The sequence below is a fragment of the Ruegeria sp. BHSA163 genome, from assembly GCF_059613365.1.
Map to the genome: position 1 here is coordinate 55,760 of NZ_JBXWSJ010000005.1, position 55,347 is coordinate 111,106.

Here is a 55,347-nt window from a genome sequence, read left to right on the forward strand (position 1 = left end):
CACCGAAGAAGTTCGGGAAGTAGTATCTGCTTGCCCTTCTGGCGCTTTGGCCTTGGGAGACGATGAAACCCGAGAGCATCTGCATGCCGCCCGTGCCCAGATCGAGGTGCAAAAGGACGGCCCGTATTGGGTTCTCGGGGTCGAGCCGCCTATCGATTTGCAGGCGAAAGGGGCGTGTCAAAGCAAATATGTTCTGTGCCGTTGTGGCAAATCGGGCAACAAACCTTTCTGTGATGGAACGCATCGTGACATAGGGTGGTCGGACACTGATTAGATGGCAGTTGAACAATATCTGACATTCGCCTTGCAGACTCGGATTATCCTGCGTATATGCAAGTTCAACAGCGGCGTGTCGGGCTAAGGTCCGGGGCTCCACCGGAAAAGATCGACGGGCCGCGCGCCCGTTTTTTTGTGCCCGACCGAAGGGTAAAGACCGAATGACTAACGACTTGATAGCCAAAGCTGCCATTGATAGGCGACTGGCCGAGATCATCACACCGGTGATCGAGGATCTGGGGTATGAGCTGGTCCGCATTCGCCTGATGAGCGGCAAGCAGACCACTTTGCAGATCATGGCCGATAAGCCTGAAGGCGGCATAGAAGTGGACGATTGCGCCGAGATTTCGAACGCTGTCAGCGCGACTTTGGATGTCGAGGACCCGATACTTGACGCTTATACACTGGAAGTATCCAGCCCCGGCATTGACCGCCCTCTGACCCGTCTCAAGGATTTTGAGACGTTCGAAGGTTATGAGGCCAAGATTGAGACCTCAGAGCTGATCGACGGCCGCCGCCGCTTTAAGGGCGAACTTGCCGGGATCGAAGGGGAAGAGGTCTTGATCAACATCCCGGAAGGGTCTGAGGTGATCACTATTGGGCTGAATTTCGATTGGCTCAGCGATGCTAAATTGGTTCTGACCGATGACCTGATCAAAGAAATGCTGCGCCAGCGCAAGGACGCCGGCGCCTTGAACGAAAATGCCTTCGACGAGATTGAGACCGAAGGGTCCGAAGAGGAGACGAACTGATGGCAATTACGTCAGCCAACCAGCTGGAGCTGTTGCAGACCGCCGAGGCCGTGGCACGCGAAAAGATGATCGACCCCGGTTTGGTCGTCGAAGCGATGGAGGAATCGCTCGCTCGTGCAGCCAAGAGCCGCTACGGCGCCGAGATGGACATTCGTGTATCGATTGACCGCAAAACCGGTAAAGCAACCTTTACTCGGGTCCGGACTGTTGTTGAGGACGACGAGCTTGAAAATTATCAGGCCGAGTTTACTGTAGAGCAGGCCAAACAATATATGGAAAGCCCTGAAGTTGGCGATGTGTTTATCGAGGAAGTTCCACCGGTAGAAATGGGGCGGATCGCAGCGCAGTCTGCCAAACAGGTCATTCTGCAGAAAGTTCGCGAAGCAGAGCGGGATCGCCAATACGAAGAATTCAAAGATCGTGCTGGCACAATTATCAATGGTGCTGTTAAACGCGAAGAATTCGGTAATGTCATTATTGACCTTGGTGGAGCCGAGGCGGTTCTGCGGCGCAATGACAAGATCGGCCGCGAAAGCTATCGCCCCAATGATCGTGTACGTGCCTATATAAAAGAAGTGCGTCGCGAAGTCCGAGGGCACCAGATTTTCCTGTCGCGTACAGCGCCAGAGTTTATGGCCGAGCTTTTCAAAATGGAAGTTCCGGAAATCTATGATGGCATTATCGAAGTCAAAGCGGTGGCACGGGATCCCGGATCGCGCGCCAAGATCGCTGTTATTTCGTACGACGGTTCCATTGATCCCGTCGGTGCCTGCGTTGGTATGCGCGGGAGCCGTGTTCAGGCGGTCGTGAATGAACTTCAGGGCGAAAAGATCGATATCATCCCTTGGAATGAAGATCAGCCAACCTTCTTGGTGAACGCTCTGCAACCGGCCGAAGTGTCCAAAGTGGTTCTGGACGAGGAAGCGGGCAAGATCGAGGTTGTGGTCCCCGAGGAACAGTTGAGCCTTGCCATAGGGCGCCGAGGTCAAAACGTACGTCTGGCCAGCCAGCTAACAGGCCTGGACATCGACATAATGACCGAAGCCGAAGAATCGGCGCGTCGCCAGAAGGAATTCGAAGCCCGTACCCAATTGTTTATGGACAGCCTGGATTTGGATGAATTCTTTGCCCAACTGTTGGTTTCCGAAGGCTTCACTAATCTTGAAGAAGTTGCATATGTGGAAATCGAAGAGCTGTTGGTTATCGACGGTGTAGATGAAGGAACCGCGCAGGAACTGCAGACCCGAGCGCGTGAATTCCTTGAGGCTCAGGCCAAAGCGGCTTTGGATGCTGCTCGAGCTTTGGGTGCCGAGGATAGCCTTATTGAATTCGAAGGGCTGACACCCCAGATGGTAGAAGCGCTGGCCAAGGACGATGTGAAGAATTTGGAAGACTTCGCAACGTGCGCGGATTGGGAATTGGCAGGCGGTTGGACAACTGTCGATGGAGAGCGCATCAAGGATGACGGTGTCTTGGAACCTTTTGGCGTTACGCTGGAAGAGGCTCAGGATTTGGTGATGACTGCGCGGATCATGTTGGGTTGGGTTGATCCAGCCGAGTTGGAGCAGGTCGCGGAAGAAGGCGAAGCAGTCGAAGAGGAGGCAGAGGCCTGATTTCAGGCCTCGGATGGTGCGAATGGGTCGCGGCGGCGTCCATAAAGATCGGTCTGACGGACCCGAGCGCAAGTGCATTGCGACTGGCGAAGTACAGCCAAAATATGGGTTGATCCGATTTGTGACGGGACCGGATGGTCAGGTTTATCCGGATGTCGCGTCCAAGCTGCCGGGACGTGGTGTCTACGTAGCCGCTGACCGGGTCGCCTTGGACAAGGCTGTGGGCAAAAAGTTGTTTGCCCGAGGTTTTAAGGCGCAGGTTGGCATACCGAACGACCTAACGGCCGAAGTGGAACGTCAAGTGTTGCGCCGGGTTATTGAATTGCTGAGCCTCGCCCGAAAGTCTGGCGATGCGGTCGCAGGATACGAAAAGGTCAAGACCTGGCTGGACAGGGAAGAAGCTCAGGTGCTGATTCAGGCTGCCGATGGATCGGGGCGCGGAAAGTCAAAATTAAGCACTCCGCACTTTGGAAATTACATCGGCTGGTTGACTGCGGACGAGTTAGGGCAGGCATTTGGGCGCCAAACTGTGATTCATGCGGCGCTCGCCTCTGGCGGACTCGCCAAACGTGTTGTAGAGGAAGCGCAGCGCTTGCGCGGTTTGCGCGAAAAGGATGACGGCGGCAGCGGCCGCTCGGAAGGGTAAGAAGCTTTATGAGCGATAATGACGGCAAAAAGACATTGGGTCTGCGTGGCGGGGCACGTCCCGGAAATGTGAAACAAAGTTTCAGCCATGGACGGACCAAGAATGTCGTGGTGGAAACCAAGCGCAAACGCGTCGTGGTTCCCAAGCCGGGCGCGACCAAGCCCGGTGCTGGCGCCGCACCTTCGGGTGACCCATCGCGTCGACCTGCGGGAATTTCCGATGCGGAAATGGCACGCCGCATGAAGGCGCTGCAAGCGGCCAAAGCAAGAGAGGCTGAAGAGGTCGCCGCACGTGAGGCCGAGGAAAAAGCGCGCGAGGAAGAACGTGCCCGCCGTCGCGCCGAACAAGAGGCCAAGGAACGCGAACAGCGTGAAGCTGAAGAGCGCGCTCGGGCAAAGGCCGAAGAGGAAGAGCGTAGCCGAAAAGAGGCCGAGGAAGCAGCTAAGCTTGCTGCTGCAGCTCCGCCGCCAGAAGAGCCTAAGGCGGCCAGGGCGCCATCGAGCAAACCGGCACCGGCTTCGGCGTCGCGCAAGCAAGATCGCGAACGAGAGCAGCGCGGGTCACGTAAAGGCCGAGAGGACAACCGCCGCTCGGGTAAGCTGACACTGGGACAGGCGACCAGCGGCGAAGGCAGTCGCCAACGTTCCATGGCATCAATGAAGCGAAAGCAGGAGCGCGCTCGTCAAAAAGCTATGGGCGGTACGGTCGAGCGGGAAAAGGTAATCCGTGATGTTCAGCTGCCTGAGGCGATCATGGTTTCCGAGTTGGCCAACCGGATGGCTGAACGAGTCGCCGATGTGGTTAAGTCGTTGATGCAGATGGGTATGATGGTGACGCAGAACCAAACCATCGATGCAGACACTGCGGAACTGATCATCGAAGAGTTTGGTCACAAGGTCACCCGCGTCTCTGATTCGGACGTCGAAGACGTCATTAAGGAAGTTGAAGACGCAGATAAGGATCTCAAACCGCGTCCGCCTGTGATTACGATCATGGGTCACGTTGACCATGGTAAGACCTCGCTGCTGGACGCCATCCGCGACGCCCGGGTTGTGGCTGGTGAAGCTGGTGGTATCACGCAGCATATCGGTGCCTATCAGGTAAAAACTGATGATGGTGTCACACTGACATTCCTTGACACGCCGGGCCACGCGGCATTTACGTCGATGCGCTCGCGCGGGGCTCAGGTGACGGATATCGTCGTTTTGGTTGTTGCTGCTGATGACGCGGTGATGCCGCAGACCATCGAGGCGATCAATCATGCCAAAGCGGCTGGTGTCCCGATGATTGTTGCGATCAACAAGATCGACAAGCCCGAGGCGAACCCGGACAAGGTGCGAACGGACCTGTTGCAACACGAGGTCATCGTCGAAAAGATGTCGGGTGAGGTTCAGGACGTTGAAGTTTCAGCGATTACGGGCCAAGGCCTCGATGAACTGCTGGAAGCTATTGCACTGCAGGCCGAGATTCTGGAACTCAAAGCCAATCCAGATCGGGCAGCGCAAGGCGCCGTGATCGAGGCGCAACTGGACGTGGGTCGTGGCCCCGTAGCTACCGTTCTGGTTCAGAATGGTACACTGCGTCAGGGCGATATCTTTGTTGTTGGCGAGCAGTACGGTAAGGTCCGCGCTTTGATCAACGATAAGGGAGAGCGCGTCAAAGAGGCAGGGCCTTCTGTCCCGGTTGAAGTTTTGGGTCTCAACGGCACCCCTGAAGCGGGTGATGTTCTGAATGTGACTGAAACCGAAGCGCAGGCACGCGAAATCGCAGCCTATCGTGAGCAGGCCGCAAAAGACAAGCGAGCTGCCGCCGGTGCCGCGACCACCCTTGAACAACTGATGCAGAAAGCCAAAGAAGACGAAAACGTCACCGAATTGCCCATTCTGATGAAAGCTGACGTTCAAGGTTCTGCCGAAGCCATTGTTCAGGCAATGGAGAAAATCGGTAACGAAGAAGTGCGTGTACGAGTCCTGCATTCTGGTGTCGGTGCTATCACCGAGACGGATGTTGGACTTGCCGAAGCTTCAGGTGCACCAATCTTTGGTTTTAACGTCCGTGCCAATGCTTCTGCGCGAAATACCGCGAACCAAAAAGGTGTGGAAATCCGTTACTACTCGGTGATTTATGATCTAGTGGACGATGTTAAAGCCGCTGCATCAGGTCTGCTAAGCGCAGAGATTCGTGAGAAATTCATCGGTTACGCCGAGATCAAAGAGGTCTTCAAGGTTACTGGTGTCGGCAAGGTCGCGGGCTGTTTGGTTACAGAAGGTGTGGCACGCCGGTCGGCAGGTGTACGCCTACTGCGCGACAATGTGGTAATCCACGAGGGCACGCTCAAGACGCTGAAGCGTTTCAAGGACGAAGTGGCGGAAGTTCAATCCGGTCAGGAATGCGGTATGGCATTCGAAAACTATGACGATATCCGAGCTGGTGACGTCATCGAGATTTTCGAACGCGAAGAAGTAACTCGCACGCTTGACTAAGCGAGCGACGCGATGAGAGTTCGAAGCAGCGGTCCTTAGGGCCGCTGTTTTTTTCGGTAAAGTGGCTAATCGGTCCTATGAGACAGAAAACTGTACGAAGGTAGAACGATGTCGAAATGATTTTTTCCTTGCTGCAGATCAAAGCTAACGGCATGGCCGGCCTTGCGTAAAAGCTCGGCGTAGTCGCGGCTTTGTCGAATGAATTCAGATGTGTCGCGCTCGGCAACTGTTACCCGGTATCGTGGACCCGGTAGAGGCAGGTTCAGGCAGGGCGATAGGTCGTGCACCTCGGTCTTGCTCAATTGAAGGGGGTCGTTAACTGGCGTAAGGCTGATTGGTTCCAGATCGTAAATACCACTGATCAGTATTACATTTCGCACGCGTAAACCTGCCTGAGCTAATTCGTTCGAAGACGTTGCCATGACCATAGAAACGAGATGCGCACCGGCGCTATGGCCGGACAGGGTAACATTAGCCGGATCAAAACCCAAAGATTTGCTTTGCGAAGCAAGCCAAAGCAGAGCATCCCGGCATTCCGTGACCATCTGACCCATGCGTGCAAACGGCGCCAGTGTATAGTTCAGCGCTGCAAAAGCCTGACCGTTTTCATGCAGCGCTGGGGCCATCATTGCCGATTCACGCTGGCTGAGGGCTTGCCAGTAGCCCCCGTGTATGAAGACATGCAACGGTGCATCCTCGACCGCCGAAGGAAAAAAATCGAGCACTTGCTCGGCTTTTTCACCGTAGGCGAGGTTTTCCTGAACGGACAAATTCACCCGTGCCTGAGCACTAAGCGCAGCGAAACTTGTGATATAGGGCGTCAGATCGCCTCCTATCATCGAACTCGGTGCGTATTCCCGGTCCAGTTCTGCTTTAGAAAACCCTCGATATAGCATTTTGGGTGTGCCCCCCAATCTAAGACTCCATTGCACACACGTTAAAGACATTAGAAAAGCACAACTCAAGGACCGTGGGTAAAAAAGCGAAATACTATTGAGAGAATTCGCATTCCACATCTGATCAACCAGATTAGAGAAGCCGAATAGTTTTTGGCTTTTTAAAGACTTGTCTCAAACGTTCTCTGCTTAGATGTCGGAATTCAAATTTCGGCTTGTCTAAGGTTACGTATCAAGTCCAGTCTAGAACAACCTTTCCGGATTGCCCGGACTTCATTGCTTCAAATCCTTTAGCGAAATCGTCTACGGCAAATCGGTGGGTTATTACGCGGGACACGTCCAACCCATTCTGAAGCATGGCAATCATTTTGTACCAGGTCTCGAACATTTCCCGCCCGTAAACTCCTTTGATAGTGATTGCCTTGAAAACGATACGTGACCAATCCACCGGAGATTTGCCCGGCGGAATACCCAGCAACGCGATTTTGCCGCCCATCACCATCGCCTCGACCATCTGATCCAATGCTGCCTGTGAGCCTGACATTTCCAAGCCAACATCGAAACCTTGGGTCATGCCAAGTTCCGCAATTACATCTTGAAGGTCTTCTTGGCTAACATTCACCGCGCGTAAGTTCGGTACAACATAGTTAGCAAGCTTTAGGCGGTCTGGATTAATGTCAGTTATCACCACATGACGCGCGCCTGCATGTCGGGCGACGGCAGCAGCCATTATACCGATTGGACCTGCGCCGGTAATCAGAACATCTTCACCCAACAAATCGAAGCTCAGGGCAGTGTGTACAGCGTTTCCAAGCGGGTCTAGAATGGCCCCGATATCATCAGAAATATCATCAGGCAGAGGAACGACGTTAAACGCGGGCAACTTGAGATATTCGGCGAAAGCCCCCTGTTCATTCACGCCGATCCCGCGCGTGCCAGGGTCCAGGTGAAATTTACCTGCGCGACTTTGTCTGCTGTCGGTGCCAATTAAGTGCCCTTCACCTGAACAGCGTTGACCAATTTCCAACCCGGTTACATTGCGCCCAATTTCTACGATCTCACCAGCGAATTCATGGCCAGTGATCATTGGTATCGGTACAGTGTGCTCTGCCCATTCATCCCAATTCCAGATGTGGATATCGGTCCCGCAAATCCCAGTTTTGTTGACGCGGATCAGCACTTCGTCTGGTCCGATCTCGGGGACCGGAGCCTGCACCATCCACAAACCTTCTGCTGGTAGAGACTTTTCCAAAGCCTTCATCGTGTTTGCGTGCATCAGATTATCCCCAGCTCTTTGCCGACCTTACCAAAAGCCCGTAACGCCCGGTCCAGTTCGTCCCTTGTGAGTGCCGCGTTCATCTGTGTTCTTATCCGCGCCTGCCCTCGTGGAACGACAGGAAAGAAAAATCCTGAGACATATACGCCTTCATCAAAAAGTCGCGACGCCATCTCTTGGGCGAGGTTGGCTTCGCCCAACATTACTGGAATGATCGGATGTTCGCCCGGCAAAAGGTCAAAACCCAATTTTTCCAACCCGGCGCGCCAATATTTGGCGTTTCCAAACAATTGGGAACGCAGGAATTCGCCCTCTTGAACCAGGCGGATAGCCTCAAGCCCAGCGGCGACGATGGATGGCGGCAGCGAGTTGGAAAACAAATAGGGCCGCGCCCGCTGCCGCAGCAGGTCGATGACTGGCTGCGGCCCGGCGATATAACCGCCGATCGCTCCTCCTAGTGCCTTGCCCAAAGTTCCTGTGAGTATATCCACTTCAATGCCAAAGTGATCCGGAGTACCCGCTCCGTTTGGACCCATAAAACCCGTTGCATGGCAGTCATCAACCATGACGATAGCATTGTACTTGTCTGCCAGTTCTCGGATTTTGGGTAGGTTCGCCAGGTATCCGTCCATCGAGAATACACCATCGGTGGCGATCATTATGTGCCGCGCGCCATCTTCCCGTGCTTGTTTCAGCCACGCCTCAAGATCGTTCATATCGTTGTTCAGATACCGATACCGCTTGGCCTTGCACAACCGAATTCCGTCGATGATCGACGCGTGGTTCAAACTGTCTGATATGATGGCATCTTCGGGGCCTAATAAAGGTTCAAATAGCCCGCCATTAGCGTCAAAGCAGGCTGCGAAAAGGATCGAGTCGTCCTTATTCAGGAAACTTGCCAGCTTCTGCTCCAACTCACGGTGGATATCCTGCGTACCGCATATAAACCGGACTGAGGCCATGCCGAACCCTTTGGGGCCCATTGCATTCGTGGCTGCATCGATCAACGCGGGATGATCAGCAAGACCCAGATAGTTGTTGGCGCACAAATTGATAACTTGCTTACCACCCACAGTGATTTCGCCGCCCTGTGGCGAGGTGATCATTCGTTCGCGTTTGTACAATCCTTCAGCTTGGATTTGCGCGAGTGTGTCCGTGATGTGGGACAGGAATGCATCTGCCATGGCGATCTCCTTTTACTGAGTCGTGTTTCTAACATAGCGGAGAAAATTCCCAAATAGGAGAAATGCGAAATTACGGAAAATAATCCGTAAAGACGGAAATTGGTCGGCATCAGGCGTTTTTGACGATCAGAAAAACTCTGGCTGGGCCACCCGCAGAAGAAATCGAGTGGGAAACATCAGCAGCGTAACGGGCCGTATCACCCTGGTGCAGCACCATCTTGGCAGCACCAGAATTTACGTGCACGGAACCTTCCAAAACTGTCAGCTGTTCTTGTGCGCCACGTGTGTGCGGCTGACTATTCAAAGCTCCGTTATCGTCGAACTGGATGTCATAGACCTCATGGCCCCCAGCTTCCTCGGGCGGCGATAATATGCGGATGCAGCAGTTCTGCCCCATATTATCAATACTGGGCACTTCGGACTTTCTGAGAACCTCGATTTGATCGGTGGCCTTGGCGTCATCTAATAGCCCGGCGAAATCGACTTGTAATGCACGTGTCAAATTCCAAAGCGTAGAAATCGTAGGGCTGCTCTCACCGCGTTCGATCTGGCTGACCATGGAACGGGATACACCGCTGAGGTTAGCAACCGCTTCCAGAGACAGGCCTTTGGCTCGGCGCGCTTCTTTCAGGCGTGCCGGGAGGCGCGTCAGGATATCGTCAGAGTTATCCGTCATGACGGAATTTGATGGGCGCTGTCGGTGCAAATGTCAATTCCACCTGTGACGGCACGTCTCAGAGGACATGCCCACGAACAGAGTGCATACTGTACCCAATTTCAGGAGGAGCGATCCATGACCGATATCGTAATTTTGGACGGTGCCCGTACGGCAATCGGAACTTTCGGCGGAGCGTTGGCTTCGACTGCGCCAATCGACTTGGCGACTGTTGCAACAGAAGCAGCGATGGAGCGGTCTGGGGTGGAAGGCGGTCAGATTGGGCACGTCGTCTTTGGTCACGTGATCAATACTGAGCCGCGTGACATGTACCTGTCCCGCGTCGCGGCAATTCAGGCAGGAATACCGAATGGAACTCCTGCTATGAATGTTAACCGTCTTTGCGGTTCCGGCGCGCAGGCGATCGTATCGGCTGTTCAGTCCTTAACAATGGGTGATGCCGAGTTCGCAGTTGCTGGTGGGGCCGAGAGTATGTCGCGCAGCCCATATATCGTACCGCAGGCGCGTTGGGGTGCAAAAATGGGCGATGTCACCTCATTGGATATGATGCTGGGAGCGCTGAACTGTCCGTTTGGGACAGGACATATGGGTGTGACAGCCGAGAATGTCGCTGACGAGCACCAGATCAGCCGAGAGCAAATGGATGAATTTGCTTTGACCAGCCAGACTCGCGCTGCCGCTGCAATCGAGGCCGGTAACTTTGACAGTCAAATTGCTCCAGTACAGGTCAAGGTAAAACGAGAAATGGTGGAATTCAAAGTTGATGAACACCCAAAAGCGACGACGACCGAGGCATTGGCAGGGTTGCGCCCTGTCTTTAAGAAAGACGGTCGAGTGACGGCAGGCAATGCATCCGGGATCAATGATGGTGCTGCTGCCATTGTCTTGGCGACTGCTGTTGCGGCGGAGAAAGCCGGGTTGAAACCCAAGGCACGCGTGCTGGGTTACGCCCATGCCGGTGTAAGACCCGAAGTTATGGGAATCGGCCCGGTTCCCGCAGTTCAGAACCTGCTTAAGAAAACGGGTTTGGTCATCGAGGATTTCGACGTAATCGAAAGCAATGAGGCATTTGCGGCTCAGGCCTTGGCCGTCAACCAGGAGCTGGGTTTGGACGCTGGTAAGGTAAACCCAAATGGAGGCGCAATTGCATTGGGTCACCCAGTGGGGGCGACCGGAGCAATCATCACATTGAAAGCACTGTATGAGCTTGAGCGTACAGGTGGTTCCAAAGGATTGATCACAATGTGTATAGGTGGCGGTCAGGGTATCGCGATCGCCATTGAGAGACTATGATCTCTTCAGCTTCAAACGTAGCAGCCATTTGATCTTTAACTGATCGCGTTAAGTACCAGCACAAGCGTTGCGCCTGCGATAGCGCCGATCAATGCAGGAACCCATGCAATCAACAATTGCGATCGCTGCGGTTCATCCTTTTGTGTCTGCGCGATAAGGGCGTTTTCCACCAATGCAGGCAAGCGAGGACCGAACCGGGCCAGAACCATTGCTGTTTTGCCCAGATCGCGAATTGCAGCGCGAGGGCCAATAGATTGCTTGATATAATCTTCGACGACCGGGCGAGCGACTTCCCAAATGTTCATATGTGGGTCGAGCGAACGCGCTACGCCTTCTACGACGACCATGGTACGCTGTAACAGTATTAATTCCGTCCGTGTTTCCATACCAAAGCGTTCCGTCACTTCGAACAGGTAATTCAGGAGACGCCCCATGGAGATATGAGATGCGTCCATACCGAAGATCGGTTCGCCCACCGCGCGCAGGGCGCGGGCAAATTCGTCTACATCCTGATTGGCCGGCACATAGCCTGCTTCGAAATGTACTTCAGCTACACGCTTATAGTCTCGCCGGATGAACCCAAAGAGTATTTCCGCGTAAACCCGACGGGTATATTCGTCGATGTGACCCATGATTCCAAAGTCGTAGGCGATGATGTCGCCGTTGGCAGCGACTTTTAAATTGCCCTGATGCATGTCGGCATGAAAATACCCATCGCGCAGAGCGTGCAACAGGAACAGGCGCAAAACGCGTTCAGCCAAATCTCGGCGGTCATGACCCGCTGCGTCCAATGCGCCGTTTTCGCCCAAAGCGATACCGTCTGCCCAACTGAGTGTCATCACACGGCGCGCGGATAGGGACCAGACAACTGGAGGGAGCCAAAATCCGGAGTCGTTTTTGGTATTGGCCGCATATTCAGAAGCGGCCGAGCTTTCCAGCCTAAGATCCAGTTCGCCACGAACCACTCCATCAAAATGTTCGATCACCTCCATAGGACGCAAGCGGCGTGCCCCTGGGGCAAAAAGCTGCACAATGCGCGCGGCGAAATAGAATGCATCCACATCCTTGCGAAAAGCCCGCTCGATGCCTGGACGTAGAACCTTGACGGCTACGTCTTCGCCGGTGGCCACCAGCTTGGCTTTGTGAACCTGAGCAATAGAGGCCGCAGCGATTGGTTCGCTGAACTCACTAAAAATCTCGGCAATGGGTTGGCCAAGTTCTTTTTCAACTTCGGCCATCGCTTCGGCTTGTGAAAATGGGGGGAGTTTGTCCTGAAGGACGCGTAATTGTTCAGCCAGTTCGTTGCCGACAACGTCTGGCCGCGTGGACAATACTTGCCCGAATTTGATATAAGCCGGACCCAACGCGGTTAACGCACGGGTTGCGGGCGGCATATCCGGATCGCCCTTGTATCCCAGCCATTGAAATGGTTTTCCAAGGGTGTGAGCAATAAACCGAACGGCTCTCGGAGCCTCGAATGCGTCCAACACAACGTTCATCGCGCCTGTACGCTCCAGAGTGGCGCCTGTCCGGATCAGGCGGATTATGTTGTGGGGTCCACGCATACGTCAGATTTTCCATCCTGAATGCAGCGCAGCGATGCCCAGGCTAAGGTTACGGTATTTTGCGTTTTCAAATCCGGCGGCTCGGACCATTTCCAAAAACGTCTCTTGATCCGGGAAATTTCGGATCGATTCCACTAGATACTGATAGCTGTCGTAATCATTGGCGATCAGTTTGCCCATGCGTGGAATGACATTGAAACTGTAGAGGTCATAGAGTTTCTGAAGCCCGTCGTTCGGCAATTGGCTGAATTCCAGCACCATAAGTCGACCACCGGGTTTCAAAACTCGGAATGCTTCGTTCAGCGCGTCTTGCGGACGGGTCACGTTTCGGATGCCGAAGGAAATCGTGTAGACATCAAACGAGTTGTCTTCGAATGGCAGTGCCATCGCATCACCAACCACCCAACTTAGGCTGTCAGCCATCTGATCGGCTTCGGCTCGTTGGCGACCCTCGATCAGCATCGGTTCGGTGAGGTCAAGAACGGTGGCGTGGCCGTGGCCTGCGCGTTTCAGGAACCTGAACGAAATATCTCCGGTGCCTCCGGCAACGTCCAATAGGTGTTGGCCGGGACGCGGCGCAAGCCAGTCCATCATAGCGTCTTTCCACACGCGATGGATACCCATGGACATGACGTCGTTCATTACATCGTATTTTGACGCCACAGAGTTGAATACGCCCTGAACACGACCGGACTTTTCAGCCTCGCGGACGGTCTCGAACCCGAAATGAGTGGTCTTGTCGCTGTTGTCGGACATTAGCCTTGCCGTTTTTCGAATTTCGTTTCTGTTATAGGGCACTGGAACCTGGGCACAATGCGGCCCTTTGGAATAGGAGCCGTGTAATGCCGGAATTGCCCGAGGTCGAGACTGTAAGACGCGGCCTGACTCTAGCCATGGAAGGTGTGGTCATCCAAAGGGCAGAGGTGAATCGCCCTGATCTGCGCTGGCCTTTTCCCGATCGTATGGCCGATCGGCTGGCTGGGCAGCGAATAGATAGCTTGCGACGGAGGTCGAAATACATTCTTGGCGATCTCAGCAGCGGCGAAACACTTCTGATCCATCTGGGTATGTCGGGACGGATGACCGTGTCTGGCGATCCCCTGGGCCATTTCGTGCATGAGCATCCAATGCCCGAAAAGCACGACCATGTCGTCTTTCATATGGCAAACGGAGCTCGTGTCACATTCAATGACCCGCGCCGGTTTGGAGCAATGGACCTCTTTCCCACGGCGACAGCTGAAGAGCACAAACTTTTGTCGGTTCTTGGGCCCGAGCCGTTGGGCAACGATTTCCACGAACAACACCTCATAGATGCTTTCAAAGATAAAAACTCTCCGGTTAAATCCGCGCTACTGGATCAGGGAATCGTTGCCGGATTGGGGAATATCTACGTTTGTGAGGCTCTTTATCGCTCAGGAGTGTCGCCACGTCGCAAAGCTGGCCAGATTTCTGCGTCTCGTGTCGCGGCGTTGGTTCCGGTTATTCGCCAAGTGCTGCAAGAGGCAATTGACGCGGGTGGTTCATCGTTGCGTGATTTCCGCCAAGCTAATGGAGAGCTTGGATATTTCCAGCACAGCTTTGACGTTTACGGAAGGGAAGGAGAGCTGTGCCGGACGGCAGGATGTGGGTCAATAATCAAGAGAATCATCCAGTCTGGTCGCTCGTCCTTTTACTGTGCAAAATGTCAAAGATGACTTGATCCGGCGAATTCGCGTGGTAAGGAATCGTATTTGAACGGAACAACCGGAAGCTTACACCTCATGGCTTTTGAGACGATCATCGTCGAAATCGAAGACCACGTCGCCCTTATCAAACTCAACCGACCAGATGCGTTGAATGCGCTTAACACCCAGTTGTTGGATGAATTGTGTACTGCGTTGGAAGAGGCGGACAGCAACGACAAAGTGCGCTGTATCGTTATTACAGGATCGGACAAAGCATTTGCCGCCGGCGCTGACATCAAAGAGATGTCGGACATGAGCTACGTTGATGTGTTCAACGTGAACCTGTTTGCCGATGCCAATGATCGGGTGACCGCCATCCGCAAACCGATCATCGCCGCGGTGGCCGGCTATGCGTTGGGCGGAGGATGCGAATTGGCTATGCTGTGCGACTTTATCATTGCGGCGGACACGGCCAAGTTCGGACAGCCTGAGATCAACCTTGGAGTTATCGCCGGTTTGGGAGGAACCCAGCGGCTGACTCGGTTTGTTGGCAAGTCCAAGGCTATGGACATGAATCTGACGGGTCGATTCATGGATGCCGAAGAAGCTGAGCGCGCAGGACTTGTCAGCCGCGTTGTACCCGCCAAAAAGCTGATCGAAGAGGCGACTGGCGCGGCCCAAAAGATCGCGGAAAAATCCCAACTGACAGCGATCGCCGCTAAGGAAGCGGTTAATCGAAGCTACGAATTGCCGCTGAGCGAAGGGATGCTGTTCGAACGAAGGGTTTTCCATTCTATGTTTGCGACTGAAGATCAAAAGGAAGGCATGGCTGCGTTTTTGGAAAAACGTACAGCTCAGTTCCGCGACAAATAATCCGGCAGGGCGAACAATGCCTCTCGCGGTTCCCGCATACAAAACATCATCGGCCTTAATGTAAGAATCGGCTTGGCAAACCCCGAAAAGTCAGCTAGTGACCGCCGCTATACATGCGCGTGCGGCCCGCTCTGGCCCGACTCACACTCGTGATCGATGACCTGGTACGGACATTCCGTGGCGCGCAAAACAGAATAAACGTACCGATAAAAGGTCAAAGACACATGGCAAATTCGCCCCAGGCAAAGAAGCGTGCTCGTCAGAACGAGAAGCGTTTTGCAATCAACAAAGCTCGTCGTTCGCGCATTCGCACTTATTTGCGTAAAGTAGAAGAAGCAATCGCATCCGGTGATAAGGACGCAGCAACCGCCGCTCTGCGTGCGGCCCAGCCAGAGCTGATGCGCGGAGTAACCAAGGGTGTTTTCCATAAAAATACCGCATCACGTAAAATGTCGCGCCTGTCGGCGCGTGTGAAAGCGTTGGGCTAACCCAACGGGATTGAACCCAACTCAGGTCAATAAGGCTGATCTAATTTTAAGGGCGTCGCGGGTAGCGGCGTCCTTTTTTACTGTTGCCGGAATACCGCGCCTTCCAGAAGCCAAGAGATTCTTTCTGCCTCAGACCCGAGTCAATATCGAAGTTTCATTGCCGGGACCCATGACCTCTTGCTACCACTGATTCAGCGATTCACTCGCTTGGGGGGACAGGCTGTTTCTAAAATCGATCTGACGGGCATCAGGGCGGTTTCAGGGACGAATGTTCGAAAATCGGCTATTGCCGGACGGACGATCTGCTGCGGATCTCGGAATTCCGACGATTCTAGGCCCTGTCGAAAAATTGGATTGTGGTGCGCAGCCTGGCTTCCAGGCCGGCCCGTTGTTGGGTTGGACAGGTTTTGATTGCGCTGATGATCCGAGCTCTGCCCGTCAAACCGGTCCGGTTTGGCGAATGGTACCCTTGTGCAGGAAACCGGGAAACCGGAGCGTATTAATAAGGCCGACAGGCCAATAAAGAATGGGATGCGTGAGGCGACGTATGACACAAGAGAAATGGGGGCAACTGCGCAGCAAGTTGCTCAAGGCCGTCGGTCGAAACAACTTTACCACCTGGATTGAACCGCTGGAGTTCCAAGAGTTACAGGATGGCGTGGCCATTTTTTCCGTTCCGACCAACTTTATGGGCAACTATGTAAGTCAGAACTTTGCTGATCTGATTCTTTACGAACTAAACACGTCTGGAGAGTCCGTACAGCGGCTGGCGTTCCAGACGGCCGCAAATTCTTCGGTTCGCCCTGTTCAGATTGCTGAGACGAAGCCGACAGTCACGACTACGGCAGCGGTTTCTGCGCCCGAAACGGCACCAAATGTATTAGAGGCTTTGCAGGCAGCTCCTTTGGATGCGCGTTTTACCTTTGACAGTTTTGTGGTTGGCAAACCAAACGAACTGGCTCATGCAGCCGCTCGTCGTGTGTCCGAAGGCGGACCGGTCACTTTCAACCCTTTGGTACTTTATGGTGGAGTTGGCCTTGGTAAAACACACTTGATGCACGCCATAGCTTGGGAGCTGAAAACCCGGCGCCCGGAACTGAACGTGCTTTACTTGTCGGCTGAGCAGTTCATGTACAGGTTTGTTCAGGCTTTGCGGGAACGACGGATGATGGATTTCAAACATCTGTTCCGTTCCGTCGACGTTTTGATGGTTGACGACGTGCAATTTATTGCGGGAAAAGATTCAACCCAAGAGGAATTTTTTCATACATTCAATGCGCTGGTTGACCAGAACAAGCAAATTATTATCTCAGCTGACCGAGCGCCGGGCGAGATCAAAGATCTTGAAGAGCGCGTGAAATCACGCTTGCAGTGCGGATTGGTGGTCGATCTGCATCCGACCGATTACGAATTGCGGCTTGGCATACTGCAGAACAAAGTACAGCAGTACAGCAGTACATATTCCGACTTGACCATAGCCGATGGCGTTCTTGAGTTTCTTGCCCATCGAATCTCAACCAATGTCCGCGTTCTCGAAGGTGCGTTAACCCGCCTGTTCGCATTCGCCTCGTTGGTGGGACGTGAGATCGACATGGAATTGACGCAAGACTGTCTGGCCGATGTGCTGCGCGCGTCCGAGCGCAAGATCACGGTCGAGGAAATTCAGCGCAAGGTGTCAGAGTACTACAACATCCGTATGTCCGACATCATCGGTCCCAAGCGTCTGCGATCCTACGCACGTCCGCGCCAAGTCGCCATGTATTTGTGTAAGCAACTGACCAGTCGCTCTTTACCCGAAATAGGTCGACGGTTTGGCGGGCGTGACCACACCACAGTCATGCATGGTGTAAAACGTATCGAAGAGTTGAAACTGACGGACGGTCAGATTGCTGAAGACGTTGAGATGCTGCGCCGTTCCCTGGAAGCCTGAATCCAAGTTTATTTTCACAGCGCCCCGGTATTTTTGTTCCGGGGCGTTTTTTTTGTGAACAATTGTCCACGAGCATGAACGAACTGTGGCGAATGGACCATGGGGCCTTGACGCATCGCGTATTCCAAACCAGAAACCCATAAAAAATGCTTGTGCCTCAGGGTGGAACCGCTAACGTGCCAGTCCCGCCTAGTTCACCACGTAAGTCAGAGGAATTGAGGGTATGAAGATCAGCATCGAACGTGGCACCCTACTCAAGGCTGTTTCACAGGCCCAATCGGTTGTCGAGCGCCGCAACACAATTCCGATCCTTGCTAATGTGCTTATCGAGGCCGAAGGCGATCAAGTTCAATTTCGGGCCACCGATCTGGATATCGAGGTTGTGGACAAGGCGCCCGCACAGGTTGAAAAAGCCGGTGCAACGACGGTAGCCGCAACTACACTGCATGAAATTGTGCGAAAGCTGCCCGACGGCGCTTTGGTGACCCTTACCGCAGATAGCGCGGCCGGGCGGCTGACTGTCGAAGCGGGCCGTTCGAACTTTTCTTTGGCGACATTGCCGAAAGAAGATTTCCCCGTGATGGCGTCCTCAGAATATCATTCGAACTTCACGGCATCTGCTGCCTTGTTGCGCAGGTTGTTCGACAAGTCCAAATTCGCCATCTCGACAGAAGAGACGCGGTATTACCTGAATGGCGTCTACATGCATGTGGCTGACGGGTTTGACGGAGGCAAGGTTCTGCGCTGCGTGGCCACTGATGGTCATCGCCTTGCGCGTATCGACGCGGATCTGCCAGATGGCGCTGCGGACATGCCGGGTGTCATTGTGCCGCGCAAAACCGTGGGTGAGCTGCGAAAGCTGTTGGAAGACGATGAGATGGACATTGCAGTGTCCGTCAGCGAAACCAAAGTTCGTTTTGCCACGCCAGAAATCACGCTGACTTCGAAGGTGATTGACGGCACTTTCCCCGACTACACCCGTGTTATCCCGCAAGGCAACACGCGCAAGCTAGAAGTAGATGCTGCGGAATTTGCTCAGGCTGTTGACCGCGTAGCGACAGTTTCGTCGGAACGGTCTCGTGCCGTAAAGTTGCAGTTGGAAAGTGACAAGCTGGTTTTGTCGGTCAACGCACCAGACAGCGGCGCAGCCGAGGAAGAGTTAGCAGTGGCTTATGGCGATGAGCGGTTGGAGATTGGGTTTAATGCCAAATACCTGCTTGAAATCGCATCACAGGTTGATCGCGAGAATGCTGTATTCATGTTCAACTCGGCTGGTGACCCGACGCTGATGCGCGAAGGCAATGATCAAAGCGCTGTTTACGTGGTCATGCCAATGCGCGTCTGATCCCGTTTGTGCGTTTTGCCTCCGTTGGAGGTGAACTTAAGGACAGGAAGGGAGGGGTCATGGGACTGGCCCTGACCGAGCTTACAATTTCCCATTTTCGGTCGCACAAGCTGGCGCAACTTTCGCTGGATGGTCGCCCAATTGTATTGTACGGCGCGAATGGGGCTGGCAAAACCAATATTCTTGAAGCGGTTTCGCTCATTTCGCCGGGACGCGGTATGCGCCGGGCCAGCGCTGCGGACATGGCTAGACGGCCCGAGGAAATAGGCTGGAAGCTGCAGGGAGTGTTGGATGTCCAAGGGAGGCGTTACCGTATAGAAACCTGGTCTCAAGGCGGCGCGGCACGGCAGGTTCGGATTGATGACAAGGCGGCAAGTCAAATTGACCTTGGCAAGTTGGCGCGGGTTGTATGGCTCATACCTGCAATGGACCGGTTGTGGATCGAAGGTGCAGAGGGTCGGCGGCGCTTTCTGGACCGGATTGTGCTAAGTTTTGATCCGTCCCACGCCGAAGCTTCTTTGGTTTATGAAAAGGCAATGAGGGAACGCAACCGCCTTTTGAAAGAGCAAGTGCACGACGCTCATTGGTATTCAGCGCTAGAAGCGCAAATGGCTGAAAGCGGTCTGCAAATCCACTTAGCGCGTTTGGCGGCTTTGGATCATTTGCGTGCTGCCCAAGTTCAGGCTGAAACAGCATTCCCTTCGGCAGAATTGGAACTTGTTCAAAGCGACGGGGTTATGCCTGAGACTGTAGAGGCCTTTTTTGATGCCTTAGCCGATAACCGATCTCGGGATTTAGCCGCAGGGAGGACTCTGATTGGTCCGCATCGGTCCGATCTATATGGTGTGTATGCAAGCAAGGGTGTGCCAGCCAAGGATTGCTCGACGGGTGAACAAAAGGCTTTATTGGTATCCTTGATACTTTCCAATGCAAGGGCATTGGCCGCGATGGTCGGCGCACCACCCATGGTTCTGCTGGATGAAGTTGCCGCACATCTTGACGCGGATCGGCGTGCCGCATTGTATGACGAAATCTGTGCGTTAGGTGCTCAGGCCTGGATGACGGGTACCGGACCTGAGCTGTTTGCAGAGCTGGGTGATCGAGCCCAAAAGTTAGTAGTAACCGAAAGCAGCGACGGCTCTGTCGTAAGCGATTAAGCTGGCTCGCTAACTTTGCGGTCCCACAAAAAGCCGCGCATGACCTCGTCAACGGGCGTTTTTGCCATGTGATTGACGTAGTTCGACATTGTCTTTTGTGCCAAACCGAGAACCACATCCAGAACCGCGCGATGAGAATAGCCTGCGTCAAAAAAGGTTTGGAGCTGTTCGTCGGTCACATTGCCGCGTGTATTCATCATTTGCAGAGTAAAAGTACGCAACGCCTCAAGCTTGGCATTGGGTAACGGCGTTTCATCACGCAAGGCGTTTGTAATTTCATCTGAAACTTTCATCATCTTGGCGATGCCAGTATGCGCGGGAACGCAGTAGTGACACTCGTTCTCGACGTTAATGGTCTGCCAGACTACGGTTTTCTCGTCATTGTCGAAATCTGTTTGCAGAAAGAGATGATGCAAAACCTGATACCCCTCAAGGTGTTGGGGGCTTTCAGCCATCACTTTGTGCAGTCCGGGGAGACGGCCAAAAGCGGCTTGAGATTTTTCTAGCAGCGGTTTGGAACCTTCGGGGGCGGTTGTCAGGTCATGAGAGGGAAAGTCAGCCATTTTGAACTCCTTTTTTTGGTTCGACTTCGCAGAAATAGGCTTTCTTGAGTAATCACTCAAGTATATATTTGAGTGATCGTTCAAAAATTGGTGAAGATGATGCCAAGGAAACCAGAATACGACCGGGATGCGTTGATTGGCCGGGCCAGAGATTTATTTTGGCGACATGGCTGGGCGGGAACCTCGCTAAAAGATCTTGAGCGAGAGTTGCACTTAAAACCGGGAAGTTTTTACGCGGCATTCGGATCAAAAGATGCGTTGTTTGCTTTGGCTATGGAGCGCTACACTCAGGAGGGTGTAGCCCGACTGACGGAGTTTGCAGACAAATTTGGGCCGAAGGCGGCGCTAAAAGCGCAGCCCACATTTGTGATCGAGGCGCCCGAATTGCCCTCAAAGGCCTGTATGCTGGCGAAAACCTATGCGGAATTGCAGGCGCGAGAACATGTGTTGGCAGAGAAAGCCGCCAAACACATGACTGAAATGAAGGCGTGTTTCACCAACCTCTTTCGTCGTGCCCAAGAGGCCGGAGAAATCGGTCAAGATCATGACCCAGAGAGGTTAGCGGCACGTTATCAGTCGGACCTTTTGGGACTGCGTTTATCTGCCGAGCGTACCGATGTGGACGCGGGGTTGATTGCAGCAGATATTGCAGCCGATCTTGACCGTCTTTAATCGTCGGGCGGTCGAGTTCCTGAACAGGCGTGAAAACTCGCAAGGACCACAAAATGTTGGGGGATCGCGTGACATTCCCCACCGGGTTTCGTATAACTTACCAAAATAATATAGGTACTAACGGCATGTCCGAAGACGCACAGGCACCTCAAGAATATGGCGCCGATTCCATTAAAGTTCTCAAAGGCTTAGAGGCCGTTCGCAAGCGACCCGGTATGTATATCGGCGACACCGACGATGGATCGGGTTTGCATCATATGGTTTACGAGGTCGTCGATAATGGAATTGACGAGGCTTTAGCTGGTCATGCCGATCACGTCACCGTCAAAATCCACGCCGATTCCAGCGTATCCGTGAGCGATAATGGTCGTGGGATTCCGGTGGATATCCACCCTGAGGAAGGTGTCTCGGCTGCAGAGGTTATCATGACTCAGCTGCATGCAGGGGGTAAATTTGACAGCAACTCTTACAAGGTGTCCGGCGGCCTGCACGGGGTAGGCGTTTCCGTTGTTAACGCATTGTCACATTGGTTGGAGCTTCGCATATGGCGGGATGGGAAAGAGCACTTTGCCAAGTTCGAGGGTGGCGAAACTGCCGAGCATCTGAAAGTTGTTGGCGAGTGCGGTAATCAGACAGGCACCGAGGTTCGTTTTCTTGCTTCAACCGATACGTTTTCAAATCTCGAATATTCATTTGAAACGCTGGAAAAACGCTTGCGTGAGCTAGCGTTCCTGAATTCAGGTGTCCGCATTATCCTGATCGATGAACGCCCTGCAGAAAGGTTGGAGACAGAACTGTTTTATGAAGGCGGGGTTAAAGAGTTCGTCAAATATCTGGACCGCTCGAAAACAGCGGCCATGCCCGAACCGATTTATATCAAGGGTGAGCGAGACGACATCGGTGTTGAGATCGCGATGTGGTGGAATGACAGCTATCACGAAACGGTATTGCCGTTTACCAATAACATTCCACAACGCGATGGCGGTACGCATGTGGCCGGTTTTCGTGGCGCACTGACCCGGACGATCAACAACTACGCTCAATCCAGCGGCATCGCGAAAAGGGAAAAGGTAAGCTTTACAGGAGACGACGCGCGCGAAGGCTTGACTTGTGTGCTTTCAGTTAAGGTTCCCGACCCGAAATTTTCATCTCAGACCAAGGACAAGTTGGTCAGCTCAGAGGTTCGTCCTGCGGTCGAAAGTCTGATGAACGAAAAGCTTGCGGAATGGTTCGAAGAAAACCCGAACGAGGCAAAGACCATCGTCAGCAAAATTATCGAAGCTGCACTGGCTCGGGAAGCCGCCCGCAAGGCTCGTGAACTGACCCGCCGAAAAACCGCGATGGATGTCAACTACTTGGCAGGTAAGCTGAAAGATTGCTCAGAAAAGGACCCTTCCAAAACCGAAGTTTTCCTTGTTGAGGGCGACTCGGCTGGCGGATCGGCTCAGACCGGCCGCGATCGTCTTACTCAGGCCGTTCTGCCTCTGCGCGGAAAAATTCTGAACGTGGAGCGCGCGCGCTTTGACCGTATGCTGTCGTCGCAAGAGATCGGCAACTTGGTTATGGCGCTGGGCACTGGAATTGGCCGTGATGAGTTCGATATCAGCAAATTACGCTACCACAAGATCGTCATAATGACTGATGCCGACGTGGATGGCGCTCATATACGCACATTGCTGCTGACCTTTTTCTATCGGCAAATGCCGGAACTTATCGAAGGTGGGTATCTCTATATCGCTCAGCCTCCGCTGTATAAGGTGTCGCGTGGCAAGTCCGAAGTTTATCTGAAAGATCAGGCAGCACTTGATGACTATCTTATCAACCAAGGTGTCGAGGGGGCCGTGCTTAAGCTCGGTTCAGGTGAGGAAATCATCGGTCAGGACCTGACGCGTGTAGTGGAAGAAGCGCGCCAATTGAAACGCGTTTTGGACGCTTTTCCAACTCATTATCCTCGCCATATCCTTGAACAAGCTGCCGTTGCTGGTGCGTTCGTGCCCGGTGCTGTGGACGCCGACCTCCAGGGCGTAGCTGACAAAGTGGCGGCACGTCTGGACCTTATCGCGCTGGAATATGAACGCGGCTGGCAGGGTCGTATCACACAGGATCATGGTATTCGTCTGGCGCGGATTTTGCGTGGAGTAGAAGAGGTACGCACTCTGGACGGGCCAATGCTCCGCTCGGGCGAAGCGCGCAAAACTGGCAGCTTCACCCAAAGCTTGCAAGAGATATACAGCACGTCAGCCACTCTGATCCGCCGCGACAAATCACAAGTTATACACGGCCCGCTGGATCTGTTGCGTGCGATACTTGAAGAGGGTGAAAAAGGGCTGTCATTGCAGCGATACAAGGGCTTGGGCGAAATGAACCCCGATCAGCTTTGGGAAACCACCCTGGACCCGGACGCGCGTACCCTGTTGCAAGTCAGAGTGGACGATATGGTCGAGGCCGATGATCTGTTCACCAAATTGATGGGCGACGTCGTCGAACCCCGCCGCGAGTTCATACAGCAGAATGCGTTGAGTGTAGAGAACCTTGATTTCTAGTATTACGCCTTCATTGGCGAATTCTTAATGCCCAACTCTTGTTCTCCATCAGCGGCCGGGTGCGCTTTTCAGCATTTCACCCAAAGCCAAGGAACCATTGGATTATGAACGCGTTCGCTAAATCCACAAAGAATGCAGACACCAAAGGCAAAACAATGAAAGCGACTGGAGATGGACCATAGCGCTGTGTAACGGCCGTCATGTTTGCAATGGCAGTAGGGGTCGCACCCAGCGAGAACCCCGCAAACCCTGCCGAAATCACGGCTGCAAAATAGTTTTTTCCCATCAGACGGAAAACAATGAACACAATGAATACGATAGCTGCGATAGATTGCAGCAGCATGGTGGTTATTAGAACTCCCGCGCTGCTTGCGAGTGTCCAAAGCTCCATGCTCATAAGAGACATTGCCAAAAACACTGACAAACTGAATTCAGAGATTACGTTCATCGCTGGGGTGCCCGCGGGCCATGTGAGCTTTGGGAACAACGGCGGCAATACATTCGAGAGCAAAATACCACTCAGCAAACACGGTACGAATAAGGGCAATTTTACCCCAGCCGCCTCAAGCGCTTCGTAGGCGGAATAACCAATCGCAATGGCAACGTGAATCCAGAGAACGCAATTCATCAAGTCCACATGAGTCAGTGTCGATATTCCATCAGGTGAAGGTTCCGCTGCGGTAGTGACCTCCTCTTCGGCATCTGTTTCAGTTGTGAGATCATTTTTCTGAATAAGAAAGCGAGCGATCGGCCCTCCCAAAACACTGGCTAAGATCAAGCCAACTGTTGCTGTGGCTATTCCAAGCTCGGAAGCGCCGCTCACTTGATAGTTGGTCTCGATAGTTGGGCCCCATGCAATGGCCGTGCCGTGACCGCCTATCAAAGATGCAGTGCCAAGTAGCACACCCGCCTGAGATGGCATATCAAACAATAGCGCCCCAACCATGCCGACAGCGTTTTGAACAAGCATAAAGGCTATTGTAAGTCCAAGCATAAGAACCAGTAAGGGGCCACCCTTCATAAGATCCGCGAAGCGGGCATTTAGACCGATAGTGGTAAAGAAATACACTAGTAAAAAGTCTCTGGCGGATAACTCGTAATTTATCGCTCGGCCAGTCGCCAAAACCACGATCAATGCCACAACAGCGGCCAATAGTCCTCCACTGACAGGCTCGGGAATGCTGTACTTGGACAAAAGTTCGAAGCGACGGGTTAACCGCGCACCGAGAAAATAGACCAAAATCCCAAGTGTGACGGCGCCAAAGCTGTCAATCTCAATCGGATCAAGCAATTCCATGGTTATTGAGCTTATCCCTTTTGAATTGGTCGGATGGCATACCGGCCAACCCCTTGCACGCGTACGCGAAACTTATAGCGTCCGAGTAGCCTAGCATGTCCACCTTTCGTTGGAACACCGTAAATGAAATTGATGCCGACGAAGTTGGATTTTTGACCCACAACTATTTTGAATCAGAATACTTTCGGGGGCTTTGCCATAGGACCCCATGTAGCCGGATCCGGCAATCCGACGCTCGACCATGCTTCTTGTAACACGCGCGACTCGGACGACTGTGTGCGAGGCAAATCATCCAGGATATCAATCCATGGCATTTGACTTTCGATACCGTTATGTGCTGCCGGGGCAAGGCCGGTTGGCCGATCAAGGCTTGGAGTGAATACAACAATATATGCGGCCATCCGTGGTTGAACGAGTTTATAAGTCAAATTGGAACCACATGTCGCGCAGAACCCACGTTCAGCTATTGGCGATGATGCAAAATAACGGGGTTCTTCATTCAAAAACCTTAAGGACGATGCAGGGAAAGCCGTCCATGTGCTCATCGCAGAACCTGTGAACTTTTGGCAAATACTACAGTGGCAATAACCTGCACTGATTGCTGGCGCGTTGATTTCATACCGGACAGAACCGCAAAGACATCCGCCCGTTACACGTGTTCTAGCAAGCTCGTCTTCATCGAAATCGAAAAATCCACCGGTCGCCCCCGGTTTTGATTGCGTCATGTAAACGTGAATAGGAGCATCCGTTTCCTTCAGGCGTTTGTGCCCGCAATCCTCCAGGGGAAGATCAACCTTGTTGCGAATCTGATTCATAACTTCGCTGGATACGGCAATGCCTCCCGGCTCAGAAAGGGCCTCCAACCGCGCAGCAATGTTGACGCCGTCACCCATTAGATCGTCTTCCTTGACAATAACGTCGCCCAAAGAAACCCCGATCCGGAGCAAAAGTGGTTTAGTATCATGCGCTTGTTGGGCATCGAGTGTCGATGTCCTCTGAATGCCTATTGCGCAATTTACTGCTTCCAAAGTGCTCGAGAATTCTGCCAAAAAGCCATCTCCGAGAGATTTGAAAACCCTACCTCTGTTTGCCTCGACTTGCATGCCAATTACGTCGCGCTTCAAGTTCTCAAGCTTCTTTAAGGTTCCTGCCTCGTCCTGCGATACGAGACCGGAGAAGCCTACAACGTCGATTGCCATAATGGCCGCCAGCTTGCGTTCCATCTTCACCTCGACTTGGTAAGTGTGAGTTGAAGTCCTATCGATGATGATATCAGCTTCGGTGTTTCTAAGGAAACAACGCTTACAGCTTTCTTCAAATCAAGTTTTAGTACTCTGTGTCCCAGTTCACTGAACCCTTCGGTAAAGCAGTTTAACCTAGGCTCAGCCACAGGAGGTCATCATGCTTCGCCAGACTTCGAAAACCAGCCCAGCTCAGGCCGTACAGGCAACTAACGTGATCCATCCATTTGTACGGATATTGCGTCGTTGCAGCCAAATGCAACGTCAAGTTAACCGCTATCATTGAGTTTCAGTTGAATTTGCGTAGCAGTGAACTGAACGATATGTGTCGGTTAACCAGTGCTTAAAGTTTAGGTGCGGCGAGCCAGTATTTGCTGTTGCGCAGTCTTGCCGCGAAACTCCTAACTGTATCTTAAAACTCAAACGAACCGCACTGAAAGCTTTTCGCTCATAACTCCACCAAAACATGCGGACCATGTTTCACCGGCGAAAACTGGCCGCGCATCAGTAAGCGTGCCCGTTGTTACGAGCTCGCCTTCCTGAAGGGCTTCTTCTGCTGAAACTATCGATACAAGATGTGCCAAGACTTCGATTGGACCACCCAAGGCGTTTTCCCCTTTTCCAGTATCGATTTTTTCTTCATCCCGTCTTAATTCCAGCGGTACCGAAGCCAAACCATCTAAAACCTCATTCGTTGCGGGTATTTTTTCGCCTATCACAAGACATCCATGTAAACCCTGAGCTGCGATCGAGTCCGCGACAGAGAATTTCCAATTCGGATAGATTGATTGGACAATCTCAAACCCGGGGGCGACCCAATCCACGCAGCCAGCCAATTGTCTTTTGCTCATGCCCTTCTTGGGAGTTTTTCCTAGGCCAATAACGATTTCGGGTTCGATCCTTGGTTCTGCGTAATCGGAGAGTTTTACAGGCTGAACTGCCGAGAACAGACTTTCTGAGTGAACCACACCCCAGATCGGTTGATAAACGCCATACACAGGCCAGATGGCACGGTTAGTGAACCCAACTTTCCGTCCTACTGGGCGCCGATCCATGAGCGCGCGAACGCGATTGGCGATTGAATAAGCTTGTTCCAAGGAAAGAGGCTCTGTCTCAGATGAGAGTCCAGAAATTTGGCGTGGTTCGGTCAACGCTTTTGCAATGCGAATTGCTTTTGTTTTGAGGTCACCATTCATTCAATTACCATACCTCACCTGTACAAGAAATTTGTGTGTAAAATTTGGTCAAACTGTGGGAAAAAGCATAGTCAAAAGTTGCGTCTGTTGAACGATTTAGGCTTGGGTCTTGTCGAAGTTTCTTTAGCAGGCGTACATTGTCAGTACTTATCTGACTATTTTGAAAATAAAGCATATATTGTAACGACATGCCCGATCTCGAAAAAAATAAGAAAAACGTCATCGCTTTTTACGAGATGATGTTCAACGATTGTCGACCTGCCGAAGCGATATCGATTTTTGTTGGCGAAACATATACTCAACACAACCCGCATGTCGGGGACGGAAAACAAGCCTTTATTGATTACTTTGAACGCATGGCTGCCGAATATCCGGGGAAGCGCGTGGATATCAAGCGCGCCTTTGCCGACGGTGATCATGTAATTCTGCATTGCCATCAAATTTGGCCTGACGGCCTGGAATATGCAGGGATTGATATTTTCCGCCTGAATAAAGAAGGAAAAATAATCGAACATTGGGATGTTCTTCAGGAGGTTCCGTCGCAAAGCCAAAACGACAATGGCATGTTCTAAAAATGGGGTCTAATATTCTTTGAAAGCTATGGAACCTTTCGAATACCAGGCTTTCGACTGCCAAAATTTCTTCATGCTCAGTTTAACAGAAAGCCAATTTTGCTGACTTGTGGTTTTACGCATAGGTTGTTCGGCTTGAACCAGGGCTATGGATGCCGAACTATGACCAAATTCCCAATAATAGCTGAGCAGTTTCAATTACTTAGAGTTCATCCATTTTTTGACTAATGAATTTCGCAAAGGCCGCAACGCGGCGGGGCTGTGCGCGGCTGGGTGGAAACATCATTTGCAGCGGTTTTGGCGGTGGAAGGTACTCATCCAAAAAGGACACCAATTTTCCGGACCGCACATCGGAACCCACATCAAGTTCGGATTTTAACACGATACCATGACCGGCAATGGCCCAATCGCGAATGAGTGAGCCGTCATTAACAATTCGATTTCCTTTGACTGGAACTCGCTGGCTGGTTGAGCCTGAGCCAAACTCCCACACGTTGTCGAGCGTATTGCCGAACCGCATGATCAGGCAGTTGTGACGTACAAGGTCATCGGGTCGTTTTGGGGTTCCGTGTTTTATGACATAGCTTGGGGCCGCGCATACGAACCGCTGGTAATTTCCAAGACTGCGAATTCTTAGCGAACTGTCAGAGATGTTTCCGAACCGGATGGCCAAGTCAAACCCCTGTCCAACCAGATCGACATATCCGTCTGAGAGCAAAAGCTCGATTGAAACAGCAGGGTTAAATTCCGTGAACTCTGCAATCACCTCTGAGACAAGGTTGCGTCCAAGGTCGATTGGCGCGCTGACGCGGATTGGCCCAGACAAGGTTTCAGCGCCATACCGAATACGGGCGTCTAATTCCGAAACTTCGCCTAGAACATTCTTGGCACCATCGATCAAAAGTCGTCCTTCTTCTGTCAAGCTGATGGACCGGGTCGTTCGATTGAACAGCACTACGCCATAATGGGCTTCAAGCGCGGCTAAGCGCTCGGATACCGTTGTGGTCGATAATCCGGTCTCTCGCGCGGCGGCAACAAGACTGCCTTTTTCAGCGATGGTTAGGAACAAATTAAGATTATCTAGCAGCATTAGGCGAAAATTCCGGATTATATATTCCGAAGTTACCTATTTATCCTGATTTGTCGGCGACGTAAATCCGACGAGTCTTTCTTATTTTCAAGGAACCGCACAGATGGCCAAGCTGACAATCGTCGCCAATATAAAAGCTAATCCCAGCAAAATTGATCTTGTTAAGGCGGAACTAATCAAGCTCATAGAAGTCACGCGCACTGAAGAAGGCTGCGTCAATTACGACCTGCATCAGGATAATGAAAACCCCGCACACTTCCTGTTTTATGAAAACTGGCAAAGCCGTGAGCTTTGGCAAGCTCATATGAAGCCCCCCATTTGGCCGCTTACATGGCGGCAACCGACGGCGCCGTCACCGAATTCACGCTGAATGAAATGACGGTCATCGGTTGATGCCTGTTTGAAGCAAGGAACGAACCATGAAAGCCGTAGGATATCTGAAGGCCGGAAAGATAAATCAGCCAGACGCCTTGATAGATTTTGAGACGGACAAACCGACACCTAATGGGCACGATCTGCTCGTAAAGGTACAGGCAGTCTCAGTAAACCCAGTTGATACCAAAATACGGCAGTTGCGCCCACCTGAAGGTGGACAACCCGCTATTCTCGGCTGGGATGCATTCGGGACAGTTCAAGCAGTCGGCGAGGCAGTCACAAACTATAATCCGGGAGACCTTGTTTGGTATGCTGGGGCAATCGATCGGCCGGGGACCAACGCCGAATTTCATCTGGTTGATGAACGCATCGTCGGAGCCGCACCAAAGTCCGTCCCGGCTTCGGCTGCTGCTGCAATGCCACTTACGACCTTGACAGCTTATGAGATGCTGTTCGATCGGCTGCAGGTTGGTCAAAGTGTTCCAAATGGAACAAATACTTTGCTGGTCATTGGTGGTGCTGGTGGTGTGGGTTCGATCACCATTCAGCTTGCCAGAGCCCTAACTGATTTGACTGTCATAGCTACCGCGTCCAGACCTGAGACCCAGGACTGGGTTCGGGAGTTGGGCGCACATCATGTGGTCAATCATGCGGAACCGTTTGGGCCCCAGCTCGAAGCTTTCGGTACCGAGAGCGTGGATTTCGTATATTCGACCAATCAATCGCAACTTTACGCGGCCCAGGCCGGAGAGGTGATGACCCCCCAAGGTCGATTTGGTTTGATTGACGATCCAGCGAGTTTCGACATTATGCCGTTCAAATCCAAGTCGATCTCAATTCACTGGGAGTTCATGTACACTCGGTCATTGTTCGGGACGGGTGACATGAACCGTCAAAGTGATATCCTGAATCAGGTTGCCGGCCTGATAGATGCAGGAAAAGTCAGGTCAACAGCGACGGAAACACTTGGTAAAATCAATGCCGCCAATTTGATGGGTGCCCATGCAATTCTCGAAAGCGGCAAAGCAAGGGGCAAGCTTGTCCTTGAAGGGTTTTAAATGAGAATTGAACAGCTTGATCATGTGAATATCGTTACCACCAGATTACCGGAAATGGTGGCATGGTACGAAGAGGTGCTTGGTTTGGCCCCCGGGCCACGTCCCGATTTTCCAGTCCCTGGCGCATGGTTGTATGCGGATGGTCAGGCTGTCGTTCATCTTGTAGGCCACGATGGGCAACCAAATGTTGGCTCTGAGGTGAAATTGAAGCTGGAACATTTTGCGTTCAATGCAAAAGGAATGGAGTCCTTCGAACAAAAACTGGTAGATCGAAAGCACGCGTATGAGAAAACAAACGTTCCTGGAGTTGGAATAATCCAATTCCATTTGGCCGATCCTGACGGCAACCACATCCACATTGATTTCAGTGAATCGGATTAGCCGAAAGAGGTTGCAAGAGCGGGGTATCGCTACGCGCTGGTTGGCCAGAGCAGCGCGTTGTTCGATTGGGTTTCAAATCTGAACGATGACTGTCACTGGACTACTCAAACTTTAAGGTTAGCGACGAAAAGTGTGATCGCCACCGCCTTGACGTAGTTCAATTGGATCCGGAACCGGAACCAAATGCAACAGGGTGAGATCTGGTTCGAACAGAATCCAATAAGGTAAGGTGTCTCACCCACTTAGATTTCTCCACTCCTGAGAAAGCTTAGGTTTCACTTACAGATTGGCAAAACAAGCGGCGATTGCTTGGGCAATGACTGCCGCCATTGATTGATGATCGGTTGGAGTGTTCTTTTTGGCCAAAACTTCGGAGTTCCGATCGCCTGTAGACAGGCTGCGTTCCAATAAAGCCCGGCACGGGAAAGTGACCTCCCCTTCTTCAAGGCTTTTGCAACAGCATCAATGTCACTGGACTCTGGATAAATGTAGAGAGTTGTCGGGCTTCCCTCGACAAGCGCCAGAATTTCTTTCGAAGCAGATTGCGACCAAGTCGTGCAACCGTTGCTGCGACCGCCTGTGTAATTCACCAGCTTTCCATAGGGAACATACCCTTCGTCGTCGGCATGTGGGCTTTGCGGGTTTTTGAATCGGCATTGCCATTTCAAGAAAACAGCCTGATGGCCGCCGATAGCGCGCTCTCGGGCGTTGCGAGTTTCTCCTTCACCGTCAAACAACAGAAATGTGCGGTAAAAGGGTTTTCTCATCCCAGATTGATTATAATACCCTTTGAATGAAGTTCGTGTTTCCGCCGTCACATAAGATCCACCGGTAGTCAGCTTTGAACCCTCTGCGTTGCTGAAGTTTCTGGCGCATTGCCTTCCGTTCGAAAAGTTCGCCCGCTGCAGATTTCGACCATTTCCATAGCCCGAGGAAACAGCGCGAAACGATTTGGTCGATTCACAAATTACGTAGAAACGCCGCCCCGGCTTACCGCTGGCTGAAGTGCTGGGACGCGTTGCATCTTTGGCAAGGTAGCAAGGGTTTTTAACAAGACCCTGACGAACCTTCTTTTGATACAATGCGCGTGCTCGATCAAGGACGATCGGCGCGATCTGACCATCGCCAGTGCCAACATGTTTTTGCAGCCAATCGGGAATATCAACTGACCGGGCATCTGCTGGGGTAGTCAGCGAACCTGTAGAGGCGGTCAGGATCATCACGACAACGGCAAGACGGAGCGAATTCGGTAGCAACGTAAAAACTCCTCCTAGAACATCCTCATGTTCAGCCTAGCACAAAATGCTCAAGTTTAGGTGTCGACTCCATAAACGCTTGCCTTCTACTGTGGCCGCAAGTCCCACATGTTCATTGGGTCCTGTGGTTACCGTCCGAATCTGGGTCAAATGACCCCTAATTTGACTTTCTGGCTGGACATTCAGAATTCTGCTGCCAAGTAAATCCTATGAACTCGCGTCGTTCATTTCTGTTGATTTCCGCAGCATCTGTGGCCGCGCCGTTCATCGCGCGCGCCCGAAATGATTTCCTGAGCGATAGAATAAATAATCTGCCGCAATTGCAATCTCTACAGGTTCAGCGTGGAGATGAGATTGTTTTTGCTGAGGCACCCAGGGGGCCAGGATTAGATCGACTGGCGAATATAAAATCTTGTTCCAAGAGCATTGTTGCACTCTTGCTTGGAATAGCAATTGACAGGTCTGAGATTTCATCTGTCAATTCCACAATCCAAGAGGTTGCGCCGCAACTCTTGCCGGCAAATGCTACGCCCGGTTCGGAAAGCATAACCATGGAAGATTTGGTAACCCTGAGGGCGGGGCTTGAGAGGACATCCGGCGGAAATTATTGAGAATGGATAAGTTCTCCGAACTGGATTGCCGATGCGCTTACACGACCGATGGTCGCTGAACCCGGAAAGAGTATGCTTTATTCCACCGGCTCGACTCATGTCCTGGGTGCGGCCCTTTCAATCGCCTCGGACCAAAGCCTTTTGTCCCAAGTACGCGACAGATTGGGGGCACCACTTGGTATCGACATCCCAGCTTGGACGAGGGATCCGCAAGGATATTATCTGGGCGGGAATGAGATGGCTATTACTCCAAAATCGATGTTGAAAATTGCAGTTCTGCTTAGGGATCGGGGTGCCTTTGGTGGACGTCAGGTAGTTCCTGAAAGCTGGGTTGCAGCGTCGACCAAACCGTATGGCCGATCGGCTTTTCTGGATTGGAATACGGTTATGGATGGTTTCTAACGCCTTCTGGCTATGCCTTGGCGCGAGGGTATGGGGGCCAAATTATTGCGGCTCACACACGCCGTAACCTTGCCGTCGCTATTTCATCTGATCCTACGCGTCCTGCGCGATCAAATGGTTACTTTGGAGAACTCGTCAGATTGCTGGATGGGCCAATTCTGAATCTGAGTTAAAAGATAGTTGTCCCGCGGGATACCTTGTCTCAATTCATTTCAGACGATGAACCACTAGCTCAAAACCTTCATCGGCGGTTGGGGCAACGAAATGGCTGGCTATCTGATCAAATTGTTCCTCAGTCAGTTGAAACTGGTGTTCACCGGCCTCATTCCGCTCTCGCATTCTTGTTTTACACAGATCATTGGGCAGATCGAGATAGTGAAGCTCACTTGCCGCGTTTGCGGATTTAGCGACACTGTTCATCCAAGAGCGCGCAGCAAGTGTATTGGCTGGATAATCCAGAACGACTGATATCCCTGCCTTCAGCAATGAAACGACATGACGCCCCATGATGCCGCGCAATTGTCTTGAACACTGAACATAGTCCGAGATTGTAGACATTTCGTTTCTATATAATGCCGCCAACCACTCATCCTCGGAAATAACGACTGTACGTTTTGCCTCACCAAGTTGACGAGCGAGAGTCGATTTTCCCGCGGCTGGTTTGCCACAAACAAGCACTAACTTTGGAGTGTTTTCGGTCATGGAATTTTCTTTTGAGCGCGATGTCAAAAACGAAGTTTGCCCAGTGTAATTCAGAGGTCAACATCGCATAGCTTTGCCCCAATATTCAAAGCTTCTGCAAAATCACTGGATAGTTGAACTTATTGAGTGGTAAGCTGCTCAACTTTTGACGCGGCTTGGATCACTCGGTCATCATTCCTCCGGACACACTTCACAGGGCACTCGCCTTCGAGTTCGTTTTTGGGCGAAGCCATCCAAAATGCACGTTCCCACGGCGTCATGTCCTGTGGCAGCGCGTCAAGGATTTTTTTCATCAAAGGAAGCGGGGTTCCATCCTCGGCAAACTGGAACGAGGGATACACGTTTGAACCTGCGTAATTCAAAGAAAATATCCTCCCTGATCTTTTCCAGATATCGCCGATCCGGGTAATCTGCCAAGAACTTGCTTTCCAGCGCGCGTACACATCAGCGTCTTCCAACAGTGGAAATTTTCGGGCAAATTCGTCTTTTTGGATGTCATTGACGGAACTGCGATGTCCGTCAAACGTGGAAAAATACATCTGGTTACTCGTGACACTAGCTGATCCTTTGCAAACATAATGCCAAACGCTCGTTTCCTATAAAGTTAAGTAGGTCACAGTAGGACGAGAATTTTTGACGGACCCAGAATTCAATCAATAACATATTGAAAAATATATTATATTTGAACTTTTGAACTATCGAATTGAAGCCAGATGAATGTCCTGAGTTCTTGGAATTGTCGCAAGTCAAAGCAATAATCTGTGTAAGCAGGACGAATTGATCACGGAATTACGCCGAGGGCTTTCGGATGGGTTATGCGAAAACAGCGATATTGATGGCCGCAATGACCGCTTTGTTCATGGGTTTTGGATATCTTCTTGCGGGTACAGGCGGCATGCTGATTGCTTTGATGGTTGCCGCTGGAATGAACGTATTTACGTGGTGGAATTCGGACAAAATGGTTCTGAGTATGCACAATGCACGACCAGTTCTGACCGAAGATCGATTGGGTTTGTCCAAATTGGTTGAGACACTGGCTGGCAATGCTGACTTGCCAACACCGGAAATCTATCTGATCGAAACACCCCAACCAAACGCTTTTGCAACAGGGCGTAATCCCCGCAACGCCGCCGTCGCTGTAACTTCGGGGTTGTTGCAAACGCTATCGCGCGAAGAGTTAGCAGGGGTAATCGCGCATGAACTAGCTCACATTAAAAACCACGATACCGCGATCATGACAGTCACAGCGACATTTGCAGGTGCAATTACAATGCTGGCAAACTTTGCATTGTTTTTTGGTGGAAGAAGAGACAGCGCGATAGGGTTGGTTGGGACTATAGCCTTGATGATTTTGGTCCCCTTAGCGGCTGGGTTAGTGCAAATGGCCATTAGTCGGACAAGAGAGTACTCGGCGGACAGAGTCGGTGCTGAAATTTGCGGGCAACCTTTGGCTTTGGCGTCAGCTTTACAACGTATTCAGCGCGGCGCTGCTCGAATTGACAACGACACTGCGGAACGGAACCCGGCGACCGCACATATGTTCATCATCAACCCGTTGCATGCCTATAAACGTGACAAGCTGTTTTCAACGCACCCTTCGACGGCAAACAGGATAGCGGCATTACAGAAACTCGCAGAGCAATCGAACAGGCAGCGTCGGAGTCCGGCTGGTTCTGAAATAAAACGTGGCCCAGGAACCGGACCATGGGGGTAGTTAAAATACCGCTCCCAAACCCGTATCGTGAATTTGGACTGAGTAGAAAGAACACTGTTTCACTATTCAGAAACTAGGAGTGTTTGATGTACCAAGGAATGGTTGTTTTTCTTTGCTGTATGTTACCAATTTCGGCGGCGGCATTGGAACTAAAAGAGACTGGCCGTTATGAATTAAACCGTCCAGCAAGCTTGGATTACGATCCTACTTTCTGTGGGTTGTGGATTGCCAACGAAAGCACCGAAGCCGTACTGGTTACTCTTCAAGGCGACGAACTGCGCCGTGTCAGCGGCGACCTGCACCGGATCAAAGCGATTGCGGTGGAGGGAGACCACCTTCTGGTCGGCGACGGATTCGGTGGCCTTCAACGTTTGACGAAAGATGGGATGCCACTGGGTGCGCCTTTCGTGCTGGAGGGTGGATTTGCGGACACGGAAGGCATCGCAATCACATCCAGCGGAGAGATTGTGACCGTCGAAGACGATCCAGAAAGGCTTTCTTGGTTCGACATGGATGGAAATTTAAAGTTCCGATTAGATACAATGAACCTGTCCCCGCCTTTAAGTGAAGCGCAAGGCATCGCTATTGATCCCCGCACCGGCCACATGTTGATTGTCGACGATTGGGAAGGATCAAACAGCCTGTACGAATTCACATCCAACGGGCAACTTTTGGCCCAGGTAAGCTTGCTGGAGTTCGGTGCCGACCCGGAAGGCATTGCCATCCGGCCGGGGTCAAATCAGCTATTCGTTGCATTTGACGGTGGCGCAAAAATTGTGACTTTCGACTATTCACCCACTTTACCTGAGGGCGCTGCTCCACTGTCTCCGGGTGCAGACTGTATGATGTTTTAAGCAGCCAAGTTATAGCTTTTGCTGTTCAATCAAACGCCAATCCGGTTTTCAATACGCTCCCAGATCCAACTTATCAGAAACGCAAGGCCACCAACCAAGACGACTACCATTGCAGCCGCTTCAATTCGAAAGACCGCGAATTCTACCGTAGGAGCAGTAATTAGAAGGGTCGCAATCGTGAAGAACATCGCGGTCCACATTGTCCGCCCACCTATCCGGTGGACACCGACGATAGCGGATGCAATGCCAAGAAGCATGAGAACCCGATGCGGCAAACCCACGGACTCAAGACATATTGCGACCAACGATCCGATTGCCACCCCGATCCCGAACCTAAGCGCTGAGTCAGGAACTTTCTCTAGCGGGGCCAAAACACGGAATACGAAAAGAAAGGAAAGCCAATAGGATTTTTGATTTCCGATCATTTGCGCAAGTATCGACGTTAATCCCAGACCCAAGATCAAAAAAATCCAAATCGATACTGCCCCTTTCACGGACATGGGTTTGCGTCTTGCAGATCCAAGCAAACGAAGCCACGTGCTTACCAAGCCTCCGACCGCAGCTGCGATCACGAACATTGCCACCAATGAGGCTGTTCGCTGGTCAGGAGGTATCAGCAAGTAAAGTAACAAACCGTTCAATGCGGGAACTGTGGCAAGGCTGCCGCTGATGCGGGCATCAAAAGCGGCCCAGCTCACAAGGACAAAGCCGCACAAGAATGCAGTCCATTGCGCAGGAATTAGTGTGCAGATCAAAATGCATGAAGCCACGAGGACCAAAGTTCTTGCGGTTGCAACAGGTGTCGAAAATACAGACCCAAGAAGCCCCGCCGAAAACCCAGCAACCGCTGCCACTCCTCCGAAAGGTTCTATTTCGCGTCCAAGCAGGATCGCCAAGGATGCTGAGGCGCAAATTGTGCCAGTCATTTTCCAAGAGAGCAATCCACTGGACCCTGTCGACACGTCATACCTCCACGTACCGGTTGTATAAAGTTGTCCGTATCCGGCCCTTAAAAAGCGGTGACTCAGACTGAACTTAGTCCCGTTCCTTGTCTAGAGTTTCACGAATTCGAGCCAGGTAAGTCAACGAGTTGGCAAAGGGTTCGTGTCCTAGATCATCCAATACTGGCTGCAAAGCTTTTGACATTCTCTGCATGCTTTCATTCAAAAATTGCTCACCTCGCGATGTCGAACGGGCAATTTTTGAACGCTTATCGCTTGGATTGGGTTCTAAGGTAATCAGCGCTTTAGTTTCTAACCCCGCAAGCATATGAGTCATCGATGTCTTTGGAACCTGGAACGCCTTTGACAGTTGGAGCGGAGTTCCTCCGTCGGGGCGACGCACAAGATGTCCAAGTATGCCGAACTGAGTTGCGGTCATACGGTTAGGCAACAATGCTTCAAGCTTGGTCGAGATCAACTGGTTGATGATCCCGACCTCGGTAAAGAACCGATAAACTTCTTCGATTTCATCTTTAGACTTCATTCAGTAAGCGCGTCTCCAGCGGCCAGCGTGGTGTGGGTATTGGTTCTGGTCCATATCCCAATCTCAACAACATTTGAACCGTATGCCCCTGCGGAGCAAGAAGCTCGTGCGCGAGCGCATATTCGCCAGCCATCTCTGGATATTCCTGCAGAGCCTGACTTACAGGATGAACACCGACGCCCATTTCAGTCGTTTTCAGATACAACCGCATTAGCTGACGTCCGGCGTCCAGTTGATCCCGGCGGTTATTTGTCCGGGTGGTAATGACGGCGTAATGGGGCGTCGCATCCAGCATGGCATAGTAGTCACGCAGTTGTGCCTTATTGCCGGGGTGATCAATATTCATCAACGTGTCCTGGCCTAGCAAACCCGTCAGACGCAAAGCTTCAAGCATCGGATCGCGAAGTTCAATACCGTCGGGATTGGAATTGATTTCCGCTTTGCCAATGCGCATCAGATCGACTGACTCTTTCAAAGTACGCGGTGTCTTCACCTCTATTTCAAAGGCTCTTTTTGTGAGTTCTCGAATTCGGGCAACTTTTGCTTCATCCAAAACCAAGCTCGCATAGTCGTTCAGGGCAGATGCTTCAGAAGGTTGCAGGCGTCTATCGCTGTAAGGCTCTTTGTTTGAATGCCTGTTGAGAATATGGGCCGCCAGAGGATCGGCCTTTGCGCCGGCTTCAAACGATGCGTCTGCGACGGGTCCTTCATCCCCTTCAGGCAAAAGGGTCAGTTTTGCGTTAAAACCCTGTGCGCTTGCCGCTAGAACCATGGTTTCTAAAAAGGCGCCAAGACCGATGTAAAGCTGACGATGGTTGGGATCGGTCTCTGGCAATTCGCGTTCTGTGTCACGATGAATGCGGGCTCTGTCCTCGTCGATTAGTTCTATCAGCCAAGGCTGGCGATTGTGCGGATTGGGGGCGAGAATTGCATAAGATAATGCCGCCTTGCGTGGATCCTCGTATGGAATGGGTTGCCAAGGTGCCAGTGCCTTTTGCGGTGTGCGAGTCGCCATGAAACCGGCGGCTCCCGCAGCCGCTATTATCGTACCACCGCCAATGATTTTCAGGAACTTTCGTCTGTTTGTCATAAGAAATCTCCATTAGTACGATATCGCACTATATAATACGATATCGTACTAATCAAGGTTCGGTAAAATGTACCGTGCTTAAATTGCTTGACGAAATAGTGTGTGCCCTGAGCATCAGGCGTTTTTTTAAGATGCGTATTCCCAACCAAACCGCACATTAGGTTTCGGACCTATCGAATACGCTATTGGCCGCGATGAAGGCATCACCGCCATTTAATCGCCGCTTGATTGTAGCACACGAGTTTTAAAGACCCATGCCTGAGCAGTTCAATATCTTTCGCGTGCTCTCATGTAGCAACGTCAAGTTGTAGGAATTTAAAGGCTGTTGAGCCGATGTTTTTCCAATATCTCGCAGAGCATCCTTTTAGCTTGCAAGCGGTGCTTACGATGGCGGTCCCGCGCCACTTCTGGCTGGCCTTCACATATGGCTTTAAATACCGCGCGATGATCTTCATTAGATTGGACTGGCAAAGGTCTAATAAAAAGCGTCGTTGCGCGCGCACGTCGAACTTGATCACTCATCATTGCCACAATTGCTTCGATGCGTTTGTTGCCACCTAAACGAACGAGTTCCTTGTGAAATAACTCGTCAGCTTCGGCCCATGCCTCAAGGTCTTCCGTTGCGATAGCCTGATCCATCTGAGAGATTGATGTGGCCAGCAACGCAAGTTCTACTTCAGAGTATCCAGCCTCTGCCGCGCGTTGCGCGGCAAGGCTTTCCAGTTCTGTAAGGATGTCGTAGATCTCGCGCATGTCTTCAGTGGAAACAGGAAGAATGCGCACACCTTTGCGGGGGCGCATTTCCAGCAAGCCCCTGCTTTCCAGCATTAAAGCAGCCTCGCGGATCGGGGTGCGGGACATGCCAAGGGTTTCCGCCAGCTCTGATTCCAGATGGTCAGTTCCGGCCGGTAGTTCACCAGACAAAATCATACGCCGCAAATCTCGGGCGGCTCGTTGCGTATTAGACAATGTTTTGCTGTCGTGATCCTTCAAGGTGTCTCCAAGTTAATCTTTCGTTCCTCTGCAGCCGCGCGGTAAATTGCTTCTTCGATGCGGATTACGTCCAGATAATCTCTGGCTGTGTTCTCGAACGGCGTGCCTCTTAAAAGGCCTGAAATGACGTGACTTTGCAAGACGTGGACGCAGTCGCCTCCAAAACCATCGTGATTGCTTGGGGGTAGAATCTGCTGCCGCTCTTGTTTTCCGAAACCACGGAGTTCCACTGAGCCGTCGCCACAAAGAACCAGGGATCCCTCGGTTCCTTCGATGAGAGCCTCACCCATGGTCTGACGCAGATTTTCTGCTTGGTGGTCAAGGCACCTGTTTCCATCGAACAAAGCTTTCAAACCGTTCGGATGATCGAACAGGATATAGCCAGCATCTTCGCCGGCAATAACCGGATTTACCCTGCGCAGATCGCCATAAACAGCGCTGGGCATCCCAAATAGAAACCTAAAAGTGTCGATCCAATGAACTGCTGTTTCGTGTACCAGAAATCGTGGCATCTCCTGAAAATACGGCTGCCGATCCAGGTATGCTTTCGGTCCCTGTCCATCACCGGGCCTCAGCCGAAATGTAGCTTGCAAAGGTCTGCCGATAAGACCCTTGTCCATTGCTTTTTTGATGGCACGATACCAAGGCTGAAATCGAAAGTTTTCGTGAACGATAATAGTTGCACCCGCTGCCTCTGCTTCAGAGGTGACCGCCTTCGCCTCGGCCAAAGACAGACAAAACGGCTTTTGGCAGATCATCCATTTGATACCGAAATCCAGAGCTGTTCGAATTGCTTTTGCCTGAGCCACCGGCGGCAAAATAATGTCTACCAAATCAGGTTCTTCTGTCTCCAGCATTTGCAAGATGTCCTGATACGCAGGAAGTCCGGTGGCCCGCGCTTTTTCAAGATCACGGTTGCACGAGCCCACTGGAATGGCGCCCGGCATTCGGACCCAACTCTCATAATGGAAACGACTGAAGTAACCGGCTCCGACACATGCGACTCTTATATCTTGATTAGTGTTCATGCCTTCAACAGTTCCAATACAGATGAAGCTGCGTCTTTTGTTCCTGCGGTGCCGCCAAGATCACGGGTCAAGTTTGTGCCATCTGCTAAGACTTGCTCAACCGCTGCCCGCAGGCGTGTCCCGTCCTGAGACAAAGCTGGGTTTTTGTGGGTTAAACCCAGCCATTCCAGCATCATCGCAGCCGACAAAATCATCGCGAACGGGTTGGCGATACCTTGTCCGGCGATGTCCGGTGCTGAGCCGTGACAAGGTTGAAAAACGGCGTGATCCAGACCGATATCTGCTGATGGCGCTAATCCGAGGCCACCCATAAGGCCGGCTCCAAGGTCAGAAAGAATGTCGCCAAACATATTTTCGGTCACAAGGACGTCAAATTCCCATGGTTTTTGAACCATCCAAAGCGCGGTAGCATCCACATAAGCGTGATCCGCCTGAAGATCAGGATGACGAGCAGCCTCGGCATCGAAAATCGAACGAAAGAAAGCAAACGCGCGGAAAACATTGGCCTTGTCGACACAAGTGACCCGACCTTGGCCGCGGCCTGATTGTTTGCGGGTCTGTGCGAGTTGAAACGCAAAGCGGAACAGTTTTTCGGAAACGTCACGGGTGATAAGCAAAGTTTCGCGGGCCTCGTCTTCGCTTACATCGCCTGCGCCTTGCGTAAAGAACAATCCTTCTGTGCTTTCCCGAATCAAAACAAAGTCGATTTCTTTTCCTTCGGGCAATGCCAATGGTGTGATTTGTCCAGAGCTCACCTTCACCGGGCGAACACCGGCAAACAGCCCCAGTTTTTTTCTTAGGTCAATCTGCGGAGAAATCTCGGTGCCATCTGGGTAGCGCACGTCCGGCAAACCCATTGCCGAGAGAAGAATCGCGTCGGCGTCCCGGGCCGTTTCCAAAGACTTTGCGGGAAATGCTTCACCCGTGGCCGCGTAATGCGACGCACCCGCCGGGGCATCTGTGAATGCCAGGTCATAGTCGGGATTGCATGCTGAAAGCAGCTGTAAAATTTCTAACGCGGGCACCATGATTTCTGGGCCAATTCCATCTCCATGGAAAACTGCAACTTGGTAACTTTTGTCCATTTTGACCCCACTTCCTTCCCGTTTCGCATTCATAGCGCGATAGCGGCCTTCACTACAGCCCGTTGACAGTGCATTCTGTAACGTATACATAAAAAAATGCAATAATAAACGCATTGATGACTCGGGAGGAATTAGAAATGAAGTATAGACTGAGACCGTTTGCTTTCGCTGCTTTGATGGCAACCGGGTTTGCAACGGGCGCTACCGCGCAGGACTATCCCTATCGCGACATCACAACGGCAGTAGTTTGGGGCGCCGGGGGCGGCACCGATACGATCAACCGCATGATTATGGCTGAGATGGAAAAGCACCTGCCTGTTTCGATCAACGTGATCAATCAAACCGGGGGTGTCGCGGGCTCGAACGGGATGGTTTATGTAATGAACCAACCTGACGATGGTTACACCTTGGTTGGATTGTCCGAGTCAAATGTCACGGCAGCCGTGCAAGGCGGGTGGGATCAAAAGTTCGACTTCTGGTACCCTTTCATCGTAGGCGGATCGCCAGATCTGATTTCTGTTCCGGCAGGAAGCCCATACAATTCATTAGAAGAATTGGTTGATGCCGCCAAAGCCGCGCCGGGTAGTATCCCCGCTGCTGCGTCCGGCGCGGGGTCTATTCACCACCTGAATCTACTGGCCATTGAAAAAGGGTCAGGTGCGGAGTTCAAGTTTGTACCCTACAAAGGTTCTGCGCCTGGGCAGGAGGCCGCCATCGCGGGCGAAGTAGCTTTGGTCGTTACATCCTTGGCCGAGCAGGCACCATTGATCGAAGGTGGGCAGTTGAAGCCTCTTGCGATGTTAACACCGGAAGACGCGCAAATTGCCGGAACAACGGTACCGTCCGCATTTGGAATTTATGACGGCCTTGACCAATACCTACCCCTGAAACAAGCAATCGGTTTTGCCGTGCACAACTCTGCCGGAGACGAGGTAAAAGCCGCGCTTGGCGAAGCATTCGAGCAGGCGATTGCCTCTGATGCAGTCGCCTCGTGGGCCGCCGCAAATAACTACGATGTAGGTGGACAGCATGGGGCAGAAGCTCAGGAACTGTTCGCTAATCTTGAGGCTACGTTTGCCTACACACTTCAGGATTTGGGCGCTGCAACTGTGGACCCAGCCTCACTGGGTATCCAGAAACCATAAAGCAGATCGATCGAAGGGGGCGCATTTTGCCTGCGTCCCTTTTCTTCCGGAGGCAGGAAATGGAAAAGATCGACGAAACACTGGTCTTACGCGCGCGGGACTTTTGGGCGTCAGTGGTCCTGATCGCCGCGTCTCTGTTCTTTTTGTGGAAGACCTTGGATATTCCACTATGGGGTGAAAACCGCGCAGGAGTCAGCGGCTCAGATTGGTACAACTCGGCGGCAATAGTGCCGTTAATTATCTTTGGTGGGTTGCTTGTATTGTCCGTTGTTCTGCTCGTTACTTCAATTGGATCGGGTGGGGCTCGACAAGCGCTGAACGCGGCAGGGATCGGTTGGGACAAAGCGGAAGCGTTTCGTAGCTTAACCATCGGATTGATAATATTTGCATACTTGGTCGGTTTGGTCCCCAGAGTTGACTTTATCCTGTGTTCAGGTCTGCTAATTACAGCTTTGATCTTTGGTTTCTACGGCGGTCACGCCCAACGCGCCCTTGTGGCCTGCATTGCAGTTGTCGCCGCCGGGTTTTTCGCATTTGCAACAAATCCGACCCAGCCGGATTGGAACACACACGGTGATGATTGGGTCACTTTGGCGCTGTGGACAGGCTTGACGGTCTTAGTGGCAATCAAAGCCCGATCCGAAAGCGTTTTGCGGGTTGTGCCAATCGTGGCGATATTGGCTCCTCTTATCCTCGTTTGCATGATGGCATTTGTCTTTCGTCAGAACGTTCCCGCGCGCGGTGGACTGATATTCAAACAGATCGAATACCACTACTACGTATCGCTTCGTCCATTGTGGAAAGACTAGCGTAATGGAGTTCATCGTTTCGCAACTTTCTGGATTTGGCGCGGCTCTCGTGAATTTGGTCGTGGATCCGCTTTCCTATGTATATTTGATAACATCGGTTTTCCTAGGTATCTCATTCGGTGCTCTGCCGGGACTTACGGCGACGCTCGCGGTAACGATTCTCACCGGCTTCTTCAGCAACAAAATACCGCTCGATTACTCTCTGATCGCTTTGCTCGGAGCTTATGTTGGTGCGATTTATGGTGGGTCGTATCCATCAATTCTGTTGAACATTCCCGGCACGGCGGCCAGTGCAGCAACGGCAATGGACGGCTATCCCCTGGCGAAAGCAGGCCGCGGTGGAGAAGCGTTGGGGCTTACGACAACAGCTAGTTTCATCGGTACGGTGATCGGCACCTTGACGCTTTTGGTATTTGTCTGGGCGCTTCTAATGGTGTCAAAGAACATCGCCAGCCCGGAAAAAGCTTTGCTTGCTCTGTTCGGTATTCTGCTTTCGGGCACGCTGATGAGCGAAGACCTGGTGATTAAAGGCTGGATTGCAGGATTGGTTGGGCTTGCGATGTCAATGGTTGGGCTTGACCCTCTTTTGTCTGAACCCCGATACACCTTTGGCTGGTCATACTTGTTGAGTGGGTTTCAGGTTGTCCCGGTTCTGATGGGTGCCTTTGCTGTTCCTCAAATCATAGATGGTTTGCGTCATGTGGAAGCAGGTAAAGTCCTGGCCCTTAAGGGACGAATATTGCCTAATCTAAAATCTGTAAGGCGACATCTGCCGACGATAGGCCGATCAGGGGTGATTGGAACGGGTGTCGGTGCGCTACCGGGTGTCGGTGAGGATGTCGCTGGTTGGGTTAGCTACGGCGTTGGAAAGACCGTTTCGTCCGAAGGTGAAAAATTCGGCCGTGGTTCCCTGGATGGTCTGTTGTGTTCTGAAACGGCCAACAACGCATGCATAGGCGGAGCGCTAATTCCCTTGCTGGTGCTGGGCATACCAGGTTCTCCCCCTGCAGCGGCTCTGATGGGCGCTTTCAAGATTAACAATGTGATCCCTGGACCGACTATAGACCCCGAGATCATCCTGCGTGTTGTGGCGATATTGGTGATGGCGTCTCTTACAATGTTTCTAATGGGGCTATTTACGGCGCGAGTCTTTATTAAGATACTTGCAATACCTCAGACTGTCTTTTTACCGGTCGTAATGGTGCTGACTACTATCGGTTCGTTCAGTGTTGGGGGCGGGATAAACGATCTTTACCTGATGCTTGCCGTCGGTGCGGTGGCATATTTCATGAACCTGATGAAATACCCGATTGCGCCGCTAGTGATCGGCGTCATTTTGGGTGGGTTGTTTGACGAGACCTTCCGCCGTTCTCTGTTTCTGTCGGACGGGGATTTGTCCGTCTTTTTTTCGCGCCCGGGTGCTGCCATTCTACTGGTGTTGAATATTGGCTTGATCGTAAGTCAATTTCCCGCAGCCAAGCGGGTCTTCTCGCGCCTGAAAGGATTGTCTGTCTGATGTTCGCGGTTACTGTGACCTTTACTCTCAAACCCGGAGTGCGAGAGGTATTCTTACCGTTGATGATTGAAAATGCCGCGTCTTCGTTGCGCAACGAGCCGGGGTGTCGTCAATTCGACGTTTGTGTTGGCGACGAATCCCAGACGGTGTTTCTCTATGAAGTTTATGATGACGCGGCTTCTTTCGAAGCTCACCTAGAAAGCGCCCATTTTAAATCCTTCGATACCGCTGTGGCGGATATGATTGCCAACAAAACTGTTGTCCTTTTTTCCGAGGTTATCCGATGAGTGATTGGGAAATCCATGCTGTTAAGTATGCTGATCGTAATGCCAGAACCCGGGCAGATAGCTTTGTTTTTGAAGACAATCATGACGCGCCCCACGCAATGGATTATTTCGTTTGGGTTTTGAAGCGCGGCGACGAAGTGATTCTTGTTGACACCGGCTATGACGCGGACGAAGGCGCCGCCCGTGGGCGCCCCATTGCAGTGGACCCGCGCGAGGCGTTGAAGCCGCTGGAAATTTTGCCCGAAAGCGTTAGCCAGGTCATCGTAACTCATCTTCACTATGATCATGCTGGTGGATTGCATCTGTTCCCAAATGCCAAGTTGCATATGCAATCAGCTGAAATGAATTTCGCCACTGGCCCTTGCATGTGCGAAGACCATTTACGGGCACCGTTTTCCGCCGATCATGTATGTGAAGCGATAAGGCGTTTGTACTCTGGCAAAGTTGTTTTCCATGACGGTGATGCCGAGATTGCGGAAGGAGTGACTGTGCATTGCATAGGCGGCCACTCGCGCGGGTTGCAGTGTGTTCGTGTGCGAACTGGCGCCGGGTGGATGGTACTGGCCTCGGACGCCTCACACTACTACGAGAACTTTATGGCGCGGAAAGCCTTCCCGATTGTGGTCGATTTGCAGGACATGCTGGACGGCTTTGCAACTTTGGAAAGACTGGCGTCGTCCCCCAAGCTTATCATACCCGGTCATGATCCGCTTGTCCGAGAGGTTTTCCCCGTAGGGATTGCACCACACATTCACCGGCTGGACTCGGGTCCTGTTAAAGAGATCAAGTTATGAAAATAGGCGTGATAGCCGATGACTTCACAGGAGCCTCAGACATCGCGCTTACGTTGGCTGAGGGAGGTTTGCGAGTGTGCCAATTCATCGGAACTCCGGATTTCCCAGCGGCTAATGATCTCGACGCAGGAGTCGTCGCCCTAAAATCCCGGACGTCACCTTTAAACGAAGCAATTGAGGACAGTCTTGCCGCGTGTGATTGGTTATTGGTTCAAGGAGCAGAACAGATCGTTTTCAAGATCTGTTCGACTTTTGACAGCACGGCAGACGGCAACATTGGTCCGGTTTTGGATGCTTTGTCCGATCGATTGAATGCCGATGGCGTCATAGTATGTCCGGCATTTCCCGAAAATGGGCGCAGTATTTATCAAGGGCATTTGTTTGTTCAGGATAAGTTGTTGAATGAAAGCGGTATGCAGGATCACCCACTTACCCCAATGCGCGACTCAGATTTGAGGCGGGTATTAGCACAACAAACGCCAAAGCAGATCCATCATGTCAGCGCTCTTACAGTGATGCGGGGTGCTACTGAAATTCGCGCTGAGTTGCCGGCAACAGGTTATGCCATTGTGGACGCAATCCGTGATGTGGATATGATCGAGATTGGCAAGGCGGCAAAAGGCACCCCTTTGCTTTGCGGGGGTTCAGGTATTGCTTTGGGCCTGCCAGAAAATTTCCATTTTACCCAGGCGAAACCATCGTGGACCGCGGTTCAGGGCTCCGGGGTTGTACTTTCCGGTTCGTGCAGCAGAGCCACCCGAGGTCAAGTCGACACTTATAAGCGTACGTCCCTCCATCGCGAAATCCGCGCGTCAGATGCTATCACAGGAGCGGTTGATACACAGGAATTGGCGGATTGGGTAATAGCACAGGAAACGCCACCCCTTATTTACTCATCTGCAGATCCCGCCTTAGTTAGAAAAGCGCAAACAGAATTTGGAACGGATCGAGCAGCGACCGCGGTCGAAGCTTTCTTTTCGGATTTGTCCGCGCAGTTGCTCGGCAGAGGGGTAACTCGATTTGTTGTAGCCGGAGGTGAGACATCCGGAGCGGTTGTAAAAGGGCTAAGTGCTCAGGTGCTTGAAGTCGGCCCACGCCTAGCGGCCGGAGTTCCTTTGCTTCGTTTTCATGGTTCACACCCAGTTGCATTGGCGCTGAAGTCCGGAAATTTCGGAGGCGAAAACTTCTTTGCCGAAGCATTGGCAAAGATGGAGAAATCATTATGAGCGAAGAAGCCAAGCTGCGTGAAGATATCTGCAATTTGGCGAAGTCAATGTTTGACCGAGGGCTTACCTGCGGCGCTTCGGGGAATATTTCTGCGCGATTGTCTGATGGTACATTTCTGATTACGCCGACTGGCAGTTCTTTAGGCTTTCTGGAACCCATGCGTATCAGCCATCTGGACTCAAATTTTCGCCTACTCAGTGGGGATCGCCCGACTAAAGAAATTCCGTTACACGTGGCGTTTTATGAAACACGAAACCGCACTGGAGCAGTGGTCCATCTGCACTCCACATATTCGGTCGCCTTGTCGATGCTGCCTGACATTGATCCGGACGACGTTTTGCCGCCTCTGACACCGTATTCGATAATGAGATTGGGCAAGGTAAAACTGCTTCCATTCTATTTGCCAGGAGACGAAGCGATGGGCGATGCAGTCAGAAGCTTGGCTGGCGAACGCAGCGCGGTATTGCTGGCAAATCATGGCCCAGTAGTTGCGGCCAGGAACATTTGGGCCGCGGTCTTCGCAATGGAAGAATTGGAAGAGACGGCAAAATTGGCGATGCTCACACGTGGTTTGCAACCACGCTGCTTGACGACCGACGAAGTGAAGTTCGTTCAAAACCGAGGCAGACCTTAGCCTTGGGGTAGCTCAACGCTGAGTTATGAAAGACAGTCCAGTTACGAGTTGCTTTAATCCAAGAGCAGCCCCAGCGAATATCGCTAAAAACGTTACTGGTGCACTGTAGGCCAGCAGCGAGAAAGCGGAGATACCCTGTCCGACACTGCATCCGACCGCAATGATTGCCCCGGGTCCCATGATCGCGGCCCCAAAAATCTGGCGCTTTAGTTCCCGCGGGTCTTCGCAAGCTTCCCATCGGAATTGACCCTTGGACCAAGACCCCAGGAAGGCACCTATTAGAACGCCTGTGACCGATCCAACAGCGAATGAAAGCGTCGTGCCGGATGCGGTCATGAGGTAGAACATTGTATCGCCGAGAGGCGCGGCAAAAGTATGGGTTTGCACCGTCTCTCCTTCGAATCCGTGTGCCGCGACCCAATTTGTGCCGAGCCAACCAGAGACTATTGCCAATCCAACTGCAGCGCCCCAAAAGACCTGCGAAGGGGTGCGGCGAAGTCTGTCGCTTAGCAATGCGAAAACCACTAAGGCTGCACCAGTTGTTGTGCCGATTAACCAAGCTGGAATTGCGATCATTCGTTCGGCAAGTAAACTGATGCTTTGCGGCTCGCTCAGGTTCATTTCCACCGGGAAAATCCAAACCCTTAGATACGCCAATGGTCCTGACATAACGACGTAAGCGGAAAGGCCCATTATCAAAACGATAACGAATGATCGAAGGTCACCACCTCCGAGCCTTGCCAACGCGCCATAGCCACAGTTCCCACTTATGGCCATGCCGTACCCAAACATGAGACCGCCCACGATCGAACCAATTGGATTCCAGGATTGAGCGAGATATGCCGTTTCAACCGGGTCAAGCCAACCAAGCGCTATTGCTAAGTGACTGCCTGCAATCGCGACACCGATTGCGACCGCCCACATGCGCAAACGCCGGTCATCATTTGCATATATGTAGTCTTCGATCGCACCCAACGTGCAAAAGCGGCCAATTCGCGCCGCCAAACCCAACACAATTCCGCCGATCAAACCGATCAGAGCGACAGTATTGGCGTCTCCCAAGATTTCGAACATGCCAGGCTCCTCCCAAAGCTGGCGGCGATTCAAACCCGTTTCTACTTTTCCCTGCAGAATAGATCGTAGACGACTTCGAGGATTTGCGTTGATCGGTCATCGGCCAACCTGTAGTAGATCGTCTTTCCCTCACGTCGTGTTTTTACCAAGCCCTCGAAGCGCAAGCGGGACAATTGTTGAGACACCGCAGCCTGTCGTGCCGACAGCATTTCTTCCATCTGCGTGACGGATTTCTCTCCTGAAGATAAATAACACAAGATCATCAGACGTCCCTCATGGCTTATAGCTTTGAGGAAGTTTGAAGCCGTCTGAGCATTCTCCATCATTCTATCCAGGTCTTCGGCGCACATGTCTTTCGAGAACACAGGCAGTTTCGAAGATTTGTCCAACACGATCGCCTCGCTTTCATAGCTAAACGCATTCAAAATAGTTTATGTAATTTGTTTCAATTTAGCCAGAGGTCTCAATCGTTACTCCTCCGTCACGGAGTAAAACACCAAGCAAACCCCAAAAAAAGTCTTCCCCAGGATATCCTTCGATACGACCGATTTCCTGCCCGTCTTCCAGCAAAACAAAGGTCGGTGTGTAAAAAAGTGGCTTTTCTAGAACGATATCATCTGGGGTAGATCTGTGGATATCTATGCGGCGAAGCGGAGCCACTTTACCTTCCGGTGTCTTGGGATAGATCTGGGAAATTTCGGAATCCCAGCGTTCACACCACATACAGCCCTCTTCTTCTGCCATAAGTAGCGTCATTTGGGCGCGTGCGATAACAGGTGCAACAAGCAAAGTGATTGCAAGTAAAAGCAAGTGTAAGTGGCGCATTGCAAGCTCCGATTGACCGCGGGACTATATCTTTATAATTTTGAATGTATGAATAATAACGCGTCAGGACGATTTTGGCCATGCTCGATATTACATTTGCAGGAGCTTTGGCCGCAGGGCTATTGTCGTTTCTTTCACCCTGTATCTTACCAATTGTGCCTTTCTACCTCAGCTATCTGGCTGGCGTCGGAATGGAGCAAATCGCGGCGGATTCAGCCATTTCCTCTGACATCCGCCGCAAGGCGACGCTTTTGGCGATTGCATTTTCGGCAGGGATTATTACGATTTTCATGGCTCTCGGCGCAACAGCTTCGGTTTTTGGACAGTTGGTTCGTGAGTATTTCGACATTTTGCGATGGATTGCGGCGGCGATCATTATCGCAATGGGCTTGCACTTCTTAGGGGCCATTCGCGTCGGTTTTCTTTATCGCCAGTTTCGGGCAGAAGTTGGCGATACATCAAGTGTCAGTCCAATTGGCGCATACATTCTTGGGCTCGCTTTCGCCTTTGGCTGGACTCCATGTGTTGGACCAGTGTTGGCGGCTATTTTGTTCACGGCTGCAGGCACGGATACATCTTGGCGCGGCGCGGGGCTTCTGTTCGTTTATGGCGTTGGAATGACCGCACCCTTTGTTGTTGCCGCCTTTCTGGTAAAACCGTTCATGCAGTGGATGGCGAGGTTCAGAAAACATCTGCCTAAAGTAGAAAAAGCAATAGGCGGACTTATGATCCTCTTCGGCCTTTTGATCGCAACCAATTCCATCAACTACATCGCTCAGTGGATGTTGGACTACATGCCTTGGCTGGCAGCCATAGGCTGATTAGGGAGAATGTCATGAAACGAGTTTTTCTATCTCTAATACCATTCCTGTTAGCAGCCATAGTATCCGCCGCAGAGCTTGGCGACGACGGTCTGCATAAAACGCCGTGGATGCGTGACACTTTCAAAGACCTTCGCGAGGATCTTGACGAGGCTTCCGGTGAAGGTAAGCGGTTGGTACTATTTATTGAGCAGCAAGGCTGCATTTACTGCAAGAAGATGCACGAGGAGGTTTTCCCTCAGCCTGATCTCGCCTCTTACATCGAAGAAAACTTCTTTGTAGTTCAATTGGATTTGCACGGAAGCACTACGGCCATCGACTTCGATGGTGATGAAAATGAACAACGGGCTCTGATGCGCAAATGGGGCATCTTGTTCACGCCAACTCTTGTATTTTTGCCCGAAGACGTACCCGAGGGCGTCACGGCAATCGAGTCTGCAGTCGCTGTGATGCCGGGGGCGTTTTCTAAAGCAACCACTATAGATCTTTTTACATGGGTCAACGAAAAACGCTATGAACTTGATAACGATGAAGATTTTCAGCGTTATCATGCACGCCGCATTCAAGAGCGAAACAATATTTCGCAAGATTGACTGCCTTCTTTATAAATAAAAAAATTCAAAATAATGAATTTAATGTTGCGACGGACCATGTCCGTGGACTACTGTGCACATGGGCTTTGGGTCGCAATGCGCCGTCGGCGCGGTAGCAAATGGGAGGGATCATGAAGCTGAAACTCTTAACTTTGGCCTGTCTATTAACAGGCAGTGCTGCCTTTGCGGCAGAGACTGGCCCAAAGGACGTCAGCTATGACGACTATGGCGCCATAGAAGAATCGCTTACCGGGGTCGCCGGCGACGCAGAAAGCGGTGCGATCATTGTTGGTGAAAAATCCAAAGGTAATTGCGTAGCTTGTCATGAGGTCACAGCACTGGCCGACATTCCGTTTCATGGCGAAGTCGGTCCGATGTTGGATGGCGCAGGCGATCGTTGGACCGAAGCGGAACTTCGTGGACTGGTCGCAAACGCAAAGATGACATTCGAAGGCACGGTTATGCCAGCGTTTTACAAGGACGATGGCTATATCCGTCCAGGTGATGCCTACACGGGCAAAGCTCCGACTGCACCTTTGACGTCGATTCTCACAGCGCAGGAAATTGAGGACGTGGTCGCATTCCTAGCGACCCTGAAAGAGGAATAATCCCGCCTTCTGGCGTGAGACTTCAAGAATTCAAAGGAGTTTGAAAATGGATCTTTCTCGTCGCGAGACTCTGGCCCTCGGTCTAGGAGCTGCGTTCCTGACAATTGTGCCGTTCCGTGCAAATGCAGCGGCTGAAGATGCGATAGCCGCGTTTACCGGTGGCGCGGAAATGACCGAAGGTGGTGTAACACTAACGGCTCCGGAAATCGCTGAGAATGGGAACACAGTGCCGATCGAAGTCAGCGCACCTGGGGCTGCTTCGATTCTGATTGTTGCAGCTGGCAACCCAGAACCGGGCGTCGCCACGTTTAATTTCGGCCCTTTGGCCGCTGAACAAGCAGCTTCAACCCGTATCCGCCTTGCCGGAACACAGGATGTCATTGCCGTGGCCAAGATGGCGGACGGCAGCTTTGCGAAGACGTCTGCGACCGTAAAAGTGACAATTGGAGGCTGCGGCGGCTGATCGCCACGCACCCTGAATAACAGGAGATTTTCCAATGGCATCCGGTGTAAAACCCCGCGTCAAAGTTCCAAAAACAGCCGCTGCTGGCGAAACGATCACGATCAAAACACTGATCAGCCACAAGATGGAAAGCGGTCAGCGGAAAGACAAAGAAGGCAACGTTATTCCTCGCTCGATCATCAATCGATTTACCTGCGAGTTTAACGGAGAACTCGTTGTTGACGTAACGATGGAACCGGCAATTTCGACTAATCCGTACTTCCAGTTCGATGCAACCGTGCCTGAAGCAGGGGAATTCGTTTTCACATGGTACGACGACGACGGATCTGTCTATGACACCAAAAAATCGATCGAGATCGCCTGACGGCTCGACCACTACGGCAGGTCAGCGCTTGCTGCGAATTCTGGCGCTGCTCCACCAAGGGAGGAATGCAATGAATATGAAGGCAATGACGGCGATAGCGGCATTTCTGGCTTTACCGATAGCGGCGGTGGCCGGACCGGACGACGACAATCTCGTGATTAACGACGAGCTGGACATGATCTCGGTTACCGATGCGCCGGAGCACGTCGAAAATTTCGACAAGATTTATTCAGGTTGGCATTTCCGGACAGATGAAACCCAAGCACTGCAGATTGATGATTTTGACAATCCCGCAATGATTTTTGTCGATCAGGCTTCCGACCTTTTTGAAACGGTTGACGGGGCGGCCGGTGAAAGCTGTGCCTCATGCCACGACGGCGTCGAAAGCTTCCAAGGCCTGCAAGCGTCAATGCCCAAGGTCGATTCTGAAAGCGGCAAGCTAGTTGTTATGGAAGATCTGATTAACAAGTGTCGGACGGATCGAATGGAAGCGGAACCATGGAAGTGGTCAGGTGGAGACATGCAGGCAATGGTCGCATTGCTTGGCTTGCAATCGCGCGGAATGCCCATGAACGTTTCCATTGATGGCCCCGCTGCTCCTTATTGGGAGCAGGGTAAAGAGATGTACTATACCCGTTACGGTCAGTTGGAATTGAGTTGCGCCAATTGTCACGAAGATAACTGGGGTAACATGATCCGGGCAGATCACTTGAGTCAGGGAATGATCAACGGTTTCCCGACTTATCGATTGAAACAAGCCAAATTGATTTCGCGCCATAATCGGTTTCGCGGTTGTATTCGTGATACCAGGGCCGAAACTTTTGCCGAAGGTTCGGACGAATTCCGCGCGCTAGAACTCTACGTGGCGTCGCGTGGCAACGGGCTTTCGGTCGAAACTCCGGCTGTGCGGCAATAACGAAGCACCCGCGCTGGAAATATCTGGCGCGGGTTTTTGATGACATTTACATTCACACATTTAGATGTGACAAAGGAAAGTCAGTAGATGATTTCGCGACGTGATTTTCTCCAAGTCTCAATGGCGGCTTCGGCGCTATACGGCGCCTCCGGTTTTGGCAAATGGTCCAGACTTGCTGCGCAGCAAAGCTTAACGCAAGATCAACTTCTTGAATTTGAAACTTTTGGTAACATCAGCCTGATCCATGTCACGGATATTCATGCGCAGCTTAAGCCGATCTATTTTCGAGAGCCTGAGGTCAACCTAGGTATCGGCAACGCGCGTGGACAAATGCCGCATGTGACAGGCGCCGCGTTCCGCAAGGCTTATGGTATAGATGATGGAAGCCCATCGGCCTATGCGTTGACCTACGACGACTTCGCGGCACTGGCCAAAGCCTATGGCCGGGTCGGTGGGCTAGACCGAGTTTCAACAGTCATTAGCGCCATTCGGGCTGACCGTCCTGACGCATTGTTGCTGGATGGCGGCGACACCTGGCACGGTTCCTACACCTGCTATCAAACCGCTGGCCAAGACATGGTCAATGTCATGAACGCACTAAAACCTGACGCGATGACGTTCCATTGGGAATTCACGTTGGGCAGCGAACGGGTCAACGAGATAGTGGAAGGTCTTCCATTTGCATCGCTAGGTCAAAACATTTTTGATGCGGAATGGGACGAACCAGCAGAGTTGTTTCAGCCCTTCAAGTTCTTTGATCGCGGAGGTTCCAAGATTGCCGTCATTGGACAGGCATTTCCATACATGCCGATCGCAAACCCTAGCTGGATGTTTCCAGAATACTCTTTTGGGATCCGCGACGAAAACATGCAGGCCATGGTGGACGAAGTGCGAGAAGCCGGTGCTGATGTCGTCGTCGTGCTAAGCCATAATGGATTCGACGTGG

General features: G+C 51.9%; 60 protein-coding genes (2 of these 60 only partly in view). 37 read left to right on the top strand and 23 right to left on the bottom strand.

What is annotated here, in order from left to right; genetic code table 11:
• The 5 genes from AC2FNV_RS04070 to infB all read left to right on the top strand — a co-directional run.
• Positions 1-274 carry the final stretch of a CDGSH iron-sulfur domain-containing protein gene (locus AC2FNV_RS04070; protein ID WP_170607493.1) on the top strand. The gene continues 353 nt to the left of window position 1, outside the view, so only the last 274 of its 627 coding nucleotides appear in the window; its start codon lies off the left edge, out of view; its stop codon occupies positions 272-274.
• 163 nt (positions 275-437) lie between these two features.
• Positions 438-1,028, top strand: a complete 591-nt coding sequence (rimP, locus tag AC2FNV_RS04075; RefSeq protein ID WP_170474404.1) for a ribosome maturation factor RimP — start codon at positions 438-440, stop codon at positions 1,026-1,028.
• Complete coding sequence (nusA, locus tag AC2FNV_RS04080; RefSeq protein WP_170607495.1) at positions 1,028-2,641, top strand: transcription termination factor NusA; 1,614 nt, start codon at positions 1,028-1,030, stop codon at positions 2,639-2,641. The genes rimP and nusA overlap by 1 nt, the downstream gene beginning before the upstream one ends.
• Positions 2,642-2,663: 22 nt before the next feature.
• Positions 2,664-3,287, top strand: a complete 624-nt coding sequence (locus tag AC2FNV_RS04085; protein WP_170474409.1) for an RNA-binding protein — start codon at positions 2,664-2,666, stop codon at positions 3,285-3,287.
• Positions 3,288-3,295: 8 nt separating this feature from the next.
• Positions 3,296-5,770, top strand: coding sequence for a translation initiation factor IF-2 (infB, locus tag AC2FNV_RS04090; protein ID WP_170607496.1), 2,475 nt, complete (start codon positions 3,296-3,298; stop codon positions 5,768-5,770).
• A gap of 65 nt (positions 5,771-5,835) precedes the next feature.
• Here the strand turns inward: infB and AC2FNV_RS04095 are convergent, their stop codons facing one another.
• From AC2FNV_RS04095 to AC2FNV_RS04110, 4 genes are all read right to left on the bottom strand, one after another.
• Entirely contained in the window at positions 5,836-6,684 is an 849-nt protein-coding gene (locus tag AC2FNV_RS04095) for an alpha/beta hydrolase (protein WP_254444615.1), read from the bottom strand.
• A 214-nt stretch (positions 6,685-6,898) separates the two neighbouring features.
• Positions 6,899-7,927 carry an L-threonine 3-dehydrogenase gene (gene tdh, locus AC2FNV_RS04100; RefSeq protein ID WP_170607641.1) on the bottom strand — a complete coding sequence of 343 codons (1,029 nt, stop codon included), beginning with the start codon at positions 7,925-7,927 and terminating at the stop codon, positions 6,899-6,901.
• A gap of 14 nt (positions 7,928-7,941) precedes the next feature.
• The gene (locus AC2FNV_RS04105; RefSeq protein ID WP_170607498.1) at positions 7,942-9,126 is read right to left on the bottom strand and encodes a glycine C-acetyltransferase; all 1,185 of its coding nucleotides are present in this window, start codon (positions 9,124-9,126) and stop codon (positions 7,942-7,944) included.
• A gap of 109 nt (positions 9,127-9,235) precedes the next feature.
• Positions 9,236-9,802 carry a helix-turn-helix domain-containing protein gene (locus tag AC2FNV_RS04110; protein WP_170607500.1) on the bottom strand — a complete coding sequence of 189 codons (567 nt, stop codon included), beginning with the start codon at positions 9,800-9,802 and terminating at the stop codon, positions 9,236-9,238.
• 117 nt (positions 9,803-9,919) lie between these two features.
• On the opposite strand from AC2FNV_RS04110, the gene AC2FNV_RS04115 reads away from it, so the two are divergent.
• Positions 9,920-11,095, top strand: coding sequence for an acetyl-CoA C-acyltransferase family protein (locus tag AC2FNV_RS04115; RefSeq protein WP_170607501.1), 1,176 nt, complete (start codon positions 9,920-9,922; stop codon positions 11,093-11,095).
• 35 nt (positions 11,096-11,130) lie between these two features.
• Here AC2FNV_RS04115 and ubiB read toward each other — a convergent pair whose 3' ends face one another.
• Entirely contained in the window at positions 11,131-12,660 is a 1,530-nt protein-coding gene (gene ubiB, locus AC2FNV_RS04120; protein ID WP_170607503.1) for a 2-polyprenylphenol 6-hydroxylase, read from the bottom strand.
• Positions 12,661-12,663: 3 nt separating this feature from the next.
• Positions 12,664-13,416 carry a bifunctional demethylmenaquinone methyltransferase/2-methoxy-6-polyprenyl-1,4-benzoquinol methylase UbiE gene (gene ubiE / locus AC2FNV_RS04125; protein ID WP_170607505.1) on the bottom strand — a complete coding sequence of 251 codons (753 nt, stop codon included), beginning with the start codon at positions 13,414-13,416 and terminating at the stop codon, positions 12,664-12,666.
• 86 nt (positions 13,417-13,502) lie between these two features.
• On the opposite strand from ubiE, the gene mutM reads away from it, so the two are divergent.
• The 6 genes from mutM to recF all read left to right on the top strand — a co-directional run bounded on the left by mutM (position 13,503) and on the right by recF (position 20,117).
• Complete coding sequence (gene mutM / locus AC2FNV_RS04130; RefSeq protein WP_170607507.1) at positions 13,503-14,354, top strand: bifunctional DNA-formamidopyrimidine glycosylase/DNA-(apurinic or apyrimidinic site) lyase; 852 nt, start codon at positions 13,503-13,505, stop codon at positions 14,352-14,354.
• Positions 14,355-14,420: 66 nt separating this feature from the next.
• Positions 14,421-15,197: an acryloyl-CoA hydratase gene (gene acuK, locus AC2FNV_RS04135; protein WP_170474430.1), complete on the top strand. Its 777-nt coding sequence runs from the start codon at positions 14,421-14,423 to the stop codon at positions 15,195-15,197.
• 224 nt (positions 15,198-15,421) lie between these two features.
• Positions 15,422-15,685 (top strand): 30S ribosomal protein S20, encoded by a 264-nt coding sequence (gene rpsT, locus AC2FNV_RS04140; protein ID WP_170351928.1) that lies wholly within the window; start codon positions 15,422-15,424, stop codon positions 15,683-15,685.
• A gap of 547 nt (positions 15,686-16,232) precedes the next feature.
• A complete protein-coding gene (gene dnaA, locus AC2FNV_RS04145) occupies positions 16,233-17,615 on the top strand; it encodes a chromosomal replication initiator protein DnaA (protein WP_170607510.1) in 1,383 nt (460 codons plus the stop codon).
• Positions 17,616-17,838: 223 nt separating this feature from the next.
• Positions 17,839-18,960 (top strand): DNA polymerase III subunit beta, encoded by a 1,122-nt coding sequence (gene dnaN / locus AC2FNV_RS04150; protein ID WP_170474436.1) that lies wholly within the window; start codon positions 17,839-17,841, stop codon positions 18,958-18,960.
• A gap of 59 nt (positions 18,961-19,019) precedes the next feature.
• A complete protein-coding gene (gene recF / locus AC2FNV_RS04155) occupies positions 19,020-20,117 on the top strand; it encodes a DNA replication/repair protein RecF (protein WP_170607513.1) in 1,098 nt (365 codons plus the stop codon).
• Here recF and AC2FNV_RS04160 read toward each other — a convergent pair.
• The gene (locus AC2FNV_RS04160; RefSeq protein ID WP_170607514.1) at positions 20,114-20,680 is read right to left on the bottom strand and encodes a carboxymuconolactone decarboxylase family protein; all 567 of its coding nucleotides are present in this window, start codon (positions 20,678-20,680) and stop codon (positions 20,114-20,116) included. The genes recF and AC2FNV_RS04160 overlap by 4 nt on opposite strands.
• A gap of 99 nt (positions 20,681-20,779) precedes the next feature.
• On the opposite strand from AC2FNV_RS04160, the gene AC2FNV_RS04165 reads away from it, so the two are divergent.
• Together AC2FNV_RS04165 and gyrB are read left to right on the top strand one after the other, a co-directional pair.
• A complete protein-coding gene (locus AC2FNV_RS04165; protein WP_170607516.1) occupies positions 20,780-21,352 on the top strand; it encodes a TetR/AcrR family transcriptional regulator in 573 nt (190 codons plus the stop codon).
• A gap of 125 nt (positions 21,353-21,477) precedes the next feature.
• The gene (gyrB, locus tag AC2FNV_RS04170) at positions 21,478-23,895 is read left to right on the top strand and encodes a DNA topoisomerase (ATP-hydrolyzing) subunit B (protein ID WP_170475377.1); all 2,418 of its coding nucleotides are present in this window, start codon (positions 21,478-21,480) and stop codon (positions 23,893-23,895) included.
• 76 nt (positions 23,896-23,971) lie between these two features.
• On the opposite strand, the gene gltS is transcribed toward gyrB, so the two are convergent.
• Positions 23,972-25,192 carry a sodium/glutamate symporter gene (gene gltS / locus AC2FNV_RS04175; protein WP_170607518.1) on the bottom strand — a complete coding sequence of 407 codons (1,221 nt, stop codon included), beginning with the start codon at positions 25,190-25,192 and terminating at the stop codon, positions 23,972-23,974.
• Between the two features lie 173 nt (positions 25,193-25,365).
• Positions 25,366-26,415, bottom strand: coding sequence for a GFA family protein (locus AC2FNV_RS04180; RefSeq protein WP_170474466.1), 1,050 nt, complete (start codon positions 26,413-26,415; stop codon positions 25,366-25,368).
• Between the two features lie 178 nt (positions 26,416-26,593).
• Here AC2FNV_RS04180 and AC2FNV_RS04185 point away from each other — a divergent pair, with 178 nt between their 5' ends.
• Positions 26,594-26,719 carry a hypothetical protein gene (locus tag AC2FNV_RS04185; protein ID WP_302477847.1) on the top strand — a complete coding sequence of 42 codons (126 nt, stop codon included), beginning with the start codon at positions 26,594-26,596 and terminating at the stop codon, positions 26,717-26,719.
• A 133-nt stretch (positions 26,720-26,852) separates the two neighbouring features.
• Here AC2FNV_RS04185 and AC2FNV_RS04190 read toward each other — a convergent pair whose 3' ends face one another.
• Complete coding sequence (locus tag AC2FNV_RS04190) at positions 26,853-27,629, bottom strand: 2-keto-4-pentenoate hydratase (protein ID WP_170607520.1); 777 nt, start codon at positions 27,627-27,629, stop codon at positions 26,853-26,855.
• Positions 27,630-27,817: 188 nt separating this feature from the next.
• Here AC2FNV_RS04190 and AC2FNV_RS04195 point away from each other — a divergent pair, with 188 nt between their 5' ends.
• Positions 27,818-28,201 (top strand): nuclear transport factor 2 family protein, encoded by a 384-nt coding sequence (locus AC2FNV_RS04195; protein WP_170607522.1) that lies wholly within the window; start codon positions 27,818-27,820, stop codon positions 28,199-28,201.
• 202 nt (positions 28,202-28,403) lie between these two features.
• Here AC2FNV_RS04195 and AC2FNV_RS04200 read toward each other — a convergent pair whose 3' ends face one another.
• The gene (locus AC2FNV_RS04200; protein WP_170607524.1) at positions 28,404-29,291 is read right to left on the bottom strand and encodes a LysR family transcriptional regulator; all 888 of its coding nucleotides are present in this window, start codon (positions 29,289-29,291) and stop codon (positions 28,404-28,406) included.
• 103 nt (positions 29,292-29,394) lie between these two features.
• Here AC2FNV_RS04200 and AC2FNV_RS04205 point away from each other — a divergent pair, with 103 nt between their 5' ends.
• The 3 genes from AC2FNV_RS04205 to AC2FNV_RS04215 are packed head-to-tail and all read left to right on the top strand — an operon-like array spanning position 29,395 to position 31,105.
• The gene (locus AC2FNV_RS04205) at positions 29,395-29,661 is read left to right on the top strand and encodes a putative quinol monooxygenase (protein WP_254442621.1); all 267 of its coding nucleotides are present in this window, start codon (positions 29,395-29,397) and stop codon (positions 29,659-29,661) included.
• Positions 29,662-29,710: 49 nt separating this feature from the next.
• Positions 29,711-30,724 carry a zinc-binding alcohol dehydrogenase family protein gene (locus tag AC2FNV_RS04210; RefSeq protein WP_170607526.1) on the top strand — a complete coding sequence of 338 codons (1,014 nt, stop codon included), beginning with the start codon at positions 29,711-29,713 and terminating at the stop codon, positions 30,722-30,724.
• Positions 30,725-31,105 carry a VOC family protein gene (locus AC2FNV_RS04215; RefSeq protein WP_170607527.1) on the top strand — a complete coding sequence of 127 codons (381 nt, stop codon included), beginning with the start codon at positions 30,725-30,727 and terminating at the stop codon, positions 31,103-31,105.
• A gap of 275 nt (positions 31,106-31,380) precedes the next feature.
• On the opposite strand, the gene AC2FNV_RS04220 is transcribed toward AC2FNV_RS04215, so the two are convergent.
• Positions 31,381-32,361, bottom strand: coding sequence for a murein L,D-transpeptidase catalytic domain family protein (locus AC2FNV_RS04220; RefSeq protein WP_254442620.1), 981 nt, complete (start codon positions 32,359-32,361; stop codon positions 31,381-31,383).
• A gap of 209 nt (positions 32,362-32,570) precedes the next feature.
• Between AC2FNV_RS04220 and AC2FNV_RS04225 the strand changes: the two genes are divergently transcribed.
• Positions 32,571-32,972 (top strand): serine hydrolase domain-containing protein, encoded by a 402-nt coding sequence (locus AC2FNV_RS04225; protein ID WP_367648196.1) that lies wholly within the window; start codon positions 32,571-32,573, stop codon positions 32,970-32,972.
• Positions 32,973-33,044: 72 nt separating this feature from the next.
• A complete protein-coding gene (locus tag AC2FNV_RS04230; RefSeq protein ID WP_367648195.1) occupies positions 33,045-33,374 on the top strand; it encodes a serine hydrolase domain-containing protein in 330 nt (109 codons plus the stop codon).
• A gap of 207 nt (positions 33,375-33,581) precedes the next feature.
• Here the strand turns inward: AC2FNV_RS04230 and AC2FNV_RS04235 are convergent, their stop codons facing one another.
• Both AC2FNV_RS04235 and AC2FNV_RS04240 read right to left on the bottom strand, forming a co-directional pair.
• Positions 33,582-34,076 (bottom strand): P-loop nucleotide/nucleoside kinase family protein, encoded by a 495-nt coding sequence (locus tag AC2FNV_RS04235; protein ID WP_170607529.1) that lies wholly within the window; start codon positions 34,074-34,076, stop codon positions 33,582-33,584.
• 119 nt (positions 34,077-34,195) lie between these two features.
• A complete protein-coding gene (locus tag AC2FNV_RS04240) occupies positions 34,196-34,615 on the bottom strand; it encodes a hypothetical protein (protein WP_170607531.1) in 420 nt (139 codons plus the stop codon).
• A gap of 269 nt (positions 34,616-34,884) precedes the next feature.
• Here AC2FNV_RS04240 and htpX point away from each other — a divergent pair, with 269 nt between their 5' ends.
• On the top strand, positions 34,885-35,790 hold the full coding sequence (gene htpX / locus AC2FNV_RS04245) for a zinc metalloprotease HtpX (protein WP_170607533.1): 906 nt from the start codon (positions 34,885-34,887) through the stop codon (positions 35,788-35,790).
• A gap of 86 nt (positions 35,791-35,876) precedes the next feature.
• Positions 35,877-36,644 (top strand): SdiA-regulated/phytase-like domain-containing protein, encoded by a 768-nt coding sequence (locus AC2FNV_RS04250; protein ID WP_170607535.1) that lies wholly within the window; start codon positions 35,877-35,879, stop codon positions 36,642-36,644.
• A 29-nt stretch (positions 36,645-36,673) separates the two neighbouring features.
• Here AC2FNV_RS04250 and AC2FNV_RS04255 read toward each other — a convergent pair whose 3' ends face one another.
• From AC2FNV_RS04255 to AC2FNV_RS04280, 6 genes are all read right to left on the bottom strand, one after another.
• The gene (locus tag AC2FNV_RS04255) at positions 36,674-37,606 is read right to left on the bottom strand and encodes a hypothetical protein (protein WP_170607537.1); all 933 of its coding nucleotides are present in this window, start codon (positions 37,604-37,606) and stop codon (positions 36,674-36,676) included.
• Between the two features lie 73 nt (positions 37,607-37,679).
• Entirely contained in the window at positions 37,680-38,129 is a 450-nt protein-coding gene (locus AC2FNV_RS04260; protein WP_170607538.1) for a MarR family winged helix-turn-helix transcriptional regulator, read from the bottom strand.
• Positions 38,119-39,219 carry an Acg family FMN-binding oxidoreductase gene (locus AC2FNV_RS04265; RefSeq protein ID WP_170474491.1) on the bottom strand — a complete coding sequence of 367 codons (1,101 nt, stop codon included), beginning with the start codon at positions 39,217-39,219 and terminating at the stop codon, positions 38,119-38,121. The genes AC2FNV_RS04260 and AC2FNV_RS04265 overlap by 11 nt, the downstream gene beginning before the upstream one ends.
• Positions 39,220-39,534: 315 nt before the next feature.
• Positions 39,535-40,212 (bottom strand): GntR family transcriptional regulator, encoded by a 678-nt coding sequence (locus AC2FNV_RS04270; protein ID WP_254442619.1) that lies wholly within the window; start codon positions 40,210-40,212, stop codon positions 39,535-39,537.
• Entirely contained in the window at positions 40,209-41,240 is a 1,032-nt protein-coding gene (locus AC2FNV_RS04275; protein ID WP_170607540.1) for a Gfo/Idh/MocA family protein, read from the bottom strand. The genes AC2FNV_RS04270 and AC2FNV_RS04275 overlap by 4 nt, the downstream gene beginning before the upstream one ends.
• Positions 41,237-42,325: an isocitrate/isopropylmalate dehydrogenase family protein gene (locus AC2FNV_RS04280; RefSeq protein WP_170607542.1), complete on the bottom strand. Its 1,089-nt coding sequence runs from the start codon at positions 42,323-42,325 to the stop codon at positions 41,237-41,239. Before AC2FNV_RS04280 ends, AC2FNV_RS04275 begins: the two co-directional genes overlap by 4 nt.
• A 137-nt stretch (positions 42,326-42,462) precedes the next feature.
• Between AC2FNV_RS04280 and AC2FNV_RS04285 the strand changes: the two genes are divergently transcribed.
• The 7 genes from AC2FNV_RS04285 to otnC are packed head-to-tail and all read left to right on the top strand — an operon-like array spanning position 42,463 to position 48,737.
• Positions 42,463-43,470 carry a Bug family tripartite tricarboxylate transporter substrate binding protein gene (locus AC2FNV_RS04285; RefSeq protein ID WP_170474499.1) on the top strand — a complete coding sequence of 336 codons (1,008 nt, stop codon included), beginning with the start codon at positions 42,463-42,465 and terminating at the stop codon, positions 43,468-43,470.
• Between the two features lie 59 nt (positions 43,471-43,529).
• Positions 43,530-44,279, top strand: coding sequence for a hypothetical protein (locus tag AC2FNV_RS04290; protein WP_496772495.1), 750 nt, complete (start codon positions 43,530-43,532; stop codon positions 44,277-44,279).
• A gap of 4 nt (positions 44,280-44,283) precedes the next feature.
• On the top strand, positions 44,284-45,795 hold the full coding sequence (locus AC2FNV_RS04295; protein ID WP_170607544.1) for a tripartite tricarboxylate transporter permease: 1,512 nt from the start codon (positions 44,284-44,286) through the stop codon (positions 45,793-45,795).
• Positions 45,795-46,082 carry a putative quinol monooxygenase gene (locus AC2FNV_RS04300; protein WP_170607546.1) on the top strand — a complete coding sequence of 96 codons (288 nt, stop codon included), beginning with the start codon at positions 45,795-45,797 and terminating at the stop codon, positions 46,080-46,082. The genes AC2FNV_RS04295 and AC2FNV_RS04300 overlap by 1 nt, the downstream gene beginning before the upstream one ends.
• Positions 46,079-46,876, top strand: coding sequence for an N-acyl homoserine lactonase family protein (locus tag AC2FNV_RS04305; protein WP_170607548.1), 798 nt, complete (start codon positions 46,079-46,081; stop codon positions 46,874-46,876). The genes AC2FNV_RS04300 and AC2FNV_RS04305 overlap by 4 nt, the downstream gene beginning before the upstream one ends.
• Complete coding sequence (gene otnK, locus AC2FNV_RS04310) at positions 46,873-48,102, top strand: 3-oxo-tetronate kinase (protein ID WP_496772499.1); 1,230 nt, start codon at positions 46,873-46,875, stop codon at positions 48,100-48,102. Before AC2FNV_RS04305 ends, otnK begins: the two co-directional genes overlap by 4 nt.
• A complete protein-coding gene (otnC, locus tag AC2FNV_RS04315; RefSeq protein WP_170607552.1) occupies positions 48,099-48,737 on the top strand; it encodes a 3-oxo-tetronate 4-phosphate decarboxylase in 639 nt (212 codons plus the stop codon). The genes otnK and otnC overlap by 4 nt, the downstream gene beginning before the upstream one ends.
• Before the next feature lie 12 nt (positions 48,738-48,749).
• Here the strand turns inward: otnC and AC2FNV_RS04320 are convergent, their stop codons facing one another.
• The 3 genes from AC2FNV_RS04320 to AC2FNV_RS04330 all read right to left on the bottom strand — a co-directional run bounded on the left by AC2FNV_RS04320 (position 48,750) and on the right by AC2FNV_RS04330 (position 50,636).
• The gene (locus tag AC2FNV_RS04320; protein ID WP_170607554.1) at positions 48,750-49,811 is read right to left on the bottom strand and encodes a YeeE/YedE family protein; all 1,062 of its coding nucleotides are present in this window, start codon (positions 49,809-49,811) and stop codon (positions 48,750-48,752) included.
• Positions 49,812-49,852: 41 nt separating this feature from the next.
• The gene (locus tag AC2FNV_RS04325; RefSeq protein WP_170380040.1) at positions 49,853-50,161 is read right to left on the bottom strand and encodes an ArsR/SmtB family transcription factor; all 309 of its coding nucleotides are present in this window, start codon (positions 50,159-50,161) and stop codon (positions 49,853-49,855) included.
• A 100-nt stretch (positions 50,162-50,261) separates the two neighbouring features.
• Positions 50,262-50,636 carry a thioredoxin domain-containing protein gene (locus AC2FNV_RS04330; protein WP_170607556.1) on the bottom strand — a complete coding sequence of 125 codons (375 nt, stop codon included), beginning with the start codon at positions 50,634-50,636 and terminating at the stop codon, positions 50,262-50,264.
• Positions 50,637-50,716: 80 nt separating this feature from the next.
• Between AC2FNV_RS04330 and AC2FNV_RS04335 the strand changes: the two genes are divergently transcribed.
• The 7 genes from AC2FNV_RS04335 to soxB all read left to right on the top strand — a co-directional run.
• Positions 50,717-51,457 carry a cytochrome c biogenesis CcdA family protein gene (locus tag AC2FNV_RS04335; protein WP_170607557.1) on the top strand — a complete coding sequence of 247 codons (741 nt, stop codon included), beginning with the start codon at positions 50,717-50,719 and terminating at the stop codon, positions 51,455-51,457.
• 14 nt (positions 51,458-51,471) lie between these two features.
• Complete coding sequence (locus tag AC2FNV_RS04340) at positions 51,472-52,050, top strand: thioredoxin family protein (RefSeq protein ID WP_170474526.1); 579 nt, start codon at positions 51,472-51,474, stop codon at positions 52,048-52,050.
• Between the two features lie 131 nt (positions 52,051-52,181).
• Positions 52,182-52,658 carry a sulfur oxidation c-type cytochrome SoxX gene (gene soxX / locus AC2FNV_RS04345; RefSeq protein WP_170607559.1) on the top strand — a complete coding sequence of 159 codons (477 nt, stop codon included), beginning with the start codon at positions 52,182-52,184 and terminating at the stop codon, positions 52,656-52,658.
• A gap of 46 nt (positions 52,659-52,704) precedes the next feature.
• Positions 52,705-53,121, top strand: a complete 417-nt coding sequence (gene soxY, locus AC2FNV_RS04350) for a thiosulfate oxidation carrier protein SoxY (protein WP_170474532.1) — start codon at positions 52,705-52,707, stop codon at positions 53,119-53,121.
• Between the two features lie 34 nt (positions 53,122-53,155).
• Entirely contained in the window at positions 53,156-53,485 is a 330-nt protein-coding gene (soxZ, locus tag AC2FNV_RS04355) for a thiosulfate oxidation carrier complex protein SoxZ (protein ID WP_170607561.1), read from the top strand.
• A gap of 70 nt (positions 53,486-53,555) precedes the next feature.
• Positions 53,556-54,401, top strand: a complete 846-nt coding sequence (gene soxA / locus AC2FNV_RS04360; protein ID WP_170474538.1) for a sulfur oxidation c-type cytochrome SoxA — start codon at positions 53,556-53,558, stop codon at positions 54,399-54,401.
• A gap of 87 nt (positions 54,402-54,488) precedes the next feature.
• Positions 54,489-55,347: the 5' portion of a thiosulfohydrolase SoxB gene (soxB, locus tag AC2FNV_RS04365; protein ID WP_170607562.1), read on the top strand. 839 nt of this gene lie beyond the right edge of the window; 859 of the gene's 1,698 nt are visible here — the first part of the coding sequence; the start codon lies at positions 54,489-54,491; the stop codon falls past the right edge of the window.

Bases quoted from the DNA above. Each gene is read 5' to 3' on its own strand.
- nusA (WP_170607495.1), top strand. From the start codon at position 1,028: ATGGCAATTACGTCAGCCAACCAGCTGGAGCTGTTGCAGACCGCCGAG.
- AC2FNV_RS04230 (WP_367648195.1), top strand. From the start codon at position 33,045: ATGCTTTATTCCACCGGCTCGACTCATGTCCTGGGTGCGGCCCTTTCA.
- infB (WP_170607496.1), top strand. From the start codon at position 3,296: ATGAGCGATAATGACGGCAAAAAGACATTGGGTCTGCGTGGCGGGGCA.
- htpX (WP_170607533.1), top strand. From the start codon at position 34,885: ATGGGTTATGCGAAAACAGCGATATTGATGGCCGCAATGACCGCTTTG.
- gyrB (WP_170475377.1), top strand. From the start codon at position 21,478: ATGTCCGAAGACGCACAGGCACCTCAAGAATATGGCGCCGATTCCATT.
- AC2FNV_RS04105 (WP_170607498.1), bottom strand. From the start codon at position 9,126: ATGGCAGATGCATTCCTGTCCCACATCACGGACACACTCGCGCAAATC.
- AC2FNV_RS04325 (WP_170380040.1), bottom strand. From the start codon at position 50,161: ATGTGCGCCGAAGACCTGGATAGAATGATGGAGAATGCTCAGACGGCT.
- AC2FNV_RS04205 (WP_254442621.1), top strand. From the start codon at position 29,395: ATGGCCAAGCTGACAATCGTCGCCAATATAAAAGCTAATCCCAGCAAA.
- AC2FNV_RS04165 (WP_170607516.1), top strand. From the start codon at position 20,780: ATGCCAAGGAAACCAGAATACGACCGGGATGCGTTGATTGGCCGGGCC.
- recF (WP_170607513.1), top strand. From the start codon at position 19,020: ATGGGACTGGCCCTGACCGAGCTTACAATTTCCCATTTTCGGTCGCAC.
- rimP (WP_170474404.1), top strand. From the start codon at position 438: ATGACTAACGACTTGATAGCCAAAGCTGCCATTGATAGGCGACTGGCC.
- AC2FNV_RS04160 (WP_170607514.1), bottom strand. From the start codon at position 20,680: ATGGCTGACTTTCCCTCTCATGACCTGACAACCGCCCCCGAAGGTTCC.
- dnaA (WP_170607510.1), top strand. From the start codon at position 16,233: ATGACACAAGAGAAATGGGGGCAACTGCGCAGCAAGTTGCTCAAGGCC.
- AC2FNV_RS04305 (WP_170607548.1), top strand. From the start codon at position 46,079: ATGAGTGATTGGGAAATCCATGCTGTTAAGTATGCTGATCGTAATGCC.
- AC2FNV_RS04225 (WP_367648196.1), top strand. From the start codon at position 32,571: ATGAACTCGCGTCGTTCATTTCTGTTGATTTCCGCAGCATCTGTGGCC.
- soxZ (WP_170607561.1), top strand. From the start codon at position 53,156: ATGGCATCCGGTGTAAAACCCCGCGTCAAAGTTCCAAAAACAGCCGCT.
- acuK (WP_170474430.1), top strand. From the start codon at position 14,421: ATGGCTTTTGAGACGATCATCGTCGAAATCGAAGACCACGTCGCCCTT.
- AC2FNV_RS04235 (WP_170607529.1), bottom strand. From the start codon at position 34,076: ATGACCGAAAACACTCCAAAGTTAGTGCTTGTTTGTGGCAAACCAGCC.
- mutM (WP_170607507.1), top strand. From the start codon at position 13,503: ATGCCGGAATTGCCCGAGGTCGAGACTGTAAGACGCGGCCTGACTCTA.
- AC2FNV_RS04210 (WP_170607526.1), top strand. From the start codon at position 29,711: ATGAAAGCCGTAGGATATCTGAAGGCCGGAAAGATAAATCAGCCAGAC.
- AC2FNV_RS04200 (WP_170607524.1), bottom strand. From the start codon at position 29,291: ATGCTGCTAGATAATCTTAATTTGTTCCTAACCATCGCTGAAAAAGGC.
- AC2FNV_RS04290 (WP_496772495.1), top strand. From the start codon at position 43,530: ATGGAAAAGATCGACGAAACACTGGTCTTACGCGCGCGGGACTTTTGG.
- AC2FNV_RS04250 (WP_170607535.1), top strand. From the start codon at position 35,877: ATGTACCAAGGAATGGTTGTTTTTCTTTGCTGTATGTTACCAATTTCG.
- AC2FNV_RS04190 (WP_170607520.1), bottom strand. From the start codon at position 27,629: ATGAATGGTGACCTCAAAACAAAAGCAATTCGCATTGCAAAAGCGTTG.
- AC2FNV_RS04115 (WP_170607501.1), top strand. From the start codon at position 9,920: ATGACCGATATCGTAATTTTGGACGGTGCCCGTACGGCAATCGGAACT.
- soxY (WP_170474532.1), top strand. From the start codon at position 52,705: ATGGATCTTTCTCGTCGCGAGACTCTGGCCCTCGGTCTAGGAGCTGCG.
- AC2FNV_RS04085 (WP_170474409.1), top strand. From the start codon at position 2,664: ATGGGTCGCGGCGGCGTCCATAAAGATCGGTCTGACGGACCCGAGCGC.
- AC2FNV_RS04330 (WP_170607556.1), bottom strand. From the start codon at position 50,636: ATGCGCCACTTACACTTGCTTTTACTTGCAATCACTTTGCTTGTTGCA.
- ubiB (WP_170607503.1), bottom strand. From the start codon at position 12,660: ATGCGTGGACCCCACAACATAATCCGCCTGATCCGGACAGGCGCCACT.
- AC2FNV_RS04275 (WP_170607540.1), bottom strand. From the start codon at position 41,240: ATGAACACTAATCAAGATATAAGAGTCGCATGTGTCGGAGCCGGTTAC.
- AC2FNV_RS04280 (WP_170607542.1), bottom strand. From the start codon at position 42,325: ATGGACAAAAGTTACCAAGTTGCAGTTTTCCATGGAGATGGAATTGGC.
- AC2FNV_RS04185 (WP_302477847.1), top strand. From the start codon at position 26,594: ATGCTTCGCCAGACTTCGAAAACCAGCCCAGCTCAGGCCGTACAGGCA.
- AC2FNV_RS04300 (WP_170607546.1), top strand. From the start codon at position 45,795: ATGTTCGCGGTTACTGTGACCTTTACTCTCAAACCCGGAGTGCGAGAG.
- dnaN (WP_170474436.1), top strand. From the start codon at position 17,839: ATGAAGATCAGCATCGAACGTGGCACCCTACTCAAGGCTGTTTCACAG.
- soxX (WP_170607559.1), top strand. From the start codon at position 52,182: ATGAAGCTGAAACTCTTAACTTTGGCCTGTCTATTAACAGGCAGTGCT.
- AC2FNV_RS04260 (WP_170607538.1), bottom strand. From the start codon at position 38,129: ATGAAGTCTAAAGATGAAATCGAAGAAGTTTATCGGTTCTTTACCGAG.
- tdh (WP_170607641.1), bottom strand. From the start codon at position 7,927: ATGAAGGCTTTGGAAAAGTCTCTACCAGCAGAAGGTTTGTGGATGGTG.
- AC2FNV_RS04335 (WP_170607557.1), top strand. From the start codon at position 50,717: ATGCTCGATATTACATTTGCAGGAGCTTTGGCCGCAGGGCTATTGTCG.
- soxA (WP_170474538.1), top strand. From the start codon at position 53,556: ATGAATATGAAGGCAATGACGGCGATAGCGGCATTTCTGGCTTTACCG.
- AC2FNV_RS04285 (WP_170474499.1), top strand. From the start codon at position 42,463: ATGAAGTATAGACTGAGACCGTTTGCTTTCGCTGCTTTGATGGCAACC.
- AC2FNV_RS04110 (WP_170607500.1), bottom strand. From the start codon at position 9,802: ATGACGGATAACTCTGACGATATCCTGACGCGCCTCCCGGCACGCCTG.
- rpsT (WP_170351928.1), top strand. From the start codon at position 15,422: ATGGCAAATTCGCCCCAGGCAAAGAAGCGTGCTCGTCAGAACGAGAAG.
- AC2FNV_RS04195 (WP_170607522.1), top strand. From the start codon at position 27,818: ATGCCCGATCTCGAAAAAAATAAGAAAAACGTCATCGCTTTTTACGAG.
- AC2FNV_RS04240 (WP_170607531.1), bottom strand. From the start codon at position 34,615: ATGTATTTTTCCACGTTTGACGGACATCGCAGTTCCGTCAATGACATC.
- ubiE (WP_170607505.1), bottom strand. From the start codon at position 13,416: ATGTCCGACAACAGCGACAAGACCACTCATTTCGGGTTCGAGACCGTC.
- AC2FNV_RS04340 (WP_170474526.1), top strand. From the start codon at position 51,472: ATGAAACGAGTTTTTCTATCTCTAATACCATTCCTGTTAGCAGCCATA.
- otnC (WP_170607552.1), top strand. From the start codon at position 48,099: ATGAGCGAAGAAGCCAAGCTGCGTGAAGATATCTGCAATTTGGCGAAG.
- AC2FNV_RS04180 (WP_170474466.1), bottom strand. From the start codon at position 26,415: ATGGAACGCAAGCTGGCGGCCATTATGGCAATCGACGTTGTAGGCTTC.
- AC2FNV_RS04215 (WP_170607527.1), top strand. From the start codon at position 30,725: ATGAGAATTGAACAGCTTGATCATGTGAATATCGTTACCACCAGATTA.
- AC2FNV_RS04320 (WP_170607554.1), bottom strand. From the start codon at position 49,811: ATGTTCGAAATCTTGGGAGACGCCAATACTGTCGCTCTGATCGGTTTG.
- otnK (WP_496772499.1), top strand. From the start codon at position 46,873: ATGAAAATAGGCGTGATAGCCGATGACTTCACAGGAGCCTCAGACATC.
- AC2FNV_RS04265 (WP_170474491.1), bottom strand. From the start codon at position 39,219: ATGACAAACAGACGAAAGTTCCTGAAAATCATTGGCGGTGGTACGATA.
- AC2FNV_RS04295 (WP_170607544.1), top strand. From the start codon at position 44,284: ATGGAGTTCATCGTTTCGCAACTTTCTGGATTTGGCGCGGCTCTCGTG.
- gltS (WP_170607518.1), bottom strand. From the start codon at position 25,192: ATGGAATTGCTTGATCCGATTGAGATTGACAGCTTTGGCGCCGTCACA.